The sequence below is a fragment of the Enterococcus phoeniculicola ATCC BAA-412 genome, assembly GCF_000407505.1.
Classification (GTDB): domain Bacteria; phylum Bacillota; class Bacilli; order Lactobacillales; family Enterococcaceae; genus Enterococcus_K; species Enterococcus_K phoeniculicola.
Genome location: NZ_ASWE01000002.1, coordinates 576,715 through 634,385, shown reverse-complemented (window position 1 = coordinate 634,385; position 57,671 = coordinate 576,715). Strand labels below are relative to the sequence as shown.

56 protein-coding genes, 1 other RNA gene and 1 pseudogene (2 of these 58 only partly in view) are annotated in these 57,671 nt (G+C 37.2%); 49 read left to right on the top strand and 9 right to left on the bottom strand.

Annotation, left to right across the window (positions count from 1 at the left end; all coding sequences use genetic code 11):
* From I589_RS09695 to I589_RS09655, 9 genes are all read left to right on the top strand, one after another.
* A protein-coding gene (locus I589_RS09695; protein ID WP_010767620.1) for a carbohydrate-binding domain-containing protein crosses the window boundary here: on the top strand, positions 1–1,843 show its 3' portion. 17 nt of this gene lie to the left of the window's left edge; only the last 1,843 of its 1,860 coding nucleotides appear in the window; its start codon lies beyond the left edge, outside the window; it ends in the stop codon at positions 1,841–1,843.
* Positions 1,844–1,944: 101 nt separating this feature from the next.
* The gene (locus I589_RS09690) at positions 1,945–2,535 is read left to right on the top strand and encodes a DUF1269 domain-containing protein (RefSeq protein WP_010767621.1); all 591 of its coding nucleotides are present in this window, start codon (positions 1,945–1,947) and stop codon (positions 2,533–2,535) included.
* 73 nt (positions 2,536–2,608) lie between these two features.
* Positions 2,609–3,292 carry a response regulator transcription factor gene (locus I589_RS09685; protein ID WP_010767622.1) on the top strand — a complete coding sequence of 228 codons (684 nt, stop codon included), beginning with the start codon at positions 2,609–2,611 and terminating at the stop codon, positions 3,290–3,292.
* Positions 3,289–4,590, top strand: a complete 1,302-nt coding sequence (locus I589_RS09680; protein ID WP_010767623.1) for a sensor histidine kinase — start codon at positions 3,289–3,291, stop codon at positions 4,588–4,590. Before I589_RS09685 ends, I589_RS09680 begins: the two co-directional genes overlap by 4 nt.
* 75 nt (positions 4,591–4,665) lie before the next feature.
* Positions 4,666–5,595 carry a ribonuclease Z gene (rnz, locus tag I589_RS09675; RefSeq protein WP_010767624.1) on the top strand — a complete coding sequence of 310 codons (930 nt, stop codon included), beginning with the start codon at positions 4,666–4,668 and terminating at the stop codon, positions 5,593–5,595.
* A gap of 11 nt (positions 5,596–5,606) precedes the next feature.
* On the top strand, positions 5,607–6,395 hold the full coding sequence (locus I589_RS09670; protein ID WP_010767625.1) for an SDR family NAD(P)-dependent oxidoreductase: 789 nt from the start codon (positions 5,607–5,609) through the stop codon (positions 6,393–6,395).
* A 15-nt stretch (positions 6,396–6,410) separates the two neighbouring features.
* Complete coding sequence (locus I589_RS09665; RefSeq protein WP_010767626.1) at positions 6,411–6,836, top strand: lipopolysaccharide assembly protein LapA domain-containing protein; 426 nt, start codon at positions 6,411–6,413, stop codon at positions 6,834–6,836.
* Positions 6,837–7,259: 423 nt separating this feature from the next.
* Positions 7,260–9,560, top strand: coding sequence for a single-stranded-DNA-specific exonuclease RecJ (gene recJ / locus I589_RS09660; RefSeq protein ID WP_010767627.1), 2,301 nt, complete (start codon positions 7,260–7,262; stop codon positions 9,558–9,560).
* A 12-nt stretch (positions 9,561–9,572) separates the two neighbouring features.
* Positions 9,573–10,085, top strand: a complete 513-nt coding sequence (locus I589_RS09655; RefSeq protein ID WP_010767628.1) for an adenine phosphoribosyltransferase — start codon at positions 9,573–9,575, stop codon at positions 10,083–10,085.
* Positions 10,086–10,237: 152 nt separating this feature from the next.
* On the opposite strand, the gene I589_RS09650 is transcribed toward I589_RS09655, so the two are convergent.
* Both I589_RS09650 and lexA read right to left on the bottom strand, forming a co-directional pair.
* Positions 10,238–10,492 carry a hypothetical protein gene (locus I589_RS09650; protein WP_010767629.1) on the bottom strand — a complete coding sequence of 85 codons (255 nt, stop codon included), beginning with the start codon at positions 10,490–10,492 and terminating at the stop codon, positions 10,238–10,240.
* A gap of 380 nt (positions 10,493–10,872) precedes the next feature.
* Complete coding sequence (lexA, locus tag I589_RS09645) at positions 10,873–11,496, bottom strand: transcriptional repressor LexA (RefSeq protein WP_010767630.1); 624 nt, start codon at positions 11,494–11,496, stop codon at positions 10,873–10,875.
* A 146-nt stretch (positions 11,497–11,642) separates the two neighbouring features.
* Here lexA and I589_RS09640 point away from each other — a divergent pair, with 146 nt between their 5' ends.
* The 12 genes from I589_RS09640 to nth all read left to right on the top strand — a co-directional run bounded on the left by I589_RS09640 (position 11,643) and on the right by nth (position 22,401).
* Complete coding sequence (locus I589_RS09640) at positions 11,643–11,888, top strand: DUF896 family protein (RefSeq protein ID WP_010767631.1); 246 nt, start codon at positions 11,643–11,645, stop codon at positions 11,886–11,888.
* Between the two features lie 95 nt (positions 11,889–11,983).
* Positions 11,984–13,978: a transketolase gene (tkt, locus tag I589_RS09635; RefSeq protein ID WP_010767632.1), complete on the top strand. Its 1,995-nt coding sequence runs from the start codon at positions 11,984–11,986 to the stop codon at positions 13,976–13,978.
* Between the two features lie 216 nt (positions 13,979–14,194).
* Complete coding sequence (gene tnpA / locus I589_RS09630) at positions 14,195–14,650, top strand: IS200/IS605 family transposase (protein ID WP_010767633.1); 456 nt, start codon at positions 14,195–14,197, stop codon at positions 14,648–14,650.
* Positions 14,651–15,011: 361 nt separating this feature from the next.
* Positions 15,012–15,857, top strand: coding sequence for a glucosaminidase domain-containing protein (locus I589_RS09625; protein WP_010767634.1), 846 nt, complete (start codon positions 15,012–15,014; stop codon positions 15,855–15,857).
* 137 nt (positions 15,858–15,994) lie between these two features.
* Positions 15,995–16,147, top strand: a complete 153-nt coding sequence (locus tag I589_RS18365; RefSeq protein WP_010767635.1) for a hypothetical protein — start codon at positions 15,995–15,997, stop codon at positions 16,145–16,147.
* Positions 16,148–16,306: 159 nt separating this feature from the next.
* Positions 16,307–17,239, top strand: coding sequence for a cysteine synthase A (gene cysK / locus I589_RS09620; RefSeq protein ID WP_010767636.1), 933 nt, complete (start codon positions 16,307–16,309; stop codon positions 17,237–17,239).
* 269 nt (positions 17,240–17,508) lie between these two features.
* A complete protein-coding gene (locus tag I589_RS09615) occupies positions 17,509–17,955 on the top strand; it encodes a Fur family transcriptional regulator (RefSeq protein WP_010767637.1) in 447 nt (148 codons plus the stop codon).
* Positions 17,952–18,332, top strand: a complete 381-nt coding sequence (locus I589_RS09610) for a RidA family protein (protein WP_010767638.1) — start codon at positions 17,952–17,954, stop codon at positions 18,330–18,332. The genes I589_RS09615 and I589_RS09610 overlap by 4 nt, the downstream gene beginning before the upstream one ends.
* A gap of 255 nt (positions 18,333–18,587) precedes the next feature.
* Positions 18,588–19,940 carry an NADH oxidase gene (locus tag I589_RS09605; protein WP_010767639.1) on the top strand — a complete coding sequence of 451 codons (1,353 nt, stop codon included), beginning with the start codon at positions 18,588–18,590 and terminating at the stop codon, positions 19,938–19,940.
* Positions 19,941–20,334: 394 nt separating this feature from the next.
* Entirely contained in the window at positions 20,335–20,961 is a 627-nt protein-coding gene (locus I589_RS09600; RefSeq protein ID WP_010767640.1) for a YczE/YyaS/YitT family protein, read from the top strand.
* A 75-nt stretch (positions 20,962–21,036) separates the two neighbouring features.
* Positions 21,037–21,738, top strand: a complete 702-nt coding sequence (locus I589_RS09595; RefSeq protein WP_010767641.1) for a DnaD domain protein — start codon at positions 21,037–21,039, stop codon at positions 21,736–21,738.
* Positions 21,739–21,750: 12 nt separating this feature from the next.
* Positions 21,751–22,401: an endonuclease III gene (nth, locus tag I589_RS09590; protein WP_010767642.1), complete on the top strand. Its 651-nt coding sequence runs from the start codon at positions 21,751–21,753 to the stop codon at positions 22,399–22,401.
* A gap of 97 nt (positions 22,402–22,498) precedes the next feature.
* Here the strand turns inward: nth and I589_RS09585 are convergent, their stop codons facing one another.
* A complete protein-coding gene (locus I589_RS09585) occupies positions 22,499–24,847 on the bottom strand; it encodes a PBP1A family penicillin-binding protein (protein ID WP_010767643.1) in 2,349 nt (782 codons plus the stop codon).
* A gap of 2 nt (positions 24,848–24,849) precedes the next feature.
* On the bottom strand, positions 24,850–25,485 hold the full coding sequence (gene recU / locus I589_RS09580) for a Holliday junction resolvase RecU (protein WP_010767644.1): 636 nt from the start codon (positions 25,483–25,485) through the stop codon (positions 24,850–24,852).
* A 62-nt stretch (positions 25,486–25,547) separates the two neighbouring features.
* Here recU and I589_RS09575 point away from each other — a divergent pair, with 62 nt between their 5' ends.
* The 8 genes from I589_RS09575 (at position 25,548) to I589_RS09545 (ending at position 31,324) form a co-directional block, all read left to right on the top strand.
* Complete coding sequence (locus I589_RS09575; protein ID WP_010767645.1) at positions 25,548–26,093, top strand: SLOG family protein; 546 nt, start codon at positions 25,548–25,550, stop codon at positions 26,091–26,093.
* A gap of 96 nt (positions 26,094–26,189) precedes the next feature.
* On the top strand, positions 26,190–26,609 hold the full coding sequence (gpsB, locus tag I589_RS09570) for a cell division regulator GpsB (RefSeq protein ID WP_010767646.1): 420 nt from the start codon (positions 26,190–26,192) through the stop codon (positions 26,607–26,609).
* An 18-nt stretch (positions 26,610–26,627) separates the two neighbouring features.
* An RNA gene (gene rnpB, locus I589_RS18100) (RNase P RNA component class B) lies at positions 26,628–27,000 on the top strand.
* Positions 27,001–27,069: 69 nt separating this feature from the next.
* Entirely contained in the window at positions 27,070–28,242 is a 1,173-nt protein-coding gene (locus tag I589_RS09565) for a THUMP domain-containing class I SAM-dependent RNA methyltransferase (protein WP_010767647.1), read from the top strand.
* 52 nt (positions 28,243–28,294) lie between these two features.
* Positions 28,295–29,791, top strand: coding sequence for a carboxypeptidase M32 (locus I589_RS09560; protein ID WP_010767648.1), 1,497 nt, complete (start codon positions 28,295–28,297; stop codon positions 29,789–29,791).
* A 218-nt stretch (positions 29,792–30,009) separates the two neighbouring features.
* Entirely contained in the window at positions 30,010–30,678 is a 669-nt protein-coding gene (locus I589_RS09555; RefSeq protein WP_010767649.1) for an HD domain-containing protein, read from the top strand.
* A gap of 49 nt (positions 30,679–30,727) precedes the next feature.
* Positions 30,728–31,087, top strand: a complete 360-nt coding sequence (locus tag I589_RS09550) for a hypothetical protein (protein ID WP_010767650.1) — start codon at positions 30,728–30,730, stop codon at positions 31,085–31,087.
* 12 nt (positions 31,088–31,099) lie between these two features.
* Positions 31,100–31,324, top strand: a complete 225-nt coding sequence (locus I589_RS09545; RefSeq protein WP_010767651.1) for a hypothetical protein — start codon at positions 31,100–31,102, stop codon at positions 31,322–31,324.
* A 70-nt stretch (positions 31,325–31,394) separates the two neighbouring features.
* Here I589_RS09545 and I589_RS09540 read toward each other — a convergent pair whose 3' ends face one another.
* On the bottom strand, positions 31,395–31,724 hold the full coding sequence (locus tag I589_RS09540; RefSeq protein WP_010767652.1) for a hypothetical protein: 330 nt from the start codon (positions 31,722–31,724) through the stop codon (positions 31,395–31,397).
* Between the two features lie 113 nt (positions 31,725–31,837).
* Here I589_RS09540 and I589_RS09535 point away from each other — a divergent pair, with 113 nt between their 5' ends.
* Together I589_RS09535 and I589_RS09530 are read left to right on the top strand one after the other, a co-directional pair.
* Positions 31,838–32,284, top strand: a complete 447-nt coding sequence (locus I589_RS09535) for a GNAT family N-acetyltransferase (protein ID WP_010767653.1) — start codon at positions 31,838–31,840, stop codon at positions 32,282–32,284.
* Positions 32,285–32,443: 159 nt separating this feature from the next.
* Entirely contained in the window at positions 32,444–33,793 is a 1,350-nt protein-coding gene (locus I589_RS09530) for a DEAD/DEAH box helicase (RefSeq protein ID WP_034684954.1), read from the top strand.
* Between the two features lie 96 nt (positions 33,794–33,889).
* Here the strand turns inward: I589_RS09530 and I589_RS09525 are convergent, their stop codons facing one another.
* The gene (locus I589_RS09525; protein WP_010767655.1) at positions 33,890–34,333 is read right to left on the bottom strand and encodes a GNAT family N-acetyltransferase; all 444 of its coding nucleotides are present in this window, start codon (positions 34,331–34,333) and stop codon (positions 33,890–33,892) included.
* Positions 34,334–34,408: 75 nt separating this feature from the next.
* On the opposite strand from I589_RS09525, the gene I589_RS09520 reads away from it, so the two are divergent.
* On the top strand, positions 34,409–35,473 hold the full coding sequence (locus I589_RS09520) for a DUF7278 family profilin-like fold-containing protein (protein WP_010767656.1): 1,065 nt from the start codon (positions 34,409–34,411) through the stop codon (positions 35,471–35,473).
* Between the two features lie 314 nt (positions 35,474–35,787).
* Complete coding sequence (gene alaS / locus I589_RS09515; RefSeq protein ID WP_010767657.1) at positions 35,788–38,427, top strand: alanine--tRNA ligase; 2,640 nt, start codon at positions 35,788–35,790, stop codon at positions 38,425–38,427.
* A 95-nt stretch (positions 38,428–38,522) separates the two neighbouring features.
* Here the strand turns inward: alaS and I589_RS17855 are convergent, their stop codons facing one another.
* Complete coding sequence (locus I589_RS17855) at positions 38,523–39,293, bottom strand: helix-turn-helix domain-containing protein (RefSeq protein WP_010767658.1); 771 nt, start codon at positions 39,291–39,293, stop codon at positions 38,523–38,525.
* A 489-nt stretch (positions 39,294–39,782) separates the two neighbouring features.
* Between I589_RS17855 and I589_RS09505 the strand changes: the two genes are divergently transcribed.
* The 3 genes and pseudogenes from I589_RS09505 to I589_RS09495 all read left to right on the top strand — a co-directional run bounded on the left by I589_RS09505 (position 39,783) and on the right by I589_RS09495 (position 43,728).
* Positions 39,783–40,379 (top strand): ECF transporter S component, encoded by a 597-nt coding sequence (locus I589_RS09505; protein WP_010767659.1) that lies wholly within the window; start codon positions 39,783–39,785, stop codon positions 40,377–40,379.
* 156 nt (positions 40,380–40,535) lie between these two features.
* Positions 40,536–42,077, top strand: a pseudogene (locus I589_RS09500) (IS1182 family transposase); the annotation flags it as partial.
* Between the two features lie 484 nt (positions 42,078–42,561).
* A complete protein-coding gene (locus I589_RS09495) occupies positions 42,562–43,728 on the top strand; it encodes a cation diffusion facilitator family transporter (RefSeq protein ID WP_010767662.1) in 1,167 nt (388 codons plus the stop codon).
* A gap of 121 nt (positions 43,729–43,849) precedes the next feature.
* On the opposite strand, the gene I589_RS09490 is transcribed toward I589_RS09495, so the two are convergent.
* The gene (locus I589_RS09490) at positions 43,850–44,263 is read right to left on the bottom strand and encodes a ribonuclease HI family protein (RefSeq protein WP_010767663.1); all 414 of its coding nucleotides are present in this window, start codon (positions 44,261–44,263) and stop codon (positions 43,850–43,852) included.
* 87 nt (positions 44,264–44,350) lie between these two features.
* On the opposite strand from I589_RS09490, the gene I589_RS09485 reads away from it, so the two are divergent.
* A complete protein-coding gene (locus I589_RS09485; RefSeq protein ID WP_010767664.1) occupies positions 44,351–44,785 on the top strand; it encodes an EbsA family protein in 435 nt (144 codons plus the stop codon).
* A gap of 16 nt (positions 44,786–44,801) precedes the next feature.
* Positions 44,802–45,683: a diacylglycerol/lipid kinase family protein gene (locus I589_RS09480; protein ID WP_010767665.1), complete on the top strand. Its 882-nt coding sequence runs from the start codon at positions 44,802–44,804 to the stop codon at positions 45,681–45,683.
* 365 nt (positions 45,684–46,048) lie between these two features.
* On the opposite strand, the gene I589_RS09475 is transcribed toward I589_RS09480, so the two are convergent.
* Positions 46,049–46,255, bottom strand: coding sequence for a cold-shock protein (locus I589_RS09475; protein ID WP_034684950.1), 207 nt, complete (start codon positions 46,253–46,255; stop codon positions 46,049–46,051).
* A gap of 186 nt (positions 46,256–46,441) precedes the next feature.
* On the opposite strand from I589_RS09475, the gene I589_RS09470 reads away from it, so the two are divergent.
* From I589_RS09470 to carB, 11 genes are all read left to right on the top strand, one after another.
* On the top strand, positions 46,442–48,112 hold the full coding sequence (locus I589_RS09470; RefSeq protein WP_010767666.1) for a formate--tetrahydrofolate ligase: 1,671 nt from the start codon (positions 46,442–46,444) through the stop codon (positions 48,110–48,112).
* Positions 48,113–48,270: 158 nt separating this feature from the next.
* Positions 48,271–48,675: a hypothetical protein gene (locus I589_RS09465; protein WP_010767667.1), complete on the top strand. Its 405-nt coding sequence runs from the start codon at positions 48,271–48,273 to the stop codon at positions 48,673–48,675.
* Positions 48,662–49,360, top strand: coding sequence for a CBS domain-containing protein (locus I589_RS09460; RefSeq protein ID WP_139242886.1), 699 nt, complete (start codon positions 48,662–48,664; stop codon positions 49,358–49,360). Before I589_RS09465 ends, I589_RS09460 begins: the two co-directional genes overlap by 14 nt.
* Before the next feature lie 5 nt (positions 49,361–49,365).
* Positions 49,366–49,824: a signal peptidase II gene (gene lspA, locus I589_RS09455; RefSeq protein WP_010767669.1), complete on the top strand. Its 459-nt coding sequence runs from the start codon at positions 49,366–49,368 to the stop codon at positions 49,822–49,824.
* Positions 49,821–50,729 carry an RluA family pseudouridine synthase gene (locus I589_RS09450; protein WP_174298980.1) on the top strand — a complete coding sequence of 303 codons (909 nt, stop codon included), beginning with the start codon at positions 49,821–49,823 and terminating at the stop codon, positions 50,727–50,729. Before lspA ends, I589_RS09450 begins: the two co-directional genes overlap by 4 nt.
* A 223-nt stretch (positions 50,730–50,952) precedes the next feature.
* Positions 50,953–51,492, top strand: a complete 540-nt coding sequence (pyrR, locus tag I589_RS09445; RefSeq protein ID WP_010767671.1) for a bifunctional pyr operon transcriptional regulator/uracil phosphoribosyltransferase PyrR — start codon at positions 50,953–50,955, stop codon at positions 51,490–51,492.
* A gap of 2 nt (positions 51,493–51,494) precedes the next feature.
* Positions 51,495–52,787: a solute carrier family 23 protein gene (locus tag I589_RS09440; protein ID WP_010767672.1), complete on the top strand. Its 1,293-nt coding sequence runs from the start codon at positions 51,495–51,497 to the stop codon at positions 52,785–52,787.
* Between the two features lie 14 nt (positions 52,788–52,801).
* Complete coding sequence (locus I589_RS09435) at positions 52,802–53,728, top strand: aspartate carbamoyltransferase catalytic subunit (protein ID WP_010767673.1); 927 nt, start codon at positions 52,802–52,804, stop codon at positions 53,726–53,728.
* Positions 53,729–53,738: 10 nt separating this feature from the next.
* Entirely contained in the window at positions 53,739–55,022 is a 1,284-nt protein-coding gene (locus tag I589_RS09430) for a dihydroorotase (RefSeq protein ID WP_010767674.1), read from the top strand.
* Positions 55,023–56,102, top strand: coding sequence for a carbamoyl phosphate synthase small subunit (locus I589_RS09425; protein ID WP_010767675.1), 1,080 nt, complete (start codon positions 55,023–55,025; stop codon positions 56,100–56,102).
* Position 56,103: 1 nt separating this feature from the next.
* Positions 56,104–57,671 carry the beginning of a carbamoyl-phosphate synthase large subunit gene (carB, locus tag I589_RS09420; protein ID WP_010767676.1) on the top strand. Its footprint extends 1,618 nt past the window's final position, so 1,568 of the gene's 3,186 nt are visible here — the first part of the coding sequence; its start codon is at positions 56,104–56,106; its stop codon lies off the right edge, out of view.

Sequence of the window (57,671 nt, the reverse complement as noted above, 5' to 3'; positions counted from 1 at the left end):
AAAAACACTTTTTTATACAGGAATGCTGGTTTTATTGGCAGGCTGTAGCACAGAGACAACAGGTCAGTCCTCGAATCAAGCAACGACTGATGCAACAAATACTTCAACTTATCAAACATCAAATAGTTCTGAACAAACAACAGAAACGAAATATGGCAACTATAAGAATGAAGACTTCGATGCCTCCTACGATGAATCGAATGCAGCAGCGATTTCTTTTTCTAAAAGTGAAGCAACAGTCAAAGGCGAAGGGGTAACTACTTCTGAAGGACTTGTAACAATTTCAAGCGGAGGAACATATCTTTTATCCGGTTCATTTGAGGGACAGGTTGTCATTGATGCAGGAGAAGAAACCGTTCATCTTGTTTTAAATGGCGTATCTATCAAAAATCCGACCTCGTCAGCGATTTATGTGAAACAAGCCGATAAAGTGATTACCACCTTGGCTTCTGACACAAAAAATTCGTTGGAAGACGGGGCAGACTATAATTTATCTTCTGAGGAAGATGAACCTGATGCAACCTTCTTTAGTAAAGATGATTTAACGATTAACGGGACTGGCGAGTTAACAGTAAAAGGAAACTACAACAATGGGATTCGCACAAAAGATGATTTGGTCATCGTGTCAGGAACAATTACTATAGATGCTGTAAACAATGCATTGAAAGCAAAGGATTCCCTGTCAATTGCCGGAGGAACGTTTGATTTGTCAGCCGCTTCTGGCGATGGGATTCAAGTCAATAATACAGAAGACACTGAAAAAGGCTGGATTGGTATTGATGACGGTACATTCTCTATACAAGCAGGTAACGATGGCATTCAAGCTGAAACTGATTTGAAAATTGCTACGGCAGCTCTTTCTATCAAGACTGGAGAGGGTGCTGCAATGAGTAATCCCGATAGCGAAACTAGTTATAAGGGATTAAAAGCAGGAAATGCGCTAATAATTGATGACGGGACTTACAAAATCGATAGTGCTGATGACAGTATCCACTCAAATAATACAATCACCCTATCAAATGGTACGTATGACTTAGCCTCTGGTGATGACGGAATCCATGCAGATAACGATTTATCTATTACTGACGGAAAGATTACTGTCTCAACTTCATACGAAGGCTTAGAAGCTTCTACAATTACGATTGCAGGCGGAGAGCATTTAATTACTGCAAGTGATGATGGAATCAATGCAGGAGGAGGAAGTGACAGCTCAGAAGGCGAGGGGCAATTTGGTGCTGATTCATTTGGCGGAGGTCCCGGAGGTGGAGATCAAGCGGATGAAAGTAAGTTAATTACAATTACAGGCGGGTTCACTGTGGTTCACGCACAAGGAGATGGCATAGACAGCAATGGACATATCAAAATGACCAGTGGTACGTTATTAGTAGACGGTCCAACAAATGGCGGAAACGGTGCTTTGGATTATAATGGAGAGTTTGTCCAAGAAGGGGGAATTTTGATTGCTGCAGGAAGTGACGGAATGGTGCAAGCAACGAGTGACACTTCTACTCAACCTAGTCTTTCTCTTTATTTTAATCAAACGCAGCAAGCAAATACCCTTGTTAATCTTGTCGTTGATGACAAGCAAGTGCTAAGCTATAGTCCCTCAAAAGAATTTAAAAACATCGTGATTAGCACACCAGAAATGAAAGACGGAAGTACGGTCACTATTTCAACCTCTGGCAAAAATAGTGGAACAGCCTCTAATAATCTGTCATTAGGAGGCACTTATACTGAAGGAACTCTTATTGGTACCTATACGTTAGTTGATACGATTACTTCTATTGATCAAGATGGAAATGCAGTTAGTGAAAATCAAATGGGTGGTCCTGGTGGTTTTTAAAAATTAAATGACATAGTAAATACATTTTTAGCGAGTGGTGAGGCTTTACCAATTGTTTGAGAACCTGTAAACTATAAGTATTAAGAACAGGAGTGATTGATATGAGTAAACGAGTAATTCTATTAACATTTGATATTGAAAGTCAATCTTACCAAGCGTTTTCTGAAATTAAAAAATTACATGTTTCACGAGAAATAAAAGGAGATCAGATGGCGGTAGTCACACATACAAATGACGGAAATCATAAGTTTACCATCGATGATTTTATTGACTTCACAGGAAACAACAATGCTTCAACTGGCGGAATGATTGGCATGTTACTCGGTGTCTTAGTAAGTCCATTAGCTATCTTACTTGGTTGGTTTGCAGGAGGCATGATTGGCGCTACTCGAGATGCAAAAGAAATTAAAGATGCTCAATCCGTGTTTGAATCAGTAGTTAATCAAATAGGTGAAGGGATGACAGCGGTCATTTTAATTGCAGATGAAGAAGACAATCGTCCATTAAATCAGTTAGTCATGAACGAACTAGGCGGACAAATCACTCGCTTAGACTACGATGAAGTAGAAGATGAGATAAAAAATGCTCAACATGTAGAGTCAGAAACAAAGGCTGCTGCACAAAAAAACTGGGATGATAAACACAGTGATAAACAAACAGCTCCTGACAGTGATGCGCCCGATACAAAATAAATAAATGATGAGCTGTGATACATTCGTAAGAATTTTATCGCAGCTTTTTTACGAAAAAAAGTAAGGAGAGTTTATGAAAATTTTATTAGTTGAAGACGATCAGGTTCTTTCTGATAGTATAAAGGATATACTTACAGAAATGGGTGAAATAACACCCGTTTATGATGGAGAAGAAGCAATTTACGAGGGTGAAAGAGGGATTTATGACCTAATTGTCCTTGATTTGATGCTTCCAGAAATTAGTGGAGAGCAAGTGCTTACTACGCTTAGAGAAAAAAAGATTTATTGCCCTGTCTTAATTTTAACAGCAAAAGATAGCTTTGAAGATAAGATGAATGGTTTTCGAAATGGAGCCGATGATTATTTGACAAAGCCTTTCCACCGAGAAGAGTTGCTCCTTAGAAGTCAGGCATTAATTCGTCGCGCACTTGGTCTGCATAATCGAAATGAACTGGTTCAAGAAAAATTAGTCCTAGATTTAGATGGACATCTTGTACACTATGAGAACAAAGAAATTCAGCTTCAAGGAAAAGAATTCGACTTACTAGCTTATTTTATGCAAAATAGTAAAAGAATCATTACAAAAGATCAGTTATTTGACCGGATTTGGGGATTTCAATCAGACACTACCTTATCTGTTGTAGAAGTTTATATGAGTAATTTACGCAAACACTTAAAGCCATACGGGATTGACGGCTGGCTAAAAACGATTCGAAACGTAGGGTACATTTTTCAAATACCAGAGGATGACGTATGATTGAGACACAATTAAAGAAACAACAAAAAAAATATTTTCTAGTTACCTTAGTTGTATTTAGCGCACTCTTTTTACTCTTAGGATTTATCGTTTTTCAGCTAGCCAAGTCTTCCATGTATGAATCCACTGATAGTGATTTAACCCGATTAGCAAAAAATACCAATTTTTTGAATGAACAAATTCTCCACGCCCAGCTACCTGATGATAAAAAGGAACTAACCCCAAGAAATATGGATGGTCCAAAGCCTAATAATTTTCAACAACAAATCATTATCTGGGATAAAAATGGACATATCGTTAATGAAGGACAGTTTGGCTCGAGATTAAATGACTTTAAAAATTTAGTGCCTGATACGGGAAGTTTTGGTAAAATCTCTTTTCTTCAATTATTAGATCAGAATAATCGAACATTGCAATTTCGAACAATTACAGTAAAAAGCCCTAATTATGCTACGGATGGCTACACCATTCAGCTCATGGTAAATATCGACCCGATTGTTTCTACGATGGAACAATTCAAACAAATCCTTATTTTTTGCATGATTCTCTTTTTTATTCTTTCTGTTCTGTTAAGTTATTTCTTATCCAAAAAATTTACTGAACCAATTGTTGCCTCGTGGAAAAAACAACAACAGTTTGTTGAAAATGCTTCCCATGAGCTACGAACTCCCTTAACTATTATTCAGGCAAAATTAGAGAATTTATTTACCAAACCCAATCAAACAATCTTAGAAGAATCAGAAAGTATTGCCTTATCTTTAACCGAAGTACAGCGATTAAGTCAATTAACAACTGATTTACTTCTTTTAGCCCGCTCAGATAGCAATGAGTTAGTTCTAAAAAAAGAAGCGATTTATTTTGACGAGTTTGTTGAAAAAATTGTTACGCCTTATAAAGAGCTTGCAGAAGCAGAAGGGAAAAGATTTACCTTAGACATAATTGGTCGACAGCGCGTACTCTTTGATCCTGAAAAAATTCATCAGCTATTGATTATTTTATTAGATAATGCGCTAAAATATACACAAGCAGGAGAACAAATTGTCGTAACGGCAAAAGAAGGTGTCAAAGAATGGCAGTTGATTGTAGCCGATACAGGAAAAGGAATCCCAGATAAAGAGAAAAAACGTATTTTTGAACGCTTTTATCGAGAAGATGAATCGAGAAATCGAAAAACAGGAGGCTATGGAATAGGGCTTTCGATTGCTCAATGGATTATCAGTGCCCACAAAGGAAAAATTGTCGTACAGGATTATCTTCCAAAAGGGGTTGCATTTGAAATACAGCTTCCTGAAAAATAAATCAGACTTTCAATTGCTAAAGTGGGCATTTTCACCTAAAATTAGAAGGAAGTCAAAAGAAAGTCGGGTCTAATTATGGAATTACAATTTTTAGGTACAGGAGCAGGCGTTCCTGCGAAGCATCGCAATGTTACAAGCATTGCCTTAAAGCTTTTAGATGAGAGAAATGCTGTGTGGTTATTTGATTGTGGCGAAGGAACACAAATGCAGATCTTGCGAACCACCATTCGTCCAAGGAAAATAGAAAAAATATTTATTACACACCTCCATGGAGACCATATATTTGGGTTACCTGGTTTGTTAAGTAGTCGGACATTTCAAGGAGGCGGAACTCCTTTAGAAATTTATGGTCCAAAAGGAATTGAAAAATATATACGAACCTCTTTATCAATTTCTCAAACCAGAGTAGGTTATCCATTAAAATTTATTGAAATTGAAGAGGAGGGAACTCTGTTTAGTGATCAACAATTCTCCGTTATCTGTAAGCGACTGGATCATGGGATTGAAAGCTTTGGCTACCGTGTTGTTGAACATGATCATGATGGAGAGCTTCAAGTGGAGAAATTACGAGCATTAGAAATCCCTGCAGGACCTATTTATGGTAAATTAAAGAGAGGTGAAATTGTCACACTAGAGGATGGGCGCGTCATTGACGGGAAAGATTTCCAGGGGACGGCTAAAAAGGGACGAATTGTCACTATCTTGGGAGACACAAGAAAAACAGAAGCTGCTGTAGAATTAGCGAAGAACAGCCAAATTTTAGTTCATGAAAGTACGTTTAATAAACGAGAAGCACAGATGGCAAAAAATTATTTTCATTCTACTACACATCAAGCAGCAGAAACAGCCCTTCAAGCGCATGTTCATCAGCTACTCATCACTCATATAAGTGCGAGGTACTTAGGAAAAGAAGCACAGGCTTTAGAAGAGGAAGCAAAAGAGATTTTTCCAAACACAAAAATGGCGAAAGATTTTGATATCATTGATATTCCATTTATGGATTAGGAGGGTTAAAAATGAATTTAGAAAATAAAGTAGTTATGGTCACTGGAGGATCTGCTGGTTTAGGAGAGCAGATTTGTTATGAAGCTGCCAAAAAAGGAGCCATCGTTATCACGTGTGCGAGACGAATCCAGCTGTTAGGAAAAGTAAAAGAACAGTGTATGGTTCTAAGTGGAAAAGAGGCATTTGCTTTTCAACTAGATGTTAGTAGTCCCGAAAGTGTTTTGTCTGTTTTAGAAAAAGTTCAAGCGGAAGTTGGAACCATTGATGTCTTAGTAAATAATGCAGGCTTTGGTATTTTTGAAGATTTTCTTACCTTCGATTTAGAGAAAGCTCGTAATATGTTTGAGGTAAATGTTTTAGGTATGATGACTCTTACACAACAAGTAGCCGTTCAGATGGCGGAAAATAAACAAGGTCATATCATTAATATCGCTTCCATGGCAGGAAAAATGGCAACAGCCAAATCAACCATTTATTCTGCAACAAAATTTGCTGTCCTTGGTTTCTCTAATGCGTTACGGTTGGAAATGCGGCCTTTCAATGTTTCTGTGACCACGGTCAATCCTGGACCTATCCGGACAGAATTTTTTGATAAAGCTGATCCTAGTGGGGATTATCTCGATAAACTAGGGTTTATTGTTTTAGAACCTCAAAAATTAGCTAAAGCCATCATTCGTTCTGTAGAAAAACCAAAGCGTGAAATTAATCAGCCTGTAGCGTTGGAAATTGCTGCCCGTTTTTACACGCTGTTTCCGCATGTGGGCGATTATTTAGCGGGAGGAATCTTTAACAAAAAGTAAAAGGGAGAGAGTGAAATGAAAAATCAATGGCGTGTATTTGTTGGTTTTCTTCTAGTATTAATCATCGTAGTTTTTGCTGTGTTAAATAATACAGACGTACCTATTAGTTTTGGCTTTACCACACTTAATGCACCACTTATTCTTATACTTATTAGTTCTGCCATTATTGGTGCGTTAATTGTCCTGTTAACCTCTGCAACTACCATGTGGCAGCAAAAAAAAATCATTCAGCAGCAGGAAAAAGAGTTAGCCATCTATAAAGAAGAAATGGATAAAAAATTAACAGAAGAAAAAGAAAAACTTCAAAGAGAATATACCAACAAGACAGCAAAACTGGAAGCTGCTTATGAAACACAAATAAAAGAGCAAGAGCTATTAATTGCTAGTCTAAGTGGTGAAAAATATACAAAAGAAGAAAATAAACTGGATTATTTTGACTAATCTTTTAGTTAGAAAAATAACAAACTAGAGGTTGGGACAAAGTGTTCAGCGACGAGAACAAGTACTGAGCATCATTGGAAGTGAAACTTCGTGGGTTTGCAGCACCAAGTAGGTACATCTCTACATCTATTTCCTTTAGAAATAGATGTAGTTTCAGCTTATTTTGAAGCCTTCAACTCTAGCATGTTCCATGCGTAGAAGTTGTTGAGAGCAAAATGCAGTGGAGATGAGTTCCTTCTCTTCCCGCTGTTTATTAAGATTTTACGAGGGTAGGGTATAACTTAATGAGTTATGTCTCACCTTCTTTTTTATTGCCCAGCCGCAGATAAATACTCCTTATTCACTAATACTAAGAAAGAGTTAATTTTCTTTCTTTTTTTTCGGACAAGGCTTTGCTATAATTACTAGGTTAGGAGTGAGTATGTGAAACAGTCAAATTATCACTGGCAATTACCCGAGAATACCCAAATGAATGAAAACTTTCTCCAAGAAATTGAGAAAAGAGGCTTATCTCCATTGATAGGAAAGCTTCTTTGGCAACGTTCTATCCAAACGAGCGAACAACTAGATACTTTTTTATCTCCATCAATGGATATGCTTCATGATCCTTTTCTTATGTATGACATGGATCGAGCAGTTTCTCGAATTCAACAAGCTGTCATTAGTGGTGAAAGAATCCTTATCTACGGAGACTATGATGCAGATGGGATTACCAGTACAACTATCATGAAAGAAACGCTTGAATTACTTGGAGCTGAAGTAGAGTACTTTCTTCCCAATCGTTTTATACAAGGATATGGTCCGAATAAAGAATTGTATCAAGAAAAAATTTCTGAGGGAATTCAACTGATTATAACAGTAGACAATGGCGTTGCTGGACACGAGGCGCTGGCCTATGCCAAAAGTCAAGGAGTGGATGTAATTGTTACTGACCATCATGAGTTGCCTGCTGAGCTGCCCGAAGCCTTTGCAATCGTTCATCCACGTCATCCAAAAGGAAGCTATCCTTTTGGTGATTTAGCGGGAGTGGGAGTGGCGTATAAAGTCGCTACGGCATTACTTGAAGAACCGCCCGCAGAATTTCTAGACCTTGTAGCGATAGGAACTATTGCTGATTTAGTTTCATTAACTGGAGAAAATCGTGTGCTTGTTACTTTTGGATTAGAAGCAATGAAACATAAGGAGCGTCTCGGACTAGAAGCCTTGTTTAAAGAAAGTTCGGTGAATCCAGAAGAGATGACTGAAACAACGATTGGATTTTCAGTAGGACCACGTTTAAATGCCATTGGACGCCTCGATGATCCCAATCCAGCGGTGGAATTATTTTCAACCTTTGATGATGAAGTTGCTGACAAGCTTGCAAAATTGTTAAATCAGAAAAATGATGAGCGAAAATCTATTGTCGAAAAGATCACCTCTGAAGCAATGACTATGATCCAGTCTGAAAATCAAATTCACCTAATTGCCCACGAGAACTGGCATGAGGGGGTACTTGGCATAGTCGCAGGTAGAATTATGAATGAGACTGGAAAACCGACGATTGTTTTAAGTATAAAAGAAGATGGGACAGCTAAGGGTTCTGGAAGAAGTATTGAAGCACTAAACCTATATCAAATGCTTTCTTCTATGAAGGAGTTATTCACTCACTTTGGCGGACATCACGCAGCGGTGGGGCTAACCATGCCTAAAGAAAATCTTGCACTTCTTCAAGAGAAAATGAATCATTACGTATCTGAAAATCAAATTGATTTAACAAAAGGGGTACCACTAACTATCGATGAGGCCCTTCTAGTTGAAGATGTCTCAATCGATTTTATCCAGCAATTACGTGTTTTAGCGCCTTTTGGTACGGATAATCCACTACCAAAATTTTTATTCCAAAATATTTCTGCTACTCAAATAAAACGCATTGGTTCAGAACAACAGCATCTAAAATTTTCTTTAGAGAATGGTTCTGCTAGTCTTGATGCCATAGCTTTTGGATTAGGAGAACAAGCCCAAGAAATAAAAAATGAAGGTCTAAAAGTGATTGGTGAGCTGTCTATTAATGAATGGAATGGACGTAAAAAGCCGCAGTTAATGGTTCAAGACTTTGCAATTGAAGGGCTACAGCTTTTTGACTGGCGAGCAAAACGGTTCTGGCAGCATTCGTTGTTGTCCAATCAGGCACTATATATCGTCTTTGTTGAAAAAAATAAAAAGGTGCTTCAAGAAGAAGTCGCAGACAAGACCATTGTATTTGAATCAACCGAACAGATACAGGCGATTATTACCCAACAAATGCCAGAGGAGCTAGTCTTTGTTGATTGTCCAGAATCACAGCAACTAATTAAAGAAATTTCAGCTCTTGGAGAATTTTCACGAATTTATTTATTATTTGCAACACCTGAAGAAGCCTATTTAAACGGTGTGGGTAGTCGAGAACAATATGCACGACTATTCAAATTTATACACCAACACAAACAAGTAGATGTTCGTTATAAACTAGCTTCTATTGCTCAATTTTTAAAAATCCCTCAAACTCTATTAATTTTTATGATTCAAGTGTTTTTTGAGCTAGGATTTGTTACAATAGAAAACGGTGTTTTAAATAAAGTAGAACATCCTGAAAATCACCCGTTGACAGAGAGTCTTCTCTATCAGAAGCGGTTGAAACAAATTAAATCAGAGGAATTTTTACTATTAAGTGATATTCCCACAATTAAAAATTGGCTACAATCGTAGGAGGAGTACCAAATGAACTTAAAAGATTATATTGCAAGCATACCTAATTATCCCTCAGAGGGAATTATCTTTCGAGATATCTCACCACTAATGGCTAATGGTGATGCTTACCGCGAAGCAACAAAACAAATCGTTGACTATGCAAAAGAAAAACAAATTGATATGGTTGTAGGACCTGAAGCACGAGGATTTATCGTTGGTTGTCCTGTTGCTTACGAGTTAGGCGTTGGCTTTGCTCCTGTACGTAAAAAAGGAAAACTTCCTCGTGAAACAATTGAAGTGACGTATGATTTAGAATACGGCACAGATACATTGACCTTACACAAAGATGCCATTCTCCCTGGTCAACGTGTCTTAATTTGTGATGATTTGCTTGCTACTGGCGGTACCATAAAAGCAACCATTGATTTAATTGAAAAATTAGGTGGTGTCGTTGTCGGCTGTGCCTTTTTAATTGAACTTATGGATTTACATGGTCGCGACAAAATCGAAGGTCATGACATTATTACTTTAATGGAATATTAAAACACAAAAATCCCCTCTAAGAAAAGCTTAGAGGGGATTCTTTATGGAACCATTACATAACCAGAATGTACGCAATGGGTATTTTTCCATCTATCCGAATATTTTTTAATTCTTATCTCAATTTTTCTTTATGGGGTAAATCATAAAAAAGATTAATGTCTATAGTCATATTGATAGTCATAATCAAATTCATATCTTTCTTCATCGAATCCATCATCATAAGGTGGTTCTTCATAATAAAACTTTTCTCGTTTTACTTGACGATACTTTTTCTCATCCCACAATAGGAACCATAATATAGCTAAGGGTGTAAGAATCAAAAGTGCTGACCGTATGCCTATGTTACCTAACAAAATACCTACCACTAATACTACCAATATAAAGCCAAAACGACGCATTGCTCTCATGATATTCACCTCTACTTTTTTATACGAACAAACGTTTGTATCTTTATTATACGAATGTTTGTTCGCTTTGTAAAGAAAAATATCCTTATCAAGTAATTATTTTTGAAAATGTCTACTCAAGGCATTTGTTAATCACATGAAATTATTAATTTCCATCAAACACTATTTGATACTTTGTATGTTTGCGATTCGCTAAAAACTTGTAATATTAGAGAAATCAGAGAATTTTTGAGAACAATTCTTGTTTCTATCTAGCAGAGAGGGCTTCTCTACACTATAAACGTTTTTAGTGAAGAGAAAAGTTTTTGACAGTAAGTTAGAAAAAAACAAAAAAACTGAAAATCGAGAAGACTCCCGATTTTCAGTGTGTACCTATTTTATTAATAGATGTGACTGCGGTAAAGTCCCACTACTAATCCTAGGATTGAAACATTTTCTAAAATGATTGGCTCCAATTCATCATTTTCCGGTTGAAGGCGAATGTGGCTTTTTTCTTTATAAAACCTTTTACAAGTTGCTTCATCTTCATCCGTCATGGCGATAACAATATCTCCGTTATTAGCGGTAGCTTGTTTTCTTACAATTACGTTGTCTCCATCTAAAATCCCAGCATTAATCATACTTTCACCACGAATAGTCAGCATAAATAATGTTCCTTCCTCAGAAGCAAGATTAGGCGGAATAGGAAAGAAATCAGAGGCTTCTTCCACAGCAAGAATTGGTTCGCCAGCTGTAACTGTTCCTAAAACAGGAATTGTTGTTGGCTGGACATCAATTTTTTCAAGTCCTAACGGCGTTAATTCAATTGCTCTTGGTTTTGTAGGATCTCGTTGTAAAAGCCCTTTTTTCTCTAATCGTGCAAGATGTCCATGGACAGTTGACGTAGAGGATAAATCTACGGCTTCACCAATCTCTCTGACTGTAGGTGGATACCCTTTTTCATTGACCTGTTCATATATATATTTTAAGATGTCAACTTGTCTTGTTTCTGTTCGCTTGGCCACGATTCACACCTTCTTTCATTTTATGATTTTAGTTTACCATACAAAACAGATGAAATCAAACAAACGTTCGCTTTATTGTGTTTTTTACAGTTGTATTTTTCTTGAATATTTAATAAGATAAAGAGGGACAAAAAGGAGGCTTAACTATGTTATCAAAAGAAAAACTTGCTCGCATTAATGAATTAGCGAAAAAGAAAAAAGAGTCTGGTTTGACAGAGACCGAGCAAAAAGAACAATTGCTTCTAAGAGAAGAATATCTAACCGCCTTTCGTTCAGGAATGAAGCATCATATTGAAGGAATGAAAGTCGTTGATCCAGACGGCACGGATGTAACACCAGAAAAATTGAAACAGATTCAAAAAGAAAAAGGGATTCATAACCGTTCTAATTAAAGTAAAAAATACCAAAAAAGATTGCATTTCCTTCTATTTTCTTTTACAATAAAGGAGATAAAAGTAAAAAAAACCTAAATTCAGGAGGGATTCTTTTGTTCGACAACACAGATCAACTAGGCGTTAATACAATTCGTACTTTAAGTATTGAAGCCATTCAAAAAGCCAATTCAGGTCATCCAGGATTACCAATGGGCGCAGCTCCCATGGCGTATGCACTTTGGACCAAGCACTTAAAAGTAAACCCAACAACTTCAACTAACTGGGTGGACCGCGACCGCTTTGTTCTTTCTGCAGGACACGGGTCAGCAATGCTTTACAGCTTGCTGCATCTTGCAGGCTATGATGTGACGATGGATGATTTAAAAAATTTCCGTCAATGGGAAAGTCGCACACCTGGACATCCAGAAGTTCATCACACAGATGGTGTGGAAGCAACTACAGGCCCATTAGGTCAAGGAATTACCATGGCTGTAGGAATGGCGATGGCAGAAGCCCACTTAGCAGCAACTTACAACCGTGAACATTTTAATGTAATGGATCACTATACGTACGCGCTTTGTGGAGACGGTGATTTGATGGAAGGGGTCTCTCAAGAGGCGGCTTCTATGGCTGGACATATGAAATTAGGCAAATTGGTTGTGTTGTACGATTCTAACGATATCTCATTAGATGGTCCTACTTCTAAAGCCTTTACTGAAAATGTTGGTCAACGATTCGAAGCTTACGGTTGGCAACATATTCTTGTCAAAGACGGCAATGATTTGGAAGCTATCTCAAACGCAATTGAAGAAGCCAAAGCACAAACGGATAAACCTACCTTAATTGAAGTCAAAACGGTCATCGGTTACGGCGCACCAAAAGAAGGAACCTCTGCGGTTCATGGCGCACCATTAGGTGACGAAGGAATTTCTGTCGCTAAAGCCGTTTATGGATGGGAATATCCTGACTTCACAGTACCTGAAGAGGTAGCCGCTCGTTTTAAAGAAACCATGCAAGACAAAGGAATTCAAGCAGAAACTGCATGGAATGAACAATTTGAAAACTACAAGCATGCATATCCAGAATTAGCGGCACAATTTGAAGCAGCATTCTCAGGCAAGCTTCCTGAAGATTGGGCAAAAGAATTGCCTCATTATGAAGTGGGTTCTAGTCAAGCAAGCCGAGTGTCAAGTAAAGACATGATCCAAGCTATTTCAAAAGCGGTCCCAAGCTTCTGGGGAGGTTCCGCTGATTTATCTGGGTCAAATAATACAATGGTTGCCGCAGAAAAAGATTTCGAGCCTGGTCAATATGAAGGACGAAATATTTGGTTTGGTGTGCGTGAGTTTGCGATGGCCGCCGCAATGAATGGGATTCAATTACACGGTGGAACCAAAGTCTACGGTGGAACATTCTTTGTCTTCACCGACTACTTACGTCCAGCGATTCGTTTAGCAGCTATTCAAAATGTTCCTGTAACCTACGTATTAACTCATGATTCTGTAGCAGTAGGAGAAGATGGTCCAACACATGAACCGATTGAACAATTAGCGAGCGTTCGTTGTATGCCAGGGGTTCATGTCCTTCGTCCAGCAGATGGCAATGAAACACGCGCCGCTTGGAAGATTGCGATGGAATCAACTGATACACCAACTATTTTGGTCTTAAGCCGTCAAAACCTTCCTGTTTTAGAAGGCACAGACGAATTGGCAGACAGCCATGTAGCCAAAGGCGGTTATGTGTTGTCCCCACAAAAAGGGGAAATACCTGAAGGAATCCTGATTGCGACAGGATCAGAAGTTGCTTTAGCTGTTGCCGCACAAAAAGAATTAGCAGCACAAGGAAAAGATGTTTCCGTGGTATCACTACCAAGTTTTGATTTGTTTGAAGCACAAGACGAAGCGTACAAAGAATCTGTGCTACCAAAAACAGTCACAAAACGTGTAGGAATTGAAGTTGCCTCACCATTTGGTTGGGAACGCTACACAGGAACAGAAGGGAAAATGATTGGTATCAATCACTTTGGCGCTTCTGCACCGGGAGATAAGATTCTTTCTGAATTTGGATTTACTGTAGAAAATGTAGTGAATACATTCAATACATTATAATTATACAAACATACTAAGATTAGTGGGTAGGATATTCGATGGAATATCTTACCCACTAATTTCTATTAATGACTTTAGTCGGTTTCAATCGCTAAAGTGATTGAAACAAAAAAACCACGCGTACTGCGCGTGGAAGAAGTAGCTTTAGCGATAAAACTCCTTTCGATATACTAGATAAAGGCTACCAACCGTTATCAAATCGAAAGGAGTTTTTTTATGTCAAATGACGATAAAAGTTTAGCACATACTCGATGGAATTGTAAGTATCATATTGTGTTTACGCCAAAATACAGACGAAAAGTCATTTATGGAAAGTTAAGACAAGATATTGGGAAAATATTGAGAAAACTGTGTGAAATGAAAGAGGTAAAGATTATCGAAGCCCATGCGATGCCAGATCATATTCATATGTTAGTAAGAATCCCGCCTAAACTGAGTGTATCAGGTTTTATGGGCTATTTAAAAGGGAGAAGTGCTGTAATTATCCATGAGCGTCATGGGAATCTGAAATATAACTATGGGAATCGATCGTTTTGGGCCAAAGGATATTACGTGAGTACTGTAGGATTAAATCAAAAAACAATTGCAAAATATATACGAGAACAAGAAGCGGAAGATCGAGTAAGAGATAGTATAAGTAAAAGAGAGTACAACGACCCATTTAGCAAATAAAGACTAGAAAAAAATAGAGAGATAGCGGTTGGCGGTCTCTTAAAAAAGCTCCCTTGAAGGGAGCAGCAAGTAGTGAGCCCTTCTAGGGCTATTAAAAAGCCAACCGCTATGCGGGTGGATATTTACTGGGTTTACTCATTGATTTCTAAAAAACAGAGGAACTATCGTTATTTTTTAAAAAAATATTTTGAATACTTTTTTTTCAATTATATATTGATTACATTACAAAGCTCTTACAATTCAGATTTATCCTTCAAAAAATTTGTACTCCTCTTTCTTTGGACTTATAATAAACCAGTAATTTAATTATTTTTTTGTTATTATTACGAAGAATTCGTTTTTTATAGAAGGAGGAGTAACTATGGAAAAGCAAAAAACTCGTAGCGCTCGACATCAAAAAAACAGGGTGAAAACAAATTTTATAACTAAAAAAACAATGGTTCCTTTCATTGGAACAGGATTGATGATTACGTCATTTTCTGCGCCTTTTTTTACTGAACAGGCAGCTGCAGATACTTATCAAGCACAGTCTATTAGTTCTATCGAATCATTCATTGACCAGATTGGTTGGACTGCCTCAGAAGTGGCTGCTAATAATGACCTGTATGCATCTGTTATGATTGCTCAAGCGTTATTGGAAAGCGGGTATGGAACTTCTGGCTTATCTAGTGCCCCATATTATAATTTATTTGGTGTAAAAGGAAGTTATGATGGACAAGTCGTTTATATGGCTACACAAGAATATCTCAATGGACAATGGGTAACAATGAATGAACCATTTAGACAATACAATTCTTACTATGAATCTCTTCAAGATCATGCCAATGTTTTACGTTCTACTAGTTTTACAACTGGATCTTATCATTATGCGGGAGCTTGGCAAAGTCAAACCTCTAGTTATATGGATGCAACAGCCTTTTTAACTGGACGCTATGCAACCGATCCAGGGTATGCGGAAAAATTAAATTGGTTAATCTCTACTTATAATTTGACACGTTTTGATAGTCAATCTAGTGGGGGACAAATTACGCAAGTAACTAGCAATCAAACAGAAACGAATCAATCAGCTGCCCAAAGCTACACGGTGCAGTCAGGTGATACACTTTGGGCGATTGCCGAAACTTTTGGGACAACAGTTGATGCAATCAGTGCAAATAACGGATTATCAGACTATACGATTATGATTGGTCAGCAATTAATGGTCTAACAAATAAATGAATACTAAAAATTCTTGAGCGAAAACAGCTTAAGAATTTTTTTATTTTTACTTACTTCTTTGACTTAAATAAAAAATAAGCGTATTCTAACATAAAGATAACGTTTTCAAAAAAAGGAGTGATTATTATGTTCGGATTAGTTGATTTTTGGGGAATGACCTTTGGTGGGACCACTCAAGATACCTACGAAAAAAGCAAATCAAAAAAGAGTCCTCTTCCACTAATTATTTTATTATTCTCTCTTATTATTGGCTACCTAATATTCCTCTATTTCTTATAATGATTCAATTAATGTAAATTTTTATAAGTAGAGGCTATTCTAGTGAAAATGAATCTTTTATTCTAAACAAAAAGAATTAATATTCGCCAATTTCGTTTTACTGAGGTATCATTGTAATAGAGAGTTGTATATTTTTTTCAATATCAAGGAGGAGAAAATATGACACAAATTTATCATTCAGTAACAGAATTAATTGGAAAGACACCTGTTGTTCAATTAAATCGGTTGGTACCCGATGACTCAGCAGAGGTCTATGTAAAATTAGAGTTTTTTAATCCAGGAAGCAGTGTGAAAGATCGTATCGCCCTAAGCATGATTGAAAAAGCAGAAAAAGATGGAAAACTCCATTTAGGTGATACAATTGTTGAACCAACTTCTGGAAATACAGGAATTGGTTTGGCTATGGTTGGTGCTGCAAAGGGATACAAGGTAGTTATCGTTATGCCAGATACAATGAGTATCGAGCGTAGAAAACTAATGCTGGCCTATGGTGCAGAGTTAGTGCTGACACCTGGTGCTGACGGAATGAAGGGGGCAATTGCCAAAGCAAGCGAATTAGCTGAACAAGATGGCTATTTTATGCCTTTACAATTTGATAACCCGGCAAATCCAGACATTCATGAAAAAACAACAGGAAAAGAAATTCAAGAAGTTTTTGGGACACAAGGACTGGATGCTTTTGTCTCAGGTATTGGAACAGGTGGAACAATTACAGGGGCTGGTAAAGAGCTAAAACGTGTTTATCCTGGGATTAAAGTCTATGCTGTGGAACCAACAGAATCTCCTGTTTTAGAAGGCGGACAACCTGGCCCGCATAAAATCCAAGGAATTGGTGCAGGTTTTATTCCTAAAGTGTTGGATACTGACGTTTACGATGAAGTACTTGGAGTTTCTAGTGAGAATGCTATGCAAACTGCTCGACAAGTAGCCATCCAAGAAGGAATTTTAGTCGGTATTTCATCTGGTGCTGCTATCTACGCTGCACTTGAAGTAGCTAAAAAATTAGGAAAAGGTAAAAAAGTCTTGGCAATCGTTCCAGATAATGGAGAACGCTATTTATCAACTGCACTCTATGCAACCGACAGCGAGTGACCATACTATTTTTAAAGTATACCTAAGTTGCGATTTATGAAGTGATTTTCATAAAATCATCCTCATTCATGAAATCAGAGCTAGTTACCTCATTCTCAATTTGATGATTGGTAGCTGGCTTTTTTCTCTCTTAGGGTTAGAGTAGAACTAAAAAGAAACGGAAATACGTGTTCGATCATCCTTTTGTGAATTAATCACTAATTATAGTGGTAATTTCCTTAAAAAAATAGTATTATCAAGAAAGAATGAATAAAATAGGAGGGGCTTCGATGAGTAACACGATGGTTAAGGATGCGATTTCGAAATTAAAACATGCCAATATTCGAATTACACCTCAACGCTATGCAATTTTAGAATATTTAATTGAAAACCGTACACACCCAACAGCTGATGAAATCTATAAATCTTTAGAACATCAATTTCCAAATATGAGTGTGGCTACTGTTTATAATAATTTACGTTTGTTTACAAAGATTGGATTTGTAAAAGAGATGAGCTATGGTGATGCATCAAGTCGTTTTGATTTTAGCTCTACTCGTCATTATCACGCCATTTGTCAAAGTTGTGGTAAGATTGTTGATTTTCATTATCCTGGTTTAGAGGATGTTGAAATGGCAGCTAGTGAATTAACTGGTTTTGAGATTAATGAACACCGATTAGAACTATATGGTATTTGTCCTGATTGTCAAGCGGCTGAAAGCGAGGAAGCGAAATGAGGACGATTCATACAGAGAATGCACCAAAAGCAATTGGTCCCTATGTTCAGGGAAAAATTGCAAAGGGGTTCTTATTTGCTTCAGGTCAAGTTCCGCTAGATCCTCTATCTGGTGAAATTGTCGGAGAAACAATTGAAGAACAAACAACACAAGTTGTAAAAAACATTGAAGCAATCTTGCAGGGCGCAGGTATTACTTCAAATGAAATTGTAAAAACAACTTGTTTCTTAAGCGATATGAATCATTTTCAAGCATTTAATACTGTTTATGCTACACTATTTAACGAAGAGCTTCCAGCGCGTTCAGCGGTAGAAGTGGCACGTTTACCAAAAGATGTGTTAGTAGAGATAGAAATTATTGCTGTTGTAAATGAATAATTGAGAAAATCCATCCTCTATTCTCAGAGAATGGATTTTTTGTTTTGTGAAATTGTTTAACAATTTGCATCATTTCCTTTAAGTAAGTAGAAATTAAAGCGATTAAAATGGGAATCCAACGATTGATAGCTTTTCTAAATTTAGTCTAATTTCATTTTGTGAATTCACAAGCAAATAAATGTTTCTTCACTTTTTCTTTTGTTATAGTGAAATAGTCAACAAGTTGACAAACTAAAAACGAAAGAAGGCGTAACAATGAAAGTAGTCGTAGTAGGATGTACCCATGCTGGAACTTCTGCAGTCAAAAGTATTTTATCAAATCACCCGGAGGCAGAAGTAACTGTCTATGAACGCAATGATAATGTGTCATTTTTATCTTGCGGGATTGCATTATATGTAGGAGGTGTGGTGAAAGACCCTGCTAGCTTATTTTATTCAAATCCTGAAGAATTAGCTTCTCTTGGTGCAACAGTCAAGATGGAGCATGATGTTGAAACGATAGATGTGAAAGAGAAAACAATCACAGCCAAAGATTTAAAAACAGGGGAAATAGAAACAGTCACTTATGATAAATTGGTAATGACTACAGGCTCTTGGCCAATTGTTCCTCCAATCGATGGTATTCAATCAGAAAATATTTTACTTTGTAAAAACTATAATCAAGCAAATGAGATTATTGAAAAAGCAAAATCAGCGAATAAAATAGTTATTGTTGGCGGTGGATATATTGGAATCGAATTAGTGGAAGCTTTTGCTGAATCAGGTAAAGAGGTGACTCTAATTGATGGTTTAGATCGTATTTTAAATAAATATTTAGATAAACCATTTACTGATGTTTTAGAATCAGAGCTTGAAAAGCAAGGTGTTACATTGGCTCTTGGAGAAAATGTTCAACAATTCGTGGCCGATGAAAGTGGACGAGTAAAAACAGTGGTTACCCCTAGTCAATCCTTTGATGCTGATATGGTAATTTTATGTGTTGGTTTCAAACCAAATACAACATTAATTGAAGGTCAACTTGACACTCTACCAAACGGCGCAATTAAGGTAAATGAATATATGCAAACAAGTAATCCTGATGTGTATGCGGCAGGGGACTCAGCTGTTGTTCACTATAATCCCAGCGGCACACAAAACTATATCCCGCTAGCAACAAATGCTGTTCGTCAAGGACTATTAGTAGGTCATAATCTAACAAAAAATAACTTAGCTTACCGTGGCACACAAGGAACTTCAGGTCTTTATTTATTTGGTTGGACAATTGGTTCTACTGGTGTAACAAAAGAAAGTGCCGCGCTAAATAATTTAGACGTAGAAGCTACTTTATTTGAAGATAATTATCGTCCGGAATTTATGCCGACTACAGAAAATGTAAAAATGTCTCTTGTTTACGAAAAAGGAACAAACCGTATTGTTGGGGCACAATTTATGTCCAAATATGATATTACACAGTCAGCAAATACCCTTTCATTGGCTGTCCAAAATAAAATGACCGTGGAAGACTTAGCTATTTCTGATTTCTTCTTCCAGCCGCACTTTGATCGTCCATGGAACTACTTAAACTTATTGGCACAAGCAGCTTTGGCAGATATTAAGAAAAACAATTAATCAATTTTATTGAGGCTGCTATTGAGACAGAAGTGTTCAGCTCCAAGAACAGGTGCTATGCATCATTGGAAGTGAAACTTCGTGGATTTGCAGTACCAAATAGGTGCATCTCTACACTATTTCTTTTAGAAATGGTGTAGAGATGCACTTTCAGCTTATTTTCGAAGGAGTTGCTTCTGTTCCCAACCTTTATTAAGATTTTACAAAGGTGGGGTATAACTTCATTAGTTATGCCCTATCTTTATCCTTTAATAGCTGATTTTCATATTCATTGTTCAACGGTACTTATTCTGCTTTCAAAGGATGCATAATTGTTTATTGAAATAATGCTAATAGTTGCTTTTTTAGAGAATATCTGACAAACTGTTTTTGATAATAAAATGAGGTGACATGTTTGGATTGGAAAAGGATAGGGATTCAGAGCTTTTATGCATTGTTAGGAGTGTTTATACTGGGGTTTGGCGCCGCTCTTTTACGGGTAAGCCAAGTAGGGTTAGATCCTTTTACCGCAGCAAATATCGGAGTAGGTACTAAGATTGGTCTCTCATTAGGGACTTATCAGTTACTACTAAATGGACTCATCTTATGCTTTGTTTTTTTCTTTGGTCGAAAATACATTGGTATCGGAACAGTTATTAACATGGTTTTAACTGGTTTTTTTATTGATTTTTTTACGTGGCTATTAACCAGCTACATCTCCCTCTCAATTACATGGTTTACACAAGCATTGCTCTTAATTTTTGGTGTACTTATTTTTACTTTTGGAGCTTCTTTTTATATGTCAGCAAAGCTTGGAAACGCTCCATATGATGCGATTGCTCCTATTCTTGTTGATCGAACGAGACTTCACTTTCGTGTTATACGAATTACACAAGACGTTCTATTCATGGTAATTGCTTTCATTTTTGGCGGTCCAGTGGGAATCGCTACAATTATTAATGCGTTTTTTACGGGTCCTCTAATTAGTTTTTGGGATAAAAAAGTAAGTCAGCCGTTAATAGAGAAAAGTTTGAATAAATAATAGTGAGGAAAAAAGCAATCAGCCTTTCGAAGGATTGCTTTTTTTAGTATACTAGAGAAGAAAGTAGGGGAGCTCATGACATCATTAAATGAATACTTAGATGCAGGTCAAACCATTGTTTCAAATTTATTACTAAAAAATTATCATCGCTTAGGAATGAAAAGCGAAGAGTTCTTGTTATGGCTTCAATTATATCGGCTGCAGAATCAGGGAGATTTATTTCCTGATTTGACAATGATTGCTGAAGACATGGGGATGTCTACCGAACAGATATTTCACGCATTGGATCAGTTAGAAAAGAAAAATTTTTTAAAAATTGAAACATTTACGGATGTACATGATAAAAAAATTGACCGTTACAATTTGACTTATGCCTTTGATAAGCTAGATATATTAAAAGAACAAGAACGATTTAAAAACCTCCAGCAAAATGAGGAAGAAGCAATTAAAAATTTATATCGTGCCATAGAACAAGAGTTTGGACGTCCCTTATCCTCAATAGAGTTTCAGCGAATTGGGGAGTGGTTAAATACAGATCACTATTCTCCAGAACTTATACAGTTAGCTTTAAGAGAAGCGGTGTTAAGTCAAGCTTATAATTTAAACTACATTGATAGAATTCTGCTTTCGTGGGAAAGAAAGAATATCAAAACAAAACAACAAGTTGCAGAAGAACAAAAAAAACGAAAACAATTAATTATGCAAAAGGAGCTTGACCAGACAACAAGCAATAAAGTGTTACCTAAAGTATCCATAAAGAATTGGTTAGATGAATAGGAGGGGATTTATATGCTCAATAAAGAAAAGACGATGCTTGCAATTGAAGAAATGTATCAACTATTTCCTGATGCGCACGGGGAGCTTATCCATAAGTCCCCATTTGAACTGCTGATTGCGGTTATTTTAAGTGCACAAGCAACGGATGTGTCAGTAAACAAAGCAACTCCTGCACTCTTTGCAGCTTACCCAACACCAGAACGATTAGCAAACGCACCTGTCGAAGACATCATGGTAAAAATCAAAACGATTGGTTTGTATCGAAACAAAGCAAAGAATATTAAAGCCTGCGCACAACAATTGTTGACTAATTTTAACGGGGAAGTACCTCAAACAAGGGAAGAATTAATGAGTTTATCCGGAGTTGGAAGAAAAACAGCTAACGTTGTTTTAGGGGATGCATTCGGTATTCCGGCAATTGCGGTAGATACCCATGTGGAGCGAGTATCCAAACGATTAAGAATTTGTAAGCTAAACGCAAATGTCTTAGAGGTGGAAGATACATTGATGAGAAAAATACCAAAAGAGCTCTGGGTAAAAACACACCACACCATGATTTTTTTTGGTCGTTATCATTGTTTAGCCCGTGCACCAAAATGTGATATTTGTCCGCTTCTTTCTATGTGTCAAGAGGGGAAAGACCGAATGAAGCTCGCAAAGTAAAAGAAACAAAGAAAACTCCCTCTTAAAATTCTGATAGCAATCTTTTTTTATAAAAACGCCACCCTGCAGGAAAAATCTGCAGGGTGGCGTTTTATTTTTAATTGCCTTCGCCTTGTTTTTGCTCTTGATTAGGCTCTTTATCTGGTTGATCTGGATCAGGTTTTTCTTCGTTTCCTGTATCAGTAGTTGGTGGAACAGTTGGATTCGTCCCAGGATTATTCGTTCCAGTATCAATTGTTCCAGTGTTTCCTGTATTTCCAGTGTTTCCGGTATCTGTTTCAGCTGGTTCATCCTTTGAGGAACTTGATTCAGTTGTCGTTTCAGTCGTCGTGCTTTCAACTGTACTTGATGAGCTACTTTCAGAAGTTTCGCTACTTACTGGCGGAGTATAACTTGAACTTGGAGCAGTATATTTACCATCAAGATATAATTCACTTCCGATACGGCTTAATCCTTTTGGCATATCCCAATCAATATTTGATACAGAGGAAGAAACGTATTTCATAAATTCGCGATAGACATCTGAAGCAATCATATTCGTTTCATCTGTAACAGGTGTCATTCGATCATTGTAGCCAGTCCAAACAGATAGGGCATAATTTGTCGTATAACCAACAAATAAAATATCTGGATAGACACCTGTATAGGCGTTTAGTTTGGCTAATTCGTCGTCTGTATAATTAGAGGTTCCGGTTTTACCGGCTTGATAAAGTCCCTCAATTTGGGCATTCGTACCTGAACCAATAGAAATCGTATCTTTTAAAATATCTGTTAGCATATAGGCTGTCGTTTCTTTCATTGCGCGTTCACCATCTGCTGGATATTCATCTTCTGTTCCATTTTGATAAATAACTTTATTTACATACTGAGGTTTATAGTACGTTCCACCATTAGCAATTGCGGCATACGCTGCTGCCATTTTTAATGAAGAAGCACCATATTTTGTTCCATCTTGTTCTTCTGTATTACTTGAAATCGCATTGGATTGATGAATTGTTTTATATTCAATCCCAACATTTTTTAAGAATTTTGAAACATTCTCTGTTCCAACTTCATTGAAAAGCTTCACAGCAGGGACATTTCGAGAATTATATAAAGCTGATCGCAAAGTAATATTTCCCATATATTGGTTGTCCCAGTTCTTAACCGGTGTTTTGGTCCCTTCATAGTTGTAGGGTTGATCAAGAATCATATCCCCTGTTGATTTATCAAGATATTCAAACGCAGGACCATAGTCAGTAATTGGCTTCATCGTAGAACCAAAGTCACGGCCTGTTTCAACAGCAGCATTAAAACCAAAGATGGTTCCATCAGCAACTTTTCTAGCACCAATTTGTGCACGTACCTGACCGGTTTTCACGTCTATAAGGGTAGAAGCTACTTGAAATTTATCATCGGGATATTGTACATAATCCTCTGTGTTAACAATATCATATAGTTTTTTCTGTGCGTCTAAATCAAGATTCGTATAAACCTTCAACCCATCTGTATAGACATCTTTGCCTGTTTTCTCTTCCACTTCTTTAATGACTTCAAATAAATAGTTATCGACAATTTTTCTATTAGAATCTTCTTGTGTTTGTTTTTTCAATCCATCATCGATAGGTGTTGCAATTGCCTCATCATATTGGGCTTTTGAAATTTTCTTGTTTTCTAGCATTGTTCCCAAAACAATATCACGGCGTGCTTTTGCATTTTCAGGCTTTGTATACGGATCATAATCATTTGGTGCTTGAGGCATACCAGCCAAAAGTGCCGTTTGAGAAAGAGTCAACTCTTCTAAAGTTTTGTCAAAATAGTTTTCTGAAGCAGTTTCCATCCCATAAAAACCATTTGCCATATAGACTTTATTAATATAGTACGTTAATATTTCCTGTTTTGACTTTTCTTTTTCTAGTTGTAAAGCCATCCATGCTTCCTGCGCTTTACGTTTGATTGTTTGATCTTCTGTATTCGTTGAAAAATAAGAAAGCTTGATTAACTGCTGCGTCAACGTGCTTCCACCTTGAAGTCCACCCGTTTTCACATTGGAAATCGCTGATCCTACAATCCTTATAGGATCAACACCTTTGTGCTGATAAAAACGTCTGTCTTCCACAGAAACAATTGCATCTGTCAGAAGCTGAGGGACTTGGGTTGGCTCAATTTTCACTCGATTTTCTGCACCAATATCTTCAAACAAATCACCACTCATAGTATAAAATTTTGAAGAGACAGTAGCGTCTAATTCGGTATCTGATATCTTTGGTGCATCCTTTGCATAAGACCAGAAAAGACCGACTCCAGCGAGAATACCAATAACTCCCAGAGCAACTAATCCAAGGAAAATTTTAAGTAAAATGGATCCTACTGAACGTTTTTTCTTAGGCTTTTTTGACTGGTTAGAGTTATTCGTCGATTTGGTTTCCTTACGACGGGAGGATCTTGACTGTAAATGATCTGTCATAACTAATTAGCTCCTTTTTTTCCATTTATATACCGGTCAACTGCTTTTAAATAGGGGATTTGGGGAGCCAGACCTGGCTCGATTTCAATTCCTAATTGCTCAATCGTCGTTAATGGGATTGATTTTTTACCGGTGGTTTCTTGTTCTTTCCATAATACAATAAGCTCTTCGGCTGCTAAGAAAAAGCAGCGATTCAATGAAGAAAAATTTAATAAAATAAAACAAATTCCTTCCTGCTTTATGCATACTTCCATATGTTTAATCTGGTGTTCATGAATATTTCTAAAAGGAAACGAGGTCTTATTTTGTGTTTCTTTTGCTTCAAAGTCCAAGTACTTTCCTTTGTACACACCATTGTAGTCTGTCGTTGAAGCTTGAGAAAAATAAGCTTCTTTGATGACTGCAGCACTTCGTCTAGGATAGTCTACCTTAACGATTTGTATTGGGGTTGGTTTCTTATGGATCACTGCTAATCCCCGATTTAGGTAATACTCATTACTTAAATTAATTGCCTCCTCAAAACGCATCCCGCGTTTTCCAAACTCTGTTGGTTTCTTTTTTATGACTGTTGCTTGAGTTTTTTGTTTAGATGGCTCATTATTAATATAAGAACGACCATTAGGATACCGAAAAACCATACAAATCACACTCCTAGGCCACATTATATCAAAAAAGACTTAAGAAAGAAAAGGAAAGCGGAATGAATAAACTAAAAACACTCTATTTAACGGGCTATCGTAGTTTTGAAATAGGCGTTTTTCAAGAAAAAGACCCGAAAATTCAAGTTATTAAAAAAGTTTTAAAAAAAGAACTTCTGCAATATGCCGAAAATGGACTTGAGTGGGTATTAACGAGTGGAAACTTAGGCGTTGAGCTTTGGGGTGCTGAAGTCGTGAGTGAATTAAAAAATGACTATCCAGATCTTAAGCTGGGTATTATTTTCCCTTTTGAAGAATTTGGTAGTCAATGGAATGAGGCAAACCAATTGAAGCTTCAAACAGTAAAACAGCTTGCCGACTATGTTAATTCTACAAGTCATCAACCTTATAAAGCACCTGATCAGCTTAGAAACCATACACAGTTTTTATTAGAACATACGGGTGGTACATTAATGGTGTACGATAGAGAATACCCTGGAAAACTGGAATTTTTTGTAAAATCAGTTGAGTGCTTCTCAGAAAAAATACCTTACGTTATCCACATGATTACCATGGACGATTTACAAAACTCTATAGAAAGTCTTTAAAAAAGGGAGATAGTGTTTGATTTCTAGACTTTTTTTAGATACAATGACAAAGGGTAGAATTTTCATATTACGTAAATAAATAATGAGGTGCAAAATATGGCTAACTTAATGTATAATCCAAAAGACATTTTACAACAAGAATTTAAAACAAAGATGCGTGGCTATGATCCAATTGAAGTAGATGAATTTTTAGACAATGTGATTAAAGACTATGAAACATACAACAAACAAATTTTATCTTTACAAGAAGAAAATGACCGTTTACTGGCAAAAATTGACCAATTGTCTAAAAGCCAAGCGGTTGCTTCTCGTGTTCAACAAGAAGCACCTAAAAGTGCTGCTGTAACAAATTTTGATATTTTGAAACGTCTATCGAATTTGGAACGTGAAGTGTTTGGGAAAAAACTAGATCAAGATAGCTATGATTCAGGAACACCTACTCGTACATCAAGTTTTAGTTCAAATTATTCAAATGCTGATAACAGCGATGACATGGATAAAACAAGATTATTTTAAACAAGGAAATTTCCTGTGATTTTCGGGTGATCGCGGTTTGGCTTTTTGCCAGGCTGAGGAAAGTCCATGCTCGCACAGACTGAGATGTCTGTAGTGTTCGTGCTTAGCGAAAAAATAAGCTAAGGTACTTCTTAGAAGTAACGGCAGGAAAACCGGCTAAGGTGAGAGCTATGCCCAAGTATCCTTGAAAGTGCCACAGTGACGAAACGTTTTGGGAAACCAAAACGGTGGAACGCGGTAAACCCCTCGAGCGAGCAACCCAAACTATGGTAGGGGCGCTTTTTGATCGGAAATGAACGAAGCAAAGAGGCAATCAATGATTGCAGATAGATGATGACCACGCCTTTCTTTCTCCCTGAGAGTGAAGGCGTACAAAACATGGCTTATAGAAAATTACAGGTAATCAGGGAGTCCTTCCAACAGTGTTGTGAAGGCTTTTTTTATAAGTAAGGAGAGAGTAATGGATAAAAACAGAAAATTTCAACTCGTAGCAACAGCTGCAAGCGGATTAGAAGCATTGGTTGGAAAAGAATTACGTGATTTAGGAATTGAATGTCAGGTAGAAAATGGACGTGCACGTTTTGAAGGAACGATGGAAACCATTGCAACTGCTAATTTATGGTTACGTACAGCTGATCGTATCAAAATCATTGTAGGGGAATTTGACGCCTTTACATTTGATGAATTATTTGAAAAAGTAAAAGCTCTTCCATGGGAAGATTTTCTTCCATTGGATGCAGAGTTTCCTGTTGCCGGCAAATCAATTAAATCAAAATTATTCAGTGTTCCTGACTGTCAGGCAATCACAAAAAAAGCAATTGTTAATAGACTTCGAGAAGTCTATCATCGTCCAGCGAGTGTTCCCCTAACTGAAACAGGAGCATTTTTCAAACTGGAGGTCGCTTTGTTAAAAGACCACGTCATTGTTTCACTAGATACAACAGGACCAAGTCTATTTAAACGTGGCTATCGCTTGGAAAAAGGTGGCGCTCCTCTAAAAGAAAATATGGCAGCTGCTCTTGTTATGTTGACCAATTGGCGAAAAGATCGCCCATTTTATGACCCTGTTTGTGGTTCTGGTACACTTTGCATTGAAGCAGCACTTATCGGCCATAATATTGCTCCTGGATTTAATCGCGAATTTGTTTGTGAAACGTGGGAATGGTTTGACTCAGAAATTTTTGAAGCGGTTCGAAAAGATGCTGAAGAAAAAGCTGATTATGATATTGAACTTGACATCTCAGGCTCAGATATTAATGGTCGTATGATTGAAATTGCAAAAGCGAATGCGCAGGAAATTGGGCTAGGAGATTCTATTACCTTTAAGCAGCAAGCTGTGAAGGATTTTACAACGGATAAAGAATATGGCGTAATTGTCGCAAACCCGCCCTATGGAGAACGTTTAGGTGAAGAGGAAAGCGTACGACGTCTCTATCAAGAGATGGGCGAGGTCTTTAGACCTTTAAAAACATGGAGTAAATATATTTTAACCAGTGATTTAGCTTTTGAGGAATTTTATAAAGCAAAAGCTACAAAAAAACGAAAGCTGTATAACGGAGCAATCCGAACAGACTTATTCCAATACTGGGGAACAAGACCCCCACGTCAACCACGTGAGGAAAGTAACGCGTAATGGTAAACTAGGATAGGATAAATTTTTAGGATTTTGATTTGGAGGATTGGATATGAAAGAACAAGAATTTTTACAAGAGTTAAAAGAAATTAATCTGTTTCAACAGGCTTTGGCTATTTTGGGCTGGGACACGCAAACAGGGATGCCTGAAAAAGCAAGCGATGATCGAGGAGAAGTAGAAAGCTATCTTTATGGACTTGCTTTTGAAAAAGAAGTTGGACCAAAAATAAAAGAGGCTCTAACTTATTTTGAAAATCGTCAGGATGAATTATCTGAAGTTGGTCAAGCAGCCTATCGCGTAGTGAAAGAACAATACGACTTAAATCATGCCATTCCAAAAGAAAAGATGGAAGCATTAAGTGGCGCGTTATCAAAAGCTCATGGGAGCTGGCAAAAATCACGTGCGTCGAAAAATTTTGCTGACTTTCGTGATGCGTTAGAGACCAACATTCGCTTGACAAAAGAATTAATTCCTTATTGGAAAAAAGACGAAGCAACAGATTATGATGTGCTACTTAATCAATATGAACCAAATATGACTGTTGAAATTTTGGATAAAGTCTTTGCCGAAGTTCGTGAGGGGATTCTGTCCATCCGAAAAACATTGGAAGAAAAAGGAACTGAACCAAACACTGACTTTTTATCTCGCAAAATGACCGTAGCGCAACAAAGAGAATTTGTTATAGGCGTGGTAACCCAATTAGGCTATGACTTTAGTCGAGGTCGTTTGGATGACACCATTCACCCGTTCATGATTGGAATTAATCATAATGATGCACGTATCACCACTCGTTGGGATGAGCATGACTTCACTATGGCGACATTTGGTGTGATTCACGAAGCAGGGCACGGCATGTACGAACAAAGCATTGATCCAAAATATCAATATACCCCTGTAGCAACAGGAACCTCGATGGGGATTCATGAATCTCAATCTTTATTCAATGAAATTATTATTGGCAGCAACAAACAGTTTTGGAAAAAACAATTCCCATTCTTAAAAGAATGTGCACCTGGAACATTTGATGATATTTCTTTTGATGATTTTTATGATTCTTTGAAAAAGACCCAAGCGAGCCTTATTCGAATTGAATCAGATAGCTTAACTTATCCACTGCATATCATCATCCGTTATGAGATTGAAAAACTAATTTTCAATGGAGAAGCACAAGTAGATGATTTACCGCAAATTTGGAATGACAAGTATGAAGAATACTTAGGAATCCGCCCAGAAAATGACTTAGAAGGAATCTTACAAGATGTTCATTGGTCTAATGGAAGCTTTGGTTACTTCCCATCTTATGCTTTGGGCTACATGTATGCGGCTCAGCTTTTGGAAGCAATGAAAAAAGAAGTTGATTTTGATAAGGTACTTGCTTCTGACGATTATAGTCCAATTAAATCATGGTTGACAGAGCATATTCACCAATATGGTGCATCGAAAAAACCCAATGAATTGATTCTTGAAGCAACTGGAGAAACACTAAATCCTCAATATCTAATTGATTATATGAAGAAAATCTATTTTGATGTTTATAAAGTAAAATAGATTCTTACGACTAGCAAGTCTATCTATGACTTCTAGTCGTTTTTTTCATTTAACTAGAAAGAAGATGTGTAAATAGTTGCTTTCTAAAATAATCAAGGCTATGATAGAAAATGGCTTGTAAAACTCTAAAAAAGTACATAAGAATAAAATTAGATAAACAAGGAGCGACTTCAAGTTTATCTTTTACTTTAAAATTATTCATAAAACATGGAGGAAATATGGAGAATACATTAGAACAAATTAAAAACTATACGTATCAGCTTTTAAAAAATGATACAACCGGTCATAGCATGGATCATATTGAGCGCGTGGTTGCGATTTGTAAGCAAATTCTTCCTACCGAGCCGCAAGCTGATTCCTTCGTTGTCCTTGCAGCAGCTTACCTGCACGACACAATTGATGACAAGCTAGTGGAAGACGAGGCAGCTGCAGCAAAAGAACTCCATTCATTTTTATTATCACTGGCTATCGACCCAAAAACTTGCCAAGAAATTATGTATATTATTCAACATCTTTCGTTTTCAAAAGAAATCGTTTCTGGAAAGGGAAGTCTCAGTATTTCAGGAAAAATTGTTCAAGATGCTGATCGAATTGATGCACTTGGAGCGATTGGTATTTTACGGACGGCCTATTTCGGTGGGGGAAAAGGACACCCTATCTATGATCCATCAATACAACCTGTAGATTATACGACTAAAAAAGATTATCGCCGTGGAAGTACCGTAATCAATCATTTCTATGAGAAACTTTTCTTACTGCCTGAACGGATGAATACAAGCTTTGGTAAAAAAGAAGCCCTTAGACGAAAGACATTTATGGAAAAGTTTCTTGAGGAGTTTTATCTGGAGTCAGCTCCTTTAGAAAATCCAACAAGAGAAACCAATTAGTTTATTTTTATGATTACATTTTCTATAATATAGAGAAGGAGGTAGTAAAATGTTTTATCAACAGGCGTTAACGCCAAAAGCTCTATTACGAATGCTTCCTCATATTTCCGAATGTTTTTTGCTTATTCAAAGTCACTTTAAGGAAAGGTACTATCAAGTGGCTGTTTACAAATATGAAAAGGAATGTTTCATTTTACGAGATGATGTACTGGTCAAAAAAATGGGGCGTTTATCCCTTAGTTCACACGGCGATGAGGAAGAAATACTTTCAGCAATTGAAGAGGCATTGGATGCTAATCATTACTTAATTACTGAAGAAAAAAATGTCTTATTGGATTTAAGAACCATTGAAAAAATGGGGGAAACCGCGAAAACAACGATTAACTATTTTGAGTTTGTTGATTTGTAGGAGGGGATTGTAATGAAAAAAACAGCCTATATCACAATGAAAGATGAAGGTTTGCTAAATGTGCTAAAGCAAGTAGACGGTGATGTCAGCACAATTGAGCTGATAGACGAACAAAATGATCTAGATGTCATGGTTCTTTCCCGATCTGACTGGGCATATCTAGTGGGGCTACTTGACAGTGAAGAGCGCGAACGTTTTTCATTAGAGGACACTACGGACGACTGGTCTAAAGAATAAAAAGCAGGACTTAATAGTCACAAAACTAGTTTTTATTCACTAGCTGTGTATCTATTTAAGTCCTGTTTTTTTATTTTTCTTTTTTCTGCTGAATTTCACGTAGCTTTTTGACTGCGCGAATAAAATTGATAAACACAAGTAGGAAACCAATTATGATGGGCACCCATAATAAATAAATAGGATAACCTGCTTCTTGGCTGAGCGTTTGGAGTGATTCATTCTCCATTTCACTAATCGCTTGCTGCCAGACTTGCAGACTAAATACTGTCAAAAACCCTGAAATAATCAATAAAATAAATCCGAGAAAGTGTAACGTCGTTTTTTTTCTTAAAATATAAAAAACAATATATATAATGAATAAAAATAATGGTACGCCAAAAGCGAAATAAGGATTTAACATGACAATCCCTCCTTTTTATTAATGATACTTCATATTTTTCGTTTTGAAAACCAGTAACCTCCTGATTTGTTCTTTTCCCAATTATACTATATAGTAATTTTGAGGTGACAATAATGGATGTAATCATTAGAAAAGCAGAAAGTACAGATTGGCAGGACATCAACCGGCTAAATACTGAGGACTTAGGATATGTAGTTTCTGAAACTCAGACAAAAAAACAGCTAGAAAAAATTTTAGCAGATGACACACAGATTATTTTTGTCGCAGCGTACAAGTCAACTGTTCAAGGATATGTTCATCTTAGCAACTATGAAACACTCTATTTTTCAACTTTAAAAAATGTGATGGGTCTGGCTGTTTCCAGCCGCTTTCAAGGGAATAAACTTGGCTCAAAGCTTATGAAAAAAGCAGAAGAATGGGCGAAGGCACAAGGTGCTTCTGGGATCAGAGTGAATTCTGGAGAAACAAGAGTAGGTGCACACAAGTTTTATGAGGCAATAGGATATGAATCGAAAAAAATGCAAAAAAATTTTTTCAAATATTTCCAACAAAATGATTGATTTTCGGAAATATTCACTAATTTTTATGTTTTTTTCCTAATCTAAACGTTCCTAGCTTATTTTACTAAAACATGAAGATTTATGAATAACTGTGCTTTTGACTGTTTTTTTATGGTATAATGCGCAAGGACTAAGTATAAAATGAAAAGAGGTGGTCTAGTGAATACATTTAAACAATTTCACTTTAACCCATTTATAGATGAGGCACTAAATGACAAGGGGTTCGAAACGCCTACAGAGGTTCAGGCAAAACTCATCCCATTAATTCAAAAAGGAAAAAGCGTGGTCGGACAATCCCAAACAGGTTCTGGTAAGACACACACATTTTTATTACCTTTAATGGATAAAATTAACGTAGAAAAAGACGAAACACAAATCGTCGTGACCGCACCGAGTCGTGAACTAGCTACACAGATTTTTCAAGCGGCCAGTCAAATAGCAAAATTTTCTACTCCTGAAATACGTGTGACAAATTTTGTTGGTGGAACGGATAAACAACGCCAGCTAAATCGATTAAAGCACCAACAACCACATGTGGTTATTGGTACACCAGGTCGTATTTTAGATATGATGAACGAACAGGCATTGAAGGTTCATACCGCTTCAGCATTCGTCATTGATGAGGCAGATATGACATTAGACATGGGCTTTTTAGAAGAAGTTGATCAAATTGCCAGTCGTCTTCCTGAAAAACTACAAATGTTGGTTTTCTCAGCAACCATTCCTGAAAAACTTCGCCCATTTTTGAAAAAGTATATGGAAAATCCGATTATTGAAGAAATTCGTCCAAAGGCGATTATTTCTGAATCTATTGATAATTGGTTAATTTCAACAAAAGGCAAAGATAAGAATCGTCTGATTTATCAACTGTTGACAGTTGGGCATCCTTATCTTGCGATTGTCTTTGCGAATACGAAACAGCGTGTCGATGAAATTACTGATTACCTAAAAGGACAAGGCTTGAAAGTTGCAAAAATTCATGGGGATATAACACCTCGCGAACGTAAACGTGTCATGCGCCAAGTTCAAAATTTAGAATTTCAATATGTAGTAGCCACAGACTTAGCTGCTCGTGGAATTGATATTGAAGGAGTTTCCCATGTTATTAATGCAGAGATTCCAGAAGAGTTAGATTTCTTTATTCACCGTGTCGGAAGAACGGGACGAAATCAGTTGTCAGGAACAGCGATTACACTTTATGATCCAAGTGACGATCAAGCGATTATGGCCATTGAGAAGTTAGGTGTAACCTTTAAACCAAAAGAAATTAAAGAGGGCGAAATTGTTGATACGTATGACCGAAATCGTCGAACAAAACGTGAGAAATCAAAGGATGTCCTAGATCCAACATTGATAGGTTTGGTTAAGAAAAAGAAGAAAAAAATCAAGCCAGGCTATAAAAAGAAGATTGAATGGGCAATTTCTGACAGCAACAAACAAAAAAGAAAAGTGGAGCGACGTCAACAAACACGCTCTGTTCGAAAAAACAAAAAGAATTCAAATCAATAATTAAAAGCAGATTCCTATTTGTAGGGATAGAAGAAGCCCGTTGCTTTTTCTGACACTACATTTTGAATCTGCTTTTCTTATATACTTTTTTCTTACCTATTCGTAACGATTTAATCGTTTTTCCACTTTGACACAAAGAATGCCGTCTTCCATATAAGTTGGTGATATCACTCTATATCCCATCTTTTCATAAAATGCCTGTGCTGTGACTTCTGCTGAAAGCACAGAAGTAGTACAGCCCTCATTTGCAGCTTTTTTCTCTGCTTCAAGTAATAGTTGTTTGCCAATTCCTTGATTTCTATAGCATTCACTTACACAAAAACGATCTGGATTGAATGTTTTTTCATCTATTTTTTGATAACGCAAGGTGGCAACTGGCTGACTTTTATTATAATAAACTAAATAGAGTGTAGCAAAATCATCGTCAAGTCTATCAAATTCTTCCTTTGCTGAAATCTTCTGCTCAAGAACAAATACTTGATATCTTAAATAAAAAGCAGCCGCCTGAATCCATTTTTCGTTTCCAATAACTAAATTCATATTTCTCCTCGCTTTCCTCGAATTCCATGCTATACTTCAAGCATACCAAAAAACAGTGAGGAAGGGAAAACACTCGTGAATTTTTTTAATCAATTAGAATGGAGTCACTGGAAGCAGCTGACTTTAGAAGATAAACAGCTATTATTCCGTCAAATACTTATGTATTATGTCAGCCCACTTGTAAAAGTTTCAGACGTTACTTTAGTGGACTATGAATTAGCAGGAATTAAATGTACGACATTTGAATGTAAATTAGATAATGAAGAATTTGTTTTCATTCCAGGAAATAAAGAGGCAATTTTAGGTTGGGATCTAGGTATTCAAGGATTACCTATTCAAGAAGTCGTCTACGAACAAGAGCTTGCGGAGGAATCTGAAATTTTTCTTCAATTTAAAGAAATCTACGGTTTTGAAATACTGGATGATTTCAATGACTATGTAAATGACTTTACCACTCCTTTACGAAAAGTGGCGGTTGCTCCGATGCTTGTCCAAAAATATGCCCTTCCTGTAGGGACAAGTTTTGTAGGTAGCTATCATACGGTGACGGCAAATTTTGAGGGCAACGAAATTGCAGCTGCTCCTTTTTTATCAGAAATAAAACATCAGCTAAGTCCTAAGCTTAGTTTAGAAGAAAGCTTAACATGGGAATTTCCTCGTTCTTTAAAAAAAGATAATGCTTATTACCTTGAGATGTCGTCAAATGAAGATACATATTCTGTGTATAAGCATTCTGCTGATACACATCAAGAACTTTTAAAAGAAATCCATGCAAAAGGGTTTGATTTGCTCACAGAAGACCAGTGGGAGTATGCCGTAGGTGGTGGTACTCGTCGGATTTTCCGCTGGGGAAATGAACTGTTGTCTGACCAATCCCCTTGGGCAAAATCAGTAAGAGAGAAAAAAGAGGGACCAAATATGTTTGGTCTGATTATAGATACGAGTAAAACCCGTTTTGAGCTCACTCGGGACCCTTCTGTTTTAAAGCTTGATATTATAGAAGACTCAGGATGTCCTATCATTGATTGCCTGCCATTATCGAGTTATTATCAGTCAGGAATCATGATTCAAGGAGAATCTCCTTTAGCCCCAGAAGAATTTCTTTATCGTAAAACAATTTCAATTGAAATGACTCAGTAAAAATTGACTTTTCTATGAGAATTCTTTATACTTTGAAAGTAATGAAAAGATCATCGTTTTAAGTGCAAAACATTTACAGAAAGTTTCTTGTTGCTGAGAGAGAAATAGTGTTTCTTTAAAATGGCTCCCTTTTCAGTTTGATAGAAATATCAACGCTACTCCGCGTTATCGAGTTTAAGAGGTAATGACAAACATCATTGCAATCAAGGTGGTACCGCGAATTATTCGTCCTTGACTGTGATGGTGTTTTTTTGCGTTTTTTTATAAATTCGCTACCATTTACTGATTTATTTGAAAAGAAAGTAGGAAAAAAGATGAAAGAATTAACAAGTAGTCAAGTTCGAAAAATGTATCTTGATTTTTTCCAATCAAAAGGACACAGTATTGAACCCAGTGCTTCACTAGTCCCTGTAAATGATCCGACCTTATTATGGATTAACTCAGGTGTCGCGACACTAAAAAAATATTTTGATGGCTCTGTGGTTCCTGAAAATCCAAGAATCACTAACGCACAAAAATCAATTCGTACAAATGATATTGAAAATGTAGGGAAAACTGCACGTCACCATACAATGTTTGAAATGCTTGGCAATTTTTCTATTGGTGATTATTTCAAAACAGAAGCAATTCACTGGGCATGGGAATTTTTAACTTCTCCTGAATGGATGGCCTTTGATCCTGAAAAACTTTACGTGACCGTTTATCCAAAAGATACAGAAGCAAAGCGTATTTGGCATGAAGAAATTGGACTAACAATGGAGCACATCATCGATATTGAAGATAACTTTTGGGATATTGGTGCAGGCCCATGTGGACCAGATTCTGAAATATTCTATGATCGCGGTGAAGCTTTCAATGATGTTGCCGAAGATGACCCTGAAAACTATCCTGGGGGAGAAAATGAACGTTATCTTGAAATTTGGAATCTTGTTTTCTCAGAATTTAACCATCAGGCAGATGGCTCTTATGAACCTTTACCCCATAAAAATATTGATACGGGAATGGGGCTTGAACGAATGGTTTCTATCGTTCAAAATGCACCAACAAACTTTGAAACAGACTTATTCTTACCAATTATCCATGCTGTCGAAAAATTAAGTGGAAAAGTTGCTTATGGAGATTCACCACAGACTAATATCTCCTTTAAAGTCATCGCAGACCATATCCGCGCATTATCCTTTGCGATTGGCGATGGGGCACTTCCTTCAAATGAAGGTCGTGGATACGTGTTACGTCGCTTATTACGCCGGGCAGTTATGCATGGGAAAAAATTAGGCATTGATGAAGCGTTCTTGTATAAACTTGTTCCTGTTGTAGGGAACATCATGGTTAGTTACTATCCTGAAGTCTTACAACAACAAGAGTTTATTGAAAAAGTCGTACGAACAGAAGAAGAACGTTTCCATGAAACAATTAATGAAGGCTTAGCGATTCTAAATGAAGTTATTTCAAATGTGAAAGCTGAAAACCAAACAACATTAAACGGAAAAGATATCTTTAAATTGTATGATACTTACGGATTCCCTGTAGAATTAACAGAAGAAGTTGCTGAAGATGAAGGGCTTAAAGTGGATCATGAAGGATTTGAAAAAGAGATGCAGGCCCAAAGAGAGCGTGCTCGCGCAGCTCGCAGTACGGAAATATCTATGGGTGTTCAATCTGCTTTACTGACTGATATTAAAGTGGAAAGTTCATTTGTTGGCTATTCTGAAACAGAATATACAAGCTCATTATTGGTAATTGTACAAAACGAAGCCATTATTGACACCGTTTCTGAAGGCAATGCACAGTTAATCTTTTCTGAAACACCTTTTTACGCGGAAATGGGTGGTCAAGTTGCAGACCAAGGATTTATTCAAAATGAAGCAGAAGAAACTGTTGCAACTGTTATTGATGTAAAAAAAGCACCAAACGGACAATTTTTGCATACAGTTGAAGTGCTTCAACCACTAAAAGAAGGAACTCTATACAAACTAGTTGTTGACAAATCAAAACGAAATCGAATTATTAAAAACCATACTGCTACACATTTATTGCATAAAGCGTTAAAAGAAGTGCTGGGTGGTCACGCAAACCAAGCCGGCTCTCTAGTAGCTCCAGGTCATTTACGTTTTGACTTCACTCATTTTGGACAGGTAACTGCAGATGAATTGAGTCAAATGGAACGGATTGTTAATGAAAAGATTTGGGAAGCAATTCCTGTTATTACTATTGAAACGGATATTGATACAGCCAAAAATATGGGTGCGATGGCCCTATTTGGTGAAAAATATGGACACGATGTGCGCGTAGTAAATGTTGGCGATTGGTCGATTGAGCTTTGTGGTGGTATCCATGTAAACAATACTGAAGATATTGGTATTTTCAAAATAGTCGCTGAATCAGGTATAGGCGCAGGGGTTCGACGGATAGAAGCTGTAACAAGCAAAGAAGCTTATGAACTACTTTACAATGAAGAACAGCAGCTAAAAGAAGTGGCTTCTATTGTTAAATCCCCTCAATTAAAAGAAGTGGTAAGCAAAACGGAACAAGTGCAACAACAACTTCGAGAGTTACAAAAAGAAAATGAACAGTTGGCTGGAAAATTAGCAAACCAACAAGCTGCGGATGTCTTCCAGAATGTTGAAGAGATAAATGGTGTTCGTGTTATCTCAGCTGAAGTTCAGGTAAAAGATATGAATCAATTACGTCAACTAGCTGATCAATGGAAACAAAAAGAACTTTCAGATGTACTAGTTCTTGCAAATAGTCACGAAGGCAAGGTAAGTTTACTTGCTGCGATGAATAAAGTAGCCAATGAAAAAGGACTAAAAGCAGGTGATTTAATTAAAGCCATTGCACCAAAAGTTGGTGGCGGCGGTGGGGGTCGTCCGGATATGGCGCAAGCAGGTGGAAAAAATCCAGCGGGAATCCCAGATGCTCTAAAAGAAGTAACTATTTGGTTAACAAAATAATATCGTAAAAAAACCATCTCTACCCAGTCAGAATGGGGGAGAGATGGTTTTTTCTTTCTTCTAATGCTAATACACACTTAATAGGGTATTTACTTTTACTCATTTCTCTTATTTTTATACCTTCTAATATGCGCAAATAACCAACTAGTTAGAAAAAAGATTGCAGCTAAAATGCCTTGAGAGAGAGCTGGTATAATAAAATCTATTGACTCATTCAGCTCATTTGTTATGTACATTCCTAAATAGTTAACAACAACAGATAAACATAAAACAGCTATCCCTAGCCACCAGATACTAACACGTGTGAATCGCCATAAAAGGATAACCATCCAACAAAATATTAGACTAACCAAACAAAGTTGCACGCCATATGCCCAGAACCAATCACTACTAGAATCAACATATTGAATCGTCATCAATAAAGGTAATAATAAGCAAGTGATACCTATACTTGTTTTTAGTAAACGTTCGGTCTTTGTATAACAGGCAATTGCTAAAACAATTCCCGTAAAAAGACAGCTTCCTGCTACGATTAAAGACCATGTAAATTTCCCCGTTAGACTGAAATCAACGATAAAACAGATACTACTTGCCAGTGCTAAACAACCTAAAATACATAAAAATAAACTGCTAAGTATGCTTCTTTTTTTCAAGCTTATAATCATCTTTTTATCTCCTTTTAGTAGGGTATCAATTGTTACAGAAAATAAGGAACTTAACAAAATTAAACTTTCAATATCCGGATAACTTCGACTTAGCTCCCAGTTAGAAATCGTCTGTCTTGATACATTCATTTTACTTGCTAACTCTTGCTGAGTCAGTGCTAATTTTTTTCTTTCTTCTTGTAGTTTTTCGCCTAAAACCATGAATTATTCTTGCCTCCTTTTTCTTTATTTTTAGTGTAGCAGTCTGATAAAAAAATAAACAGAACTTTCAAATAAATAGCATGCTTAGTTTCTTTACGCCTTGATATAAAGGCATTCTTAGGTTGGTTACAAACAGATATTTTTTAAGGAATTGTGCTTTTTCAATTTGTCTCTTTTCTTCTACACAAAAATCCGCTCCTATTTTTTAAAATAATTTTTACTATATACTTTGCTGACTTCATTTAAACGAATCATCGAACCTTACTTTTCAATTCACTCTTTATTTAGAAGTCAAATTTTTTTGGTTCGTTCTATAGAATTTTCTTTTTTATCATGGGTTGAAGAAAGAGAGAGGGGGAATAGTCTTTTACACCTTAATGAAAATTCATTTAGCCTCCTACAATAAGTATAATAAGTAAAAACAGTTGACGAATAACAAATTTATTTCTATTATAAAGCTCATACTTACCTATGAGTAGGAGGGAAAAAATGAAAAGTACAAACAAAACATTTCGCTTAGTCTTACGATCCATTTTATTAGCCATTATTATTGTTCAAGCAATGGTTCCTTGGCTAGGCTTTATCCCATTAGGCTTTGTTAGCTTGACTATCATTCATATCACTGTGATTGTCGCAGCCGTTGTTTTAGGACCAAAGGATGGAATGATTATTGGGTTATTTTGGGGACTAGCTACGATTATCCGTGCATTTGCAATGCCCACCACGCCTTTTGATACCTTAGTCTTCACTAATCCAATCATCTCAGTGGTTCCTAGGGTATTAGTAGGGCTGATTGCAGGTTATGCCTTTCATATAATCTACAAAAAAAGCCATTCTATTACAGCCGGTTCCGTTACAGCAGGGATATTAGGTTCACTAACGAACACGCTTCTAGTGCTAGGTTTTATGGGCTTATTTTACACAAACGCTACAGCAGGAGCTTACGGAGTGGATTCCTCCCTTTTATTTAAAACACTTTTTGGTGTGGCTGTTGCAAATGGGATTCCTGAAGCAATTGGTGCAGCAATAATCACGCCGCTTCTAGCCAGCGCTTTATTTCACGCTACACCATTAGAACCAAAATAAGCAAAAAATAACGAGGGGGCTGTGACATAAGTCCCTAACAGAAAAGTGCATGAAATGACGAAAAACCGTTCATTTCATGCGCTTTTTTAGTTAAAATAAAAGAAGCACAGGTGGCACCCTGTGCTTCAAACATTTAATCCTGAAAGGACTAAAAATATGCATACCTATTATAACATGAATCAACTCACTTTGGACTTATCAACTTCATTTTCTCCCAAAGAAAATCACGTCGCTGTTTTCATCAATGAATTAGTGGAATCTCTTCAAATCAATGAGCCGTATCTTTTTGGACGCCCTAGAGAGTATGATCTAGGTGCCATGATGAAGCTAGTTCTGTTTGCCTATACGAGAGAAACCTTCACCAGTCGCAAGATTGAGCGATTGGCTGAAGAAAATTTATATGCCCGTTGGTTGACTCAAGAACGTGTACCTTCTTATCGAACGATTGCCCGTTTCTGCGTGTCCAATGATGTGCAGGAATTGACGAATAAAGGATTAACACATCTGACCGAGTATCTTCGCGCGCGCAATCTGATTGATGATGCGTTGTTTATCGATGGCACGAAAATTCTAGCCGATGCGAATAAATACAGCTTTGTCTGGAAGAAAAACACGATCCGTTTTGATCAGATGAATCGTGAAAAACTCCTTTTATTGATGACGGAATTAAAAGAAGCTTATGCAGTAAAAGAGATTCCCGAAGGGACTTCCCTTACACTAGACATGGTAGATGAGCTGTTGACACGAATGGAACTGAGATTGGAAGAAATTGAAAAAAAAGTCCAGTCAACGAAACGAATTTCACCTAATCCCGCAAAAAAACAGCGCCGAACGCTAAAAAGTCAAGTACGCAAATTAACTGAAAAACGAGAGAAGCTGATTGAACACCAAGATCAGTTTTCTATTTATGGTGCCAGAAATAGTTACTCAAAGACCGATCATGACGCTACTTTCATGCGCGTGAAAGAAGATCATATGATGAATGGTCAATTAAAGCCAGCCTACAATTTACAAATCGCTACTTGTAATCAATTTGTTTTAGGATATGATGTTTTTCAAAACCCAACTGACACTAGAACCTTACAACCATTACTTGAAAAAATGAATGTGATTAACCAATCACATCGATATATTGTCGCAGACGCAGGGTATGGCTCTGAAAGTAATTATCGATATCTAGAAGATGAACTCCCTCAACATACCGCGCTTATTCCCTACGGGACCTTTTTAAAAGAGAAAAGTAAAAAGTGGAAAACCGATGAGCAAAAAATAATGAACTGGACTTACAATGAACAGGAAGATTACTATATCGATCCTAAAGGTGTGCGATTTAATTTTCATGCCTATCGCAAAAGAACCGATAAAGATGGATTTATTCGAGAGTTTAAAGAATATCAAGCAGAAAAAATCGATCTAAATCAAGAAGTGATTCCTGAAGCTCTAACACCGAAGGGGTATATTAGAAAAATTACAGTAAACCCTGCTTGGGAATATCATAAAGCCAAACAAAATGAGCTTCTTTCTACCCCTGAAACCGGAAAGGTTTATAGTCGCAGGAAGATTGATGTAGAAACAGTCTTCGGATTTATGAAGGCTTGTTTAGGCTTCACTCGATTCACAGTTCGAGGGTTAGATAATGTAAGAAAGCAATCAGGTTTACTGATTACGGCAATCAATATGATGAAGCTGGCAAAAATAAGTAATTAAACCAACCAATTATACTAAAAAAACAAAATGCACGCGAAAATATTTTTATTTTCGCGTGCATTTTGTTTTTATCGAGGACGTAACTAACTAACTTATGTCACGCCCCCTTTGTAAAACCTTAATAATCGGCGGGAACAGAAAACAACTCGTCTTCTCAACAGATTCTACGCATGAAACATGTTAGAGTTGAAGGATTTAAAAATAAGCTGAATACTTCTGTCCCAACCTCAACTAAAGAAAAGAGTCTGGAGCAACCTAAATGTTTTGGACTCTTTTACTCTATCGAAAAGTAGAGAAACAGACTTTTTTGTACGCTTTACTTCACTATTTACTCATACCATCCGTTCCTTTTTTTGCCCGCTTTTTCATTCATTTTCGTTTCAGCTTGTTAGAAATTTCGGATACCCTTAAAGCTTGTATGTTCGATTTATAGCCTTTATAATGAATTATTGACTTTTGAAAGGTGTTCTTACTTATGATTCAGTATCTATTACAAAAAATTCAGAAAAACTCTCCAATAAACTCAACGGCAGGAAGAACGAAGGCAGGGGTTTTAGCCGGAATTCTAGGACTTCTCTCAAATAGTATTTTATTCGGTAGTAAACTAACGATTGGGTTTCTTTCTGGGAGTGTCTCTATCATGGCTGACGCAATTAACAGTCTCTCTGATACCGCCTCGTCTGTTTTGACGCTTGTCGGGTTCCACATATCTGCAAAGCCTGCAGATAGAGAGCATCCATACGGGCATGAACGCTTTGAATATATCAGCGGATTGTTTGTTTCCATTATCGTTACTTACGTAGGATTTCAATTTTTAGATAGTTCTTTTCAGAAAATTTTACATCCGCAAAATCTTTCCTTATCACCAATCATTTTTATTGTTCTTATTCTTTCGATTGCCATAAAAATTTGGCAAGGAGCCATGTATCGAACTATTGGTAAGTCAATTCAGTCAAATACACTAAACGCCACGGCACAAGATAGTTTAAATGATGTCTATACGACAATGGCTGTATTAATTTCTGCAGGAGTAGAGTGGGGAACGGGGTGGCGAATTGATGGGTACGTCGGTTTCATTATTGCTGTTTATATTTTGTACAGTGGCATTCAAATGATTAAAGGGTTTGTCGATGATTTATTAGGTAGTCGACCGACTGCTGAGGAAATTGAGAAAATGAAGCAGCGCCTTTCTTCAAATACCTCCATTTTAGGCTACCATGATTTACTTATCCATAGTTATGGTCCCAGTAAGCGTTTTGCCTCTGTTCATATTGAGGTAGATGAATCGTGGGATTTAAATTATGCCCATACAATCATCGACACCATTGAAAAAGAGTTTAAAGAAACACTGGGAGTTGATTTAGTCTGCCACTTAGACCCTGTCGCTCTACATGATCGCAACTATACAAGATTGTCGCTAATTTTAAAAGAAATTCTTGCAAAAATAGATGGGAATCTACGGATGCATGATTTTCGAATTGAGCATGCGACAGAGCCAAAAATTCTTCAATTCGACTTGGCTGTTCCTGCCAAACCTAGATATAGTGATGAAGAACTAAAACAGCTCATTCAATCAAATCTTCAACAGCAAGTTGGCAAATATACTTTAGATATTACATTCGATCATAACTATCTACTTTAAAAAAGAAAGTAATGATCCTACGAACTTCCCCTAAAAGTAGAACTTTCCAGCTTCTTTTAGGGCCATATATTTTAAAAAAACAGTCAGCTATCTTTGAATGAGTCCGGGATAAATATCCCCTTCATTTTTTCTTTCTTTTTTTTAATGCCTTTTGCAGCCCTTGTCTTGCAAGGTTATCAGCACCCTTATTCTTACTTTCTGGAATCCATTGAAGGATAAGCAAAGGGAAGTGCTCCTGCAATTGTCGGAATTTCGATAGATAAGGGAAAAACTGTTCATTAGTAGTGTAATCCTTATCAATCGTTTGCACTACAACCTTGCTATCGGAATAGATCATTGTAGTCTCTTGCTCAAGATGGTGGGCAAGCAAAAATTCCAACGCAGTTATTAATATTTCAAATTCTGCTTGATGATTTGTCATTTCTGAAAAAACAAACGATTCTTGTTTGTACATCTTCTCACTTGTTATCATTAATCCACCGCCACTTGGTCCCGGATTTCCTTTTGTAGACGCATCAATAAATACTTTTATCATACGTTCTCCTTTTCTTAATAAAAAAAAATGTGTTAAGATAAGTATAACACTAAGAAATAGGTTTATTAAGATAGAGAGGATACATCTATGAAACGTACGTATTATCATTGGCAACCTGAATTGTCAACGGCTATGATTTACTGGTCTGGCACGATGATGATTTTCTTTTTCAGCTTAATTCTTTCCTTAGAGCACACTCGTCCTTATTGGGCTAGCAATACAGTTCTAGTTGTTTTTTTATGCTTTGTTTATCTTGGCTGGCGACGCTCTTTATTTATTAATAAACATCAACTGGAAATTCGCTATGCAGCCTTTTGGAAAGTAACAAAAATTCCTTATGATGAAATTGAATGGGTGAGAGAAGGTCCAAAAGGAATTGAACTTAAGTCTAAACGCCTTCCAAAACCAGTTCTCTTTAACATGAAAGTAAAGACAAAAGAAAAATTTATAAAAAATTTAACGTCTATAGAAATGAATGCAAAGTTCTTCTATGACGAGTCTCTAAAAATATCAAAAGATTGAAAAGGTGGCGTATACTATGAAAGCAATGATTATTTTAAATCCTTCCTCAGGACAAGAAAAAGCAGTTGATTTTCCGAAACAAATTGATGAAGCTTTGGTAGTTCACTATGAAGAACGTGTGCTAAAAGAAACAAAAGGTGCAGGTGATGCGAAAAAATTTGCCGAAGAAGCGATAAAAGAAAATTTTGATTTAGTGGTAAGTGTCGGTGGAGATGGAACGATTCATGAAGTAGTAAATGGACTTGCTCCAGCAGAGAAACGTCCAGCACTGGCAATTATTCCACTGGGAACTGTAAATGACTTAGCTCGTGCACTTGATATTCCTTTAAAACCAGAAGAAGCGATTGAACTGTTAAAAGAGTTTGACTTGCGTAAGATTGATGTAGGGCTTGCTAGTACAGAATATTTCATCAATAGTTTTGCCTTGGGAATGATTCCTACAGCTGTCCACGAGGTACCAATAGAAGAAAAAAGTAAACTTGGTCCCTTAGCCTATGCAAAAGAAGGGGTAAAGGAATATTTTAAAAACGAAAAAATTCAGCTTACCCTTCACTCCGATCATTTTGAATGGTCTGGCGAAGCGAATATTTTAATGATTGGACTAACCCAGTATATGGCTGGCTTAACTAATTGGTTTCCTGAAGCGAAAGCAGATGATGGCGTATTCCACGGATTAATCTTAAAAGATTTAAGTCTTGTGAATTCCCTCAAACTTCTACCAAACCTACTTGGAAATAATGTTGAGGAAAATGAAGAGACGGTGAGCTTTGTTGGAACAGAAATACGAATCGAAGGTAAAGAAAACTATCCGTCTAATCTTGATGGAGATAAGGGGATTGAGCTTCCTGTAACAGTGAAACTCTTACCTAGTCATCTTTCGATTGTTGTTCCTAAATAAATACATGCACTTGAGATAATCGTTGCCTGTATTTCCAACCTTTATGCGTTATAGTGTCCGAAATGTAACTAAACAAGTTATGTTTCGGACTTTTTTGTAGTATTGTTAGAAGTTTTGTTCTAATCCGCTTACCAAAAAAATTTCTAATGCTTGTACCTATGTACTTCTTTTAAAGAAAAAAAGGAGGTGGGACATAACTGATTAAGTTATGCCCCACCTTCGTAAAATCTTAATAAACGACCTCAACAACTTCTATGCATGTAATATGCTAGAGTTGAAGGCTTCAAAAATAAGCTGAACACTTCTGTCCCAATCTCGTCTATCTAAATAAATTACTGAATCAATTCACTAAAAGTTCTCATAAATCATCCTGTTACTTTTCGGACATGAGCGGCTTGGGTTCCTCTGTTTCCTTCGACAACCTCGAATTCCACCGCCTGATTTTCTTCCAAGTTCTTGAAACCTTCCTCTTCAATAGCAGTAAAGTGAACAAAAATTTCTTCCACTTCATTGTACAGGATAAATCCATATCCCTTTTTACTATCAAACCATTTCACGATTCCTTTGGCCAAATCACTCACGACCTTTCTGATTACTTATGAAACTAGCCTAATTATAATCATGAAATAGAAACACGTCAAATTTATTTTAATTTACTCGCTTATCTAGTGATTTTCTTTCAAAAAACAAGTATAATAAGTATATTCTTAACGAAATAATAGAAATATAATAAAAAAGTTCGTAATTTGGAGGGCATCATGAAAACAGATATAGAAATTTCTCAATCAGTGAACCTTACACCCATAAAAGAAATTGCTGAAAAAATAGGCTTGAAAGAAAATGATTTAGAATTATATGGAAATTATAAAGCAAAAATTGACTTTCCCACTATTCAAAAAGCAGCAGAGAAAGAAGACGGTCATTTAATTCTAGTTACTTCTATTAACCCTACACCTGCAGGAGAAGGCAAATCTACCATTACGATTGGTTTAGGGGACGCTTTAAATAAAATTGGTAAAAAAACAGTCATCGCATTACGTGAACCATCACTGGGGCCTGTCATGGGGATAAAAGGGGGGGCAACAGGAGGTGGATATGCACAAGTACTGCCTATGGAAGATATCAATTTACATTTTACAGGAGATATGCATGCCATAACCACTGCAAATAATGCGCTCTCTGCCTTACTAGACAATCATATTCAACAAGGAAACGAATTAGCAATCGATCCTCGCCGAATCATTTGGAAACGCGTGGTTGATTTAAATGATCGTGCGTTACGACAAGTCGTGGTGGGATTAGGTGGTCCTCTTCAAGGCATGCCTAGACAAGATGGATTTGATATCACTGTTGCCAGTGAGATTATGGCGATATTATGTTTGGCAACGAACATAGAGGACTTAAAAACACGCCTTTCTAATATTGTGGTTGCCTATACATTTGAAAAAACACCCATTACTGTAGGTGATTTACAAGTAGAAGGGGCACTTGCGCTTATATTAAAAGATGCGATCAAACCAAATCTTGTTCAAACAATTTATGGAACGCCTGCATTTGTCCATGGCGGACCTTTTGCCAATATCGCCCATGGCTGCAATAGTGTATTAGCAACAAAAACAGCTTTAAAATTAGGTGATTATGTCGTGACAGAAGCTGGGTTTGGTGCAGACCTAGGTGCTGAGAAATTTTTAGATATCAAAGTACCTAATTTAAAGAAATCTCCTGATGTCATCGTTATTGTTGCAACAATTCGTGCATTAAAAATGCATGGCGGTGTAAAAAAAGAGCAGCTAAACGAAGAAAATATAGAAGCTTTGACCCACGGATTCAGTAATTTGAAAAAACATATTGAAAATATGCAAAGCTACGGAATTCCAGTCGTTGTAGCTATCAATGAATTTATTTCCGATACCAAACAAGAAATTACTCAACTAGAAGCACTCTGCAAAAAACAGGGAGTCATTGTTGAGTCAGCAAGTGTCTGGGAACATGGGGCCGATGGCGGAACAGCTCTTGCCAAAACAGTGGCTTCGGTTATTGAAAATGAGACAACCAACTATCACTCTATTTATCCAGTTGGTGCGTCACTCGAAGAAAAAATCGAGACTATTGTCACAAAAATCTATGGCGGAGCAGGAGTATCGTTTAGTCAAAAAGCAATCAACCAAATGAAGACTTTTGAAGATTATGGCTGGGATCGTTTACCTGTCTGCATGGCAAAAACACAATATTCACTCTCAGATGATCCTAAAGCACTTGGCGCGCCATCTAATTTTACTGTCACAATTCGAGAATTAGTTCCTAAGATAGGAGCAGGATTTATCGTAGCACTTACTGGAGATGTGATGACTATGCCAGGCTTACCCAAACAACCTGCTGCTTTAAATATGGATGTTTTAGAAGATGGGACAGCAGTAGGATTATTTTAAATGATGAATAAAGTAGACAAGTCGTTTTCACAAATGATTTGTCTGCTTTTTCTTATTCTCCAGTCAAAGATTGCTGATTTCTTAAATTTCTAAAGTCAATCAGCTTTATACGTCTTGTTTTTTACGTTATACTAAAGCATAATAAGGAGTGCATTTTTATGAAACTTTTCTTGACTCGACAAACAGGCTTTTATGCAATAGCCAGCCCGATTGATGTATGGATAAATGGAGAAAAAAGAATGAGTATACAAAATCAACAGACAAAAGAAATTGAGCTGCCTGATGACTCTGACTCTGTAACGGTACAGGTACGTTTCTCATTTTTATTAAGAAGTCCAGTCTATTCCATTCCTCCAAGTCCAATGAAAAGCTATACAGTTGTGATGAATCCGCAGCTTATTCAGATTTATCTTGCCTTATTTGCTAGTATGATTATCTTCCCGTTAGTCTTAAAAAGTCTTTGGCTGACGCTCATTATTCTTATCTTGTTTGGCTTTTTCTTGAAAAATATGGCTTCAAAAGCTTATCTACTTAAGGAGAATATTCATGGTGAAACCGTCTGAAGAATTTTTGAATAGTTTTAACCGCATTGAAAAATGGTTACGTGAGGAACTGAATAATCCCAATAGTATGGGCTTTAGTGAGATGGTCCGCAGACTGTCACGTCGAAAAGACTTGCTGGTGGGAGCAAATGAAGAAGATTTATTGCAGATGGCACAATTGAGAAATGCCATCATCCATGAGCGTATTTCAGAAGATTTTGTTATTGCAGAACCGAATGAATGGGCCGTTCAGCGGATTAAACAAATTGAGCAGGATCTAACTAGACCTGAGAAAGTTTGTCCTAAATTCTCAAAAAAAGTGACTGGTTTTGAGTGGGATGTCCCTCTACTTGAAATTTTGCGTATCGTCTCAGAAAAACGTTATTCGCAATTTCCGCTGTATCGAAGAGGAACATTCGAGGGCCTCATTACTTTGCGTGCACTAGGTTTCTGGTTTGCAAAGCGTAGTCAACAGGGCGCTCTTCACCTAGAAAACTTAAAAGCAAAGGATTTATTAGTCTCAGGTGGAAAAGAAACCAACTATCAATTCATCTCATCTGATACGCATGTCTTTGAGGTAGAGGCTCTGTTTCGTGATAAAGCGACATTAGAGGCCGTGTTGATAACAAAAGACGGAAACCCAAATGGAAATTTATTAGGCATCATTCGACCGAGAGATATTTATAATACTTTAGAAAAGGATTGACGCATGTGATTTTTGTATATTTATTGTTAAGTGCTGTAATCGTGGGGATTGACCAATGGGTAAAAATTTGGACAGTCTCAACATTTGAATTAGGAGAAAGCCAATCAGTTATTTCAAATATTTTTTCTTTGACCTACATTAGAAATACAGGTGCAGCTTGGAGTCTGCTTGAAGGAAAGATGTGGTTTTTTACAATCGTTACCGTGATTGCAGTGATTGCTGTGCTTTATTTTTTAATTAAAAATCTGCACGGTAGCAAATGGTTTACAGTAGGACTTAGCCTCGTATTAGCAGGTGCTTTAGGAAACTTTATTGATCGTGTTCGTCTGGGCTATGTTGTAGACATGTTTCAAACAGATTTTATAAATTTTCCAATTTTCAATGTCGCTGATATGTCGCTCGTAATTGGTGTAATCTGTATATTCATCTATATTATTTTAGACGAGAAGGAAAAGGGGAAATAATGGAACAAATTGAGGTAATCATCCAACAACAAACTGGTCGAATCGATAAAGCACTGACCGAAGCATTAACGAACTATACACGTTCACAAATTCAACAATGGTTAAAGGAACAATCAGTAACCGTCAATGGAGAACTTGTGAAAGCAAATTACAAAGTAAAAGCAAAAGATAAAATAATCATTACGATTCCTGAGCCTGAAACACTTGACTTACTTCCAGAAGATATTCCTCTTGAAATTGTCTATCAGGACGAAGACCTTGCTGTCATCAATAAGCCTCAGGGAATGGTTGTTCACCCTTCTGCTGGACATAAGGATGGAACGCTAGTTAATGCTTTACTTTTTCATATTAAAGACCTTTCAACCATTAATGATGTAATTCGACCTGGGATTGTTCATCGAATTGATAAAGATACGTCTGGGTTATTAATGATAGCCAAAAACGATCATGCGCATGAAGCATTGGCAAAACAGCTTAAAGATAAAACATCCTTGAGAAAGTATGTTGCACTAGTCCATGGAGAAATTTCCCACGAAAAAGGGACCATTGAAGCGCCGATTGGTCGTTCAAAGGTGAATAGAAAAAAACAAGCAGTGATAGAAGATGGCAAACCTGCTGTTACACATTTTACCGTACTCGAACGCTTTTCTGGCTTCACACTTGTTGAACTACAGTTAGAAACAGGGCGCACACATCAAATTCGTGTACACATGCAGTATATTGGATTTCCAGTTGCAGGAGATCCTCTATATGGACCTAAAAAAACATTGCCGGGAAATGGACAGTTTCTTCATGCCAAGCTTCTTGGATTTACCCATCCAACAACTGGTGAAGTAATGACCTTTGAAGCACCGCTTCCCGAACTATTCAAAAAAACTTTAGAAACTTTAAGAGAAAGTGATTGATTTTTCTTTGTAAGAACGGTATAGTAATTCTAGAGAAAATTAAATAAGTAATCCTTTAAGAGTAGTCCCGTGAGGCTAAGAAGGAAGCGAGTAAGCTCAATACTCAGTGCGCTGAGAGTTTGACTTATTCTATAGACGTGTATACCCAAAAGTCCGAAACCATCCTCCTACCTTCACAGGTAGGAGTTTTTTTTTGCACAAATAATAATTGGAGGGAATTGCCATGCAAGGAAAAGAAGTTGTAGACAATATCACGATGAAACGAGCATTAACAAGAATTACCTACGAAATCATTGAAAGAAATCGCGGGGTACAAGATATTGTGCTGATTGGGATTAAAACAAGAGGAATCTATATTGCTCAAAGAATTGCTGAACGTTTGAAACAATTGGAGCAAATTGACGTTCCTGTTGGGGAGCTTGACATTACCTTATACAGAGACGATCAAAAAAGTGAGCCTCAAGATGAACCAGAACTTCACTCTTCGGATATTCCATTCTCACTTGAAGGAAAAGAAGTTGTTTTAGTTGATGATGTACTCTTTACAGGACGTACCATTCGTGCAGCAATGGATGCCATTATGGATTTTGGTCGTCCTACGAAAATTTCTCTTGCAGTTCTTGTTGATAGAGGGCATCGTGAATTGCCAATACGTGCTGATTATGTTGGAAAAAATGTCCCAACTTCAATGAATGAGGAAATCATTGTTGAAATGGAAGAATTAGATGGACAAGATCGAATCTTGATTACAAAAGGAGCGTAACTATGTCAGACAAAACAGAATTTAAGAATCCAGATGCAGTATTAGATATACATGATGTACCAAAACCTGCACAATGGTTGGGATTAAGTTTACAGCATCTCTTTACCATGTTTGGAGCAACCGTGTTGGTACCTATCATGGTGGGCATTGATCCAGGGATTGCATTAGTCAGTTCAGGACTAGGAACACTCGTTTATCTAACCGTCACAAAAGGGAAGATTCCTGCCTATTTAGGAAGTAGTTTTGCCTTTATCGCAGCCATGAAGATGCTGATGAAGACAGATGGCTATCCGGCAATTGCTCAAGGGGCGATGACAACTGGACTTGTTTATCTTGTTGTAGCTCTGATTATTAAAAAAATTGGTTCTGCTTGGCTAGATAAAATTTTACCGCCAATCGTTGTAGGACCAGTCGTTATGGTTATCGGACTAGGGCTTGCAGCAAATGCAGCAAGCAATGCCATGTATAGTGATGCAGCCAATCAAGTATATGATTTTAAATATGTAGCTGTCGCCTTAATCACCTTAGGATTAACCATTTTCTTCAATATGTACTTAAAAGGATTTTTAGGACTCCTTCCCATTTTACTAGGAATTATTAGCGGATATATTGTCGCTTTACTTTTTGGGATTGTTGATGTAGATCTAATTAAAAATGCTCCTTGGTTTGCCTTACCAAATTTTGAGGTTCCTTTCATTCAATATGAACCTAAGTTATACCTTGGTGCAATTACAACAATGGCGCCCATTGCATTTGTTACCATGACAGAGCATTTTGGTCATTTAATGGTCTTAAACAAATTAACCAAACGAAATTTCTTTGAAAACCCAGGCTTGCACAAAACCTTGATGGGCGATGGGCTGGCACAGATTGTTGCCGGGTTTGTCGGAGGACCTCCTGTAACTAGCTACGGAGAAAATATTGGTGTACTTGCCATCACACGTGTTCACAGTGTATTTGTTATCGGAGGAGCAGGAGTTCTTGCTATCTGCCTAGGATTTGTGGGAAAACTGAGTGCCTTGATTTTAAGTATTCCTAATCCAGTCATCTCAGGAATCAGCTTCGTATTATTCGGAGTGATTGCTGCAAGTGGATTAAAGATTCTCATTGAAAACCAAGTAGATTTTGATAAGAAAAAGAACTTATTGATCGTATCAGTAATATTAGTCATCGGCATTGGTGGTTTAATTTTCCAAGTGGGAACATTTACACTATCTGCGATGGCCTTAGCAACAGTACTCGGGATTTTATTAAACTTAATCTTGCCTGAAACTTCACGTAGCGAAGAAAATTAAGAGGGGGAATACTCATGATTATCCAATCAGAAAGAATCAGCTTAAAACATCTTTTAACCATTGAAGCACTGACCGACCAAGAGGTAATGGGCTTGATCCGACGCGCGCAGGAATTTAAAAATGGTGCCCAGTGGACGCCTCAAAGAAGACAATATTTTGCAACAAATTTATTTTTTGAAAATAGCACACGTACACATAAAAGCTTTGAAGTAGCTGAAAAGAAGTTAGGATTGGATGTGATTGAGTTTGAAGCAAGTACAAGCTCGGTCCAAAAAGGAGAAACATTATACGATACAGTATTAACTATGTCTGCTTTGGGCGTTGATATTGCAGTCATTCGACACGGAGCAGAACATTACTATGAAGAATTGATTCAAAGTAAAACAATTCAGTGTTCAATTATAAACGGTGGAGACGGAAGTGGTCAGCACCCTAGCCAATGTTTATTGGATCTAATGACCATCTATGAAGAATTTGGGTACTTTGAAAACTTAAAGGTTGCCATAGTTGGTGATATTACACACTCGCGTGTTGCAAAATCAAACATGCAAATGTTAAAGCGCCTAGGAGCCAAAGTCTATTTTTCAGGACCGTCAGAATGGTATGACAACGAGTATGAAGTTTATGGACACTATTTACCTCTAGATGAATTGTTGGACAAGGTCGATGTGATGATGATGCTTCGTGTACAGCATGAGCGTCATGACGGAAAAGAAAGCTTTTCAAAAGAGAGCTATCACCAAGAGTATGGACTAACAGTTGATCGAGCAAAACAGCTGAAAGAAAAGGCAATTATTATGCATCCCGCACCTGTTAATCGTGATGTTGAGTTAGCTGATTCATTAGTTGAAGGATTACAATCACGAATTGTAGAACAAATGAGTAACGGTGTATTTACTAGAATGGCGATACTAGAAGCGATTCTAAATGGAAAGGCATAGGAGGAAAAAAATGAAGACACGTATTAAAAACGGACAAATGGTTGTAAAAGATAATCAATTAGCACCTGTAGAAATTTGGATTGAAGAGGGCATTATAAAAGCTATCGGAACGGATTTTTCTTCTCTGTCATTTGATGAAGTCATTGATGCAAAAGAGCAATTAATTACACCAGGACTTGTAGACGTACATGTTCATTTAAGAGAACCAGGATTTACGTATAAAGAAACGATTAAAGCAGGGAGTTTAGCAGCAGCGCATGGTGGATTTACAACAGTTTGCGCCATGCCAAATCTAAATCCTGTGCCAGATACTGCTGAAAAATTATCTGCTATTTATGACATCATAAAAAAAGATGCAGTCGTTAAAGTACTTCAATATGCCCCTATTACTGAAGAATTACGTAGTGAGGTTTTAACAGACCAAGCTGCTTTGAAAAAAGCAGGCGCATTCGCCTTTACGAATGATGGCGTAGGCGTGCAAACCGCGGGAACTATGTATTTAGCCATGAAAGAAGCAGCAAAGCAGAAAATGGCCTTAGTCGCTCATACAGAAGATGAATCTCTGCTGTTTGGCGGTGTAATGCATGAAGGAGCGGTTTCTAAAAAACTAGGTCTTCCGGGAATTCTCAGCTCAACTGAAGCTTCACAAATCGCCCGAGACGTTGTATTAGCAGGTGAAACTGGGGTTCATTACCATGTCTGCCATGTTTCAACAAAAGAAAGTGTCCGTGTCATACGAGATGCAAAAAAGGCAGGCATCAACGTAACAGCTGAGGTTTCTCCTCACCACCTGCTTTTAATTGATGAGGATATTCCTGAGGATAATGGCTTTTGGAAGATGAATCCGCCATTACGAGGAAAAGAAGACAGAGATGCGTTAATTGAAGGATTGTTAGATGGATCAATTGATTGTATTGCAACTGACCATGCTCCTCATGGTTTAGAAGAAAAAAATCAAAGTTTTTTACAAGCACCTTTCGGAATTGTCGGAAGTGAAACAGCTTTTCAACTAGTGTATACACATTTGGTGAAACCGGGAATTTTCACCTTAGAGCAAGTCATTAACTGGATGTCGACAAAACCAGCTGAACTGTTCCATTTATCTGCTGGCACTTTACGCGTAGGACAGGCTGCAGATATTGCTATCTTTGATATTCGTAACGAAACGGTCATTGATGAAAAAGAATTTGAATCCTTGGGTGTGAACACGCCATTTGTTGGATGGAACATCTTCGGAGAAACACTATACACACTTGTAGACGGAAAAATTGTCTGGAAGAAGGAGGAAAAGTAAATGAAACGACTATTGATATTAGAAGACGGAACAGTCTTTGAAGGCAAAGCTTTTGGCGCGGAAGCCAATGTTTTTGGAGAAATCGTCTTTACAACAAGTATGACTGGTTATCAAGAAACCATAACAGACCAAAGTTTCAATGGTCAAATTATCACATTTACTTATCCGATGGTAGGAAATTATGGCGTCAATCGGGATGATTACGAATCAATCGCGCCAACCTGTAAAGGGGTTGTTGTAAAAGAGCATGCTCGTCTGGCAAGTAACTGGCGAAAGCAAATGACTTTAGATGAATTCTTAAAACGCAAAGGAATTCCGGGAATTTCAGGGGTGGATACACGTGCACTAACACGGAAAATTCGTGAGGTTGGAACAATGAAAGCAAGTATTGTTGATGCAGGAGATGAGTTTACACACATTTTTGACCAACTAAAAGCAACCGTACTTCCAACAAATCAAGTTGCACAAGTGTCCACTACAAAACCCTATCCAAGCCCTGGCACTGGACGCAATGTCGTGGTGATTGACTTCGGGTTGAAACACAGCATTTTACGAGAATTATCAAAGCGTCACTGTAACTTAACGGTTATGCCTTACAACACACCTGCACAAACCATTCTTGACTTATGTCCAGATGGAGTCATGTTAACCAATGGACCAGGAGATCCAAAAGATGTGCCCGAGGCCATCCAAATGATAAAAGAAATTCAAGGAAAAGTCCCCATTTTTGGTATCTGCCTTGGTCATCAATTGTTTGCCTTAGCAAATGATGCGGATACGTACAAAATGAAATTTGGTCATCGCGGATTAAACCATCCCGTACGAGAAATTGCAACAGGAAGAATTGATTTTACTTCTCAAAATCATGGCTTTGCAGTCAATGAAAAAACAATTGATCCAGAAAAACTAATGATTACCCATACAGAAGTCAACGACGGAACTGTTGAAGGGATTCGTCATCGTCGCTATCCTGCGTTTAGTGTCCAGTTTCACCCAGATGCAGCACCTGGACCTCATGATGCGATTCACTTATTTGATGAATTTATGGAAATGATGGATGCCTGGAAGGAGCAATTATAAGATGCCAAAACGTACAGATATAAAGAAAATTATGGTGATTGGTTCTGGACCAATCATTATTGGACAAGCTGCAGAATTTGATTATGCTGGAACACAAGCATGTCTTGCGCTAAGAGAAGAAGGCTATGAAGTAGTACTGGTTAACTCAAATCCTGCTACAATCATGACGGATAAAGAAATTGCTGATAAAGTTTACATCGAACCCATTACTTTGGAGTTTGTTTCTCGAATTTTACGAAAAGAAAAACCAGATGCACTATTACCCACACTTGGCGGTCAAACAGGATTAAACATGGCGATGGAACTTGCTGAGTCTGGTATTTTAGACGAGCTTGAGATTGAACTTTTAGGCACAAAGCTCTCTGCAATCGACCAAGCAGAAGATCGTGATCTCTTTAAACAGTTAATGGAAGATTTAAATCAGCCCATTCCTGAGTCAGAAATTGTCACAACTGTTGATGAAGCCCTTGCCTTCGCTGCGAAAATTGGCTTTCCAGTAATTGTTCGTCCTGCCTTTACTCTTGGCGGAACAGGTGGCGGTATGTGTGATAACGAGGAGGAGTTACGCCAAATAGCAGAAAACGGCTTGAAGCTTTCTCCAGTGACTCAATGTTTGATTGAACGAAGTATTGCAGGATACAAAGAAATTGAATATGAAGTCATGCGTGATTCTGCTGATAATGCAATCGTTGTTTGTAACATGGAAAATTTTGATCCTGTGGGCATCCATACAGGCGATTCTATCGTATTTGCCCCAAGTCAAACCTTATCCGATCACGAATATCAACTTCTTCGCGATGCATCGTTAGCCATTATTCGTGCATTGAAAATTGAAGGGGGCTGTAATGTTCAGCTCGCATTAGACCCGCATAGCTTTAATTATTATGTGATTGAAGTGAATCCTCGAGTATCTCGTTCTTCTGCATTGGCAAGTAAGGCAACAGGGTATCCCATTGCAAAATTAGCTGCAAAAATCGCAGTGGGCTTAACATTAGATGAAATGAAAAACCCAGTTACTGGAACTACCTATGCAGAATTTGAGCCTGCTTTAGATTATGTAGTGGCAAAAATTCCTCGCTGGCCGTTTGATAAGTTTGAAAAAGGGGAACGTCGCCTAGGTACACAAATGAAAGCAACTGGTGAAGTAATGGCGATAGGAAGAAACATTGAGGAATCCTTATTAAAAGCCGTTCGCTCCTTAGAAATTGGCAGCTATCATATTGAAATTGATGAATTCCAGCAAGTAGAAGATGATGTTTTAATGGAGAAAATTGTCAAAGCACAAGACGATCGATTATTCTATCTAGCAGAAGCGATTCGCCGAGGCTATCCAATTACCGAATTAAGCGACTTAACAAAAATTGATTTGTTCTTCTTAGATAAGCTCCTTCATATTATTGAATTAGAATCGGCGTTAGAAGATACGCCAAATGAGTTGGATTCCTTAAGAGAGGCCAAACAAAATGGCTTTACAGATAAAAAAATAGCCGATTTATGGCAAACTACGGAAGCTTCAGTAACTGCCTTTAGAAAAGCCAATAACCTATTGCCAGTCTATAAAATGGTGGA

Coding starts and splice junctions, on each gene's coding strand:
- I589_RS09670 (WP_010767625.1), top strand. CDS start 5,607: ATGAATTTAGAAAATAAAGTAGTTATGGTCACTGGAGGATCTGCTGGT.
- cysK (WP_010767636.1), top strand. CDS start 16,307: ATGACACAAATTTATCATTCAGTAACAGAATTAATTGGAAAGACACCT.
- pyrR (WP_010767671.1), top strand. CDS start 50,953: ATGCAAGGAAAAGAAGTTGTAGACAATATCACGATGAAACGAGCATTA.
- I589_RS09615 (WP_010767637.1), top strand. CDS start 17,509: ATGAGTAACACGATGGTTAAGGATGCGATTTCGAAATTAAAACATGCC.
- I589_RS09505 (WP_010767659.1), top strand. CDS start 39,783: ATGAAAAGTACAAACAAAACATTTCGCTTAGTCTTACGATCCATTTTA.
- I589_RS09690 (WP_010767621.1), top strand. CDS start 1,945: ATGAGTAAACGAGTAATTCTATTAACATTTGATATTGAAAGTCAATCT.
- I589_RS09435 (WP_010767673.1), top strand. CDS start 52,802: ATGATTATCCAATCAGAAAGAATCAGCTTAAAACATCTTTTAACCATT.
- I589_RS09595 (WP_010767641.1), top strand. CDS start 21,037: ATGACATCATTAAATGAATACTTAGATGCAGGTCAAACCATTGTTTCA.
- nth (WP_010767642.1), top strand. CDS start 21,751: ATGCTCAATAAAGAAAAGACGATGCTTGCAATTGAAGAAATGTATCAA.
- I589_RS09545 (WP_010767651.1), top strand. CDS start 31,100: ATGAAAAAAACAGCCTATATCACAATGAAAGATGAAGGTTTGCTAAAT.
- I589_RS09625 (WP_010767634.1), top strand. CDS start 15,012: ATGGAAAAGCAAAAAACTCGTAGCGCTCGACATCAAAAAAACAGGGTG.
- I589_RS09555 (WP_010767649.1), top strand. CDS start 30,010: ATGGAGAATACATTAGAACAAATTAAAAACTATACGTATCAGCTTTTA.
- I589_RS09480 (WP_010767665.1), top strand. CDS start 44,802: ATGAAAGCAATGATTATTTTAAATCCTTCCTCAGGACAAGAAAAAGCA.
- gpsB (WP_010767646.1), top strand. CDS start 26,190: ATGGCTAACTTAATGTATAATCCAAAAGACATTTTACAACAAGAATTT.
- I589_RS09575 (WP_010767645.1), top strand. CDS start 25,548: ATGAATAAACTAAAAACACTCTATTTAACGGGCTATCGTAGTTTTGAA.
- I589_RS09640 (WP_010767631.1), top strand. CDS start 11,643: ATGTTATCAAAAGAAAAACTTGCTCGCATTAATGAATTAGCGAAAAAG.
- I589_RS09650 (WP_010767629.1), bottom strand. CDS start 10,492: ATGAGAGCAATGCGTCGTTTTGGCTTTATATTGGTAGTATTAGTGGTA.
- I589_RS09560 (WP_010767648.1), top strand. CDS start 28,295: ATGAAAGAACAAGAATTTTTACAAGAGTTAAAAGAAATTAATCTGTTT.
- I589_RS09430 (WP_010767674.1), top strand. CDS start 53,739: ATGAAGACACGTATTAAAAACGGACAAATGGTTGTAAAAGATAATCAA.
- I589_RS09470 (WP_010767666.1), top strand. CDS start 46,442: ATGAAAACAGATATAGAAATTTCTCAATCAGTGAACCTTACACCCATA.
- I589_RS09585 (WP_010767643.1), bottom strand. CDS start 24,847: ATGACAGATCATTTACAGTCAAGATCCTCCCGTCGTAAGGAAACCAAA.
- I589_RS09485 (WP_010767664.1), top strand. CDS start 44,351: ATGAAACGTACGTATTATCATTGGCAACCTGAATTGTCAACGGCTATG.
- I589_RS09550 (WP_010767650.1), top strand. CDS start 30,728: ATGTTTTATCAACAGGCGTTAACGCCAAAAGCTCTATTACGAATGCTT.
- I589_RS09540 (WP_010767652.1), bottom strand. CDS start 31,724: ATGTTAAATCCTTATTTCGCTTTTGGCGTACCATTATTTTTATTCATT.
- I589_RS09490 (WP_010767663.1), bottom strand. CDS start 44,263: ATGATAAAAGTATTTATTGATGCGTCTACAAAAGGAAATCCGGGACCA.
- I589_RS09565 (WP_010767647.1), top strand. CDS start 27,070: ATGGATAAAAACAGAAAATTTCAACTCGTAGCAACAGCTGCAAGCGGA.
- I589_RS09655 (WP_010767628.1), top strand. CDS start 9,573: ATGAACTTAAAAGATTATATTGCAAGCATACCTAATTATCCCTCAGAG.
- I589_RS17855 (WP_010767658.1), bottom strand. CDS start 39,293: ATGGTTTTAGGCGAAAAACTACAAGAAGAAAGAAAAAAATTAGCACTG.
- I589_RS09495 (WP_010767662.1), top strand. CDS start 42,562: ATGATTCAGTATCTATTACAAAAAATTCAGAAAAACTCTCCAATAAAC.
- I589_RS18365 (WP_010767635.1), top strand. CDS start 15,995: ATGTTCGGATTAGTTGATTTTTGGGGAATGACCTTTGGTGGGACCACT.
- I589_RS09425 (WP_010767675.1), top strand. CDS start 55,023: ATGAAACGACTATTGATATTAGAAGACGGAACAGTCTTTGAAGGCAAA.
- I589_RS09610 (WP_010767638.1), top strand. CDS start 17,952: ATGAGGACGATTCATACAGAGAATGCACCAAAAGCAATTGGTCCCTAT.
- I589_RS09440 (WP_010767672.1), top strand. CDS start 51,495: ATGTCAGACAAAACAGAATTTAAGAATCCAGATGCAGTATTAGATATA.
- I589_RS09685 (WP_010767622.1), top strand. CDS start 2,609: ATGAAAATTTTATTAGTTGAAGACGATCAGGTTCTTTCTGATAGTATA.
- I589_RS09665 (WP_010767626.1), top strand. CDS start 6,411: ATGAAAAATCAATGGCGTGTATTTGTTGGTTTTCTTCTAGTATTAATC.
- I589_RS09605 (WP_010767639.1), top strand. CDS start 18,588: ATGAAAGTAGTCGTAGTAGGATGTACCCATGCTGGAACTTCTGCAGTC.
- I589_RS09465 (WP_010767667.1), top strand. CDS start 48,271: ATGAAACTTTTCTTGACTCGACAAACAGGCTTTTATGCAATAGCCAGC.
- I589_RS09535 (WP_010767653.1), top strand. CDS start 31,838: ATGGATGTAATCATTAGAAAAGCAGAAAGTACAGATTGGCAGGACATC.
- tnpA (WP_010767633.1), top strand. CDS start 14,195: ATGTCAAATGACGATAAAAGTTTAGCACATACTCGATGGAATTGTAAG.
- recU (WP_010767644.1), bottom strand. CDS start 25,485: ATGGTTTTTCGGTATCCTAATGGTCGTTCTTATATTAATAATGAGCCA.
- I589_RS09525 (WP_010767655.1), bottom strand. CDS start 34,333: ATGAATTTAGTTATTGGAAACGAAAAATGGATTCAGGCGGCTGCTTTT.
- I589_RS09680 (WP_010767623.1), top strand. CDS start 3,289: ATGATTGAGACACAATTAAAGAAACAACAAAAAAAATATTTTCTAGTT.
- rnz (WP_010767624.1), top strand. CDS start 4,666: ATGGAATTACAATTTTTAGGTACAGGAGCAGGCGTTCCTGCGAAGCAT.
- alaS (WP_010767657.1), top strand. CDS start 35,788: ATGAAAGAATTAACAAGTAGTCAAGTTCGAAAAATGTATCTTGATTTT.